Origin of the sequence: Paraprevotella clara YIT 11840 (assembly GCF_000233955.1) — a bacterium.
Classification (GTDB): Bacteria; Bacteroidota; Bacteroidia; order Bacteroidales; family Bacteroidaceae; genus Paraprevotella; species Paraprevotella clara.
In genome coordinates, this window is the sequence record NZ_JH376609.1 from 1 (window position 1) to 57,671 (window position 57,671).

Sequence of the window (57,671 nt, forward strand, 5' to 3'; positions counted from 1 at the left end):
CGAATGGAAAGAGATGGCGGGAATTGAAGCCTTTTCATTACGGTTTCTGCCCGAAAAGTCACAGACTATAGAAGGACAGGTGAATCATACCTATTCATTATATAAAGACAATGATTTCGGAGAAAAAGCATGGATAACCTCATTAATGAGAAAAGATGCACATGACAACCAAAAAGAAGAAGTTAAACCCATTGATTTCTATACCACAGAAATATGCGCCTCTAAATTCAAAGGTAAAACACTACAGGACTTGTACGCTCCATCCATCTCAAAAATGAAGAAGGAAGTACATGTCATAGCTTCTTTCCTCCAAGGAGAAAGCACGCTTGAACTAATGCAGAAAACCCAACAAAGTACATTCTACATGGTTACCCCAAAATTTTATGAAGATTGCGTATTAAACCTCATGGCTTCTGATGCCAAAGACCCAGTAAGGGATGCCATAAAAAAACAGAGAAAGGGATTCATGGATGAAACAGAATATCCCGATTTTTACGTAAAGCTCAACCATTTCTATCCCAATTTCCCTAAACCGTACACATTTTACCAAGACAAAGAATATGAAACGAACTATCCTGACAGTCTATACACCGTTTCTGGCGTATTCAACGGGCGTAAACTTCCCACTGTAACCATTCGCAACAAACGAAATGGATTACGACGATTCAACAACAGCAAACCCACCATCATCATAGATGCTTATAAAGCTTTCAACCTCATAACCGACCATGGATTGAACGGAGGAAAACATGATTGGAGAACTTTCTCACAACAAATCGCTTTTAGTTTTGCGAATGACATGGGACAAGACAGACGGTACTCTATCAAAGAATGGTTTGACGGAATCCCATTAAAAATGAATCCAAATGAAAATACCAGGAATGACCAAGACTTCAACAGCCAAGAAGACTACGCCATTGTCAGTTCCAATAAATCGGGAATTCTCCTTTCTGATAAATATGAAGAACCGGAGCATGACGAAAAAAGTCCAACCCCAATAGGATCCAATTTCAGTATTTCCAAACAAAAGCTCAAGAAATACCGCCTGCTCCGTTACCTTGACAAAATCTATATCTACACCGATTATGCCCCTCGCGAACAAGGCAGTTGGAAGTATGCACAAGACAACCAGCCCGAAGTCATCATAGACTACCGCCTCTTCCCCAACGACGGATACCAAAGGACTTATCGGGACCGGCATTACGTCCTGCGAGGCTATGCCGTCTGCGAGGATTTCTACAGCCCCGATTACAGCCGGAAACCTCTGCCCGAAACCAAGGACTACCGACGTACACTACTCTGGATTCCGGAAGTCAAGTTCGATGAGAAAGGAGAAGCTACCGTACGGCTCTTCAACAACAGCAAACAGACCGTCATTTCCGTAGAAGCGGAAGGCATCACTGGGAAAGGAAGACCTATCGTATGGAAGTCTGACGTTTGTACAATGAGCAAAAGGAACAAAGATTACCTTTATAAAACTATAACGATTAAATAAAGACCATATGAAAAAAGATTTCAACCGTATTATATACTACTTTATGGGGATAATCATCCTTACCGCATATTCTTTAGAGGGAACCAACCTACACTCGGATTTCACTACCACATTAGTATCCTATATCATACTTATCTCTGCGTTATCCCAATTTTATGAATGGGGGTACGGCAAGAAGAATTACAAAAAGGAAGAAACTCCTAATAGCATAAAGTATATTGAACGTTCCGAACGCGTTACAGGTGTACTATTTTTGATATTATTCATATATAATGTGTTTTTCACTCAATGATACGAATAGAATATCTAAATAACAAATGGAATACTCCTTTAATCTTTTAAACACATGAATACTCAAATCAAACTTATCCTACGCGCCCTATTGCCATTACTGTTCATTGGAGCGAACAGAATAGGCCAGCACATAGCCCGCCCTCATTTCATCCCGGACGATGCCGCAGTAAGGGTAGAAGTATTGTTCCCCGCATTTTTGCTCTTCTTCTTCCCTATCATCCTGCTCATACACGGATGTATTTGTTATATAAACCAACGTCATAAGTTTAACCTGAAACGTCTGGCTTACGCTTTGGCCATCCTGTTCATTCTAATGTCCATTCCAACCCTTTTCCTTTCGGACAACCCATTATCTGCTAAAATATGGGAAGCATCGGAAAACCTTTTTGGCGCGGTAATACTTTGGCTGTACCTTTATGGGATGAACGCCACGAGACAGGTTAACGTCCCGGAATGGAATAGCAAATCCGGCGTGGCATGGTTCTGCATCAGCTTATGCCTCATCGTAGGAATTCTCATTTCGTCTTGCCTGTTTCATTATGGAGTCATAGGAAGCATGCCATTCAGATTGTACAGCCCGCTCATCCTGTCATACGGATGGTTCGGACTTATATGGCTTTTGCAAAACAAATGGATAAAAGCCGGGCTTTTAATTCTGGCCGTTTTCTCTTTCGTCTACATGTTCAACATGTCCACTATTCCATAACATTAAAATCAACTGCAATGAAAAACCTTCTTCTTTGCTGCCTTGCTGCAACCTTAGCCGTCTCCTCCTGCCAGAAAACGAGCATCAGGCAGACGCTGGAAAAAGCCGGTGAAAACCGCCGGGAACTGGAAACCGTATTGGAACATTACAAAAATGAGCCGCTCAAAGAGAAAGCCGCACGCTTCCTTCTGGAAAACATGGACGGGCATTTCGCCCACACCGGTGAAGCCGTCGACGTGTACGACAATTACATGGACAGTGTGTTCCGCCATTGCAACGGAGACCGTGTGTTCTGGATCATGAAATACGATACTATCTTGCAACGAACAGGCCTGGATTTGGAATTAAGCCAAGACGAACGCCTGTACGATGCCCAATCCGTCACGGCAGACTTCCTGACCGAACATATCGACAGTGCATTCACCGTATGGCAACAGAACTGGAACAAACAATACAGTTTCGAAATGTTCTGCCGCTATGTGCTGCCTTACCGTATCGGGAATGAAAAGACAAGTCTTTGGAGGAAGACATTCACCGTGCCTTCATGGGTGCGCGAAGCATACGCCCCCAACCAAGACAACTCCACCTATGCCTATGGCATGGCCAACGACATTCTGGGAGGCATGCGTTCCGTCATTTACTATCCTCCGCAATTCCTTCCCGACCTTCCCCTCACGGCACTCGAACATGTCAAGTCGGCTTCCTGCAAGGAATATGCACACCTGTGCGTGGCCGTACTGAGGGCGCATGGCCTGCCTGCCACCATCGACTTCACACCACAGTGGGGCAACCGCGGATTGGGGCATGAATGGTGCGTGTTCTTTCCCGACAACCATTCTTTCATCCCTTTCAATCCGGGGGAACGGCTCGGCGACCACTTCATGAAACGGAAGGAAGACCGGCTGACCAAAGTGTTCCGCCAAACCTACGAGAAACAGCCGGAATCGCTCTATATGCAGAATAAGGGGGAAGAGGAGATTCCCGACCTTTTCGACACACCTTATATCATGGATGTGACAAGGGAATACACGGCCACTTCCGATGTGGAAGTGGAGTTGTACGACGACGTTGAAAGCGGCAGGTTCGTCTACCTGTCCGTCTTCGACAACCAAGACTGGAGCATCGTGCATTGGGGTACGCGCCACGGACGGAAAGCCACCTTCCGGGACATGGCACGAAACGTAGTGTACATGCCCGTACATTATTCCGAAGAAAACGGCACGGTTCCGGCCGGAGACGCTTTCCTTTTAGACCCGCGAGGAAATATCCATAAAATGACAGCCGACACCACACAACGCACGACGGTGGAAGTGAAACGCAAATTCCGCGACGTACGTTCCAACCAATTCCTTCAGGGCGTAATCGGCGGGAAGTTCCAAGTGGCCAACCAGGAAGACTTCAGCGATTCGCTGACCATACATGTCATCCCGCACCTGAAGGACAACAAATTCCATGTCGTCCATCCCCGTTACATCGGCGAATACAGATATTTCCGTTACCTGTCGCCGGACTGGTCGAGGGGCAACATGGCCGAACTTTATACGTTCAATGCCGCCGGCGACACGCTGAAGCATAAACGGCTGATGGGCAACTTCCACGTACGTCCCTGGTGTGGGCCGGAAAACCTGTTCGACGGTAATGTCCTTTCCTTCTACGACTCCCACGACGTGTACGGCGTATGGTACGGATGGGAACTGGAACAGCCGGAAAACGTGGCACGTATCGTATTCCTGCCGCGTAACGATGACAACTTCATCCGCGAAGGCGAAGAATACGAATTGTTCTATTGGAACCACGGGACATGGATGTCATTAGGGCGCAAGACGGGGAATTTCGAGGCGGTATTGAAATACGACAACGTCCCGGCCCAGGCCTTGTTCCGCCTGCACAACCGTACCAAAGGCTCGGAAGAAAGAATCTTCACTTACGAAGACGGAAAGCAAATCTGGTGGTAACCCTTTGGGTATCTACACAGGGATTTTACAAAAAGATCCTTCATCTTTCAGGCTTCATGGTAATCCGTTCATAATATTGACGTTACAGACTGAAGGATGTTTCAGGCATCCTTCAGCCAAGCCTCATTTCGTTCGGCACAGAACGGAAAATCGTTCGCCTGAGATTGAAAAATCATTCGGCTGAGATTCGTTTTTCGTTCTCAGCCGAATGATTTTTCATTTGCCTCATGATGAAAATCCGCTTTCTGCAATGAAAGGAAACTGAAAGATGGCCTCCCTATTCTTCATCCCATAACAAACTATACGACAAAGCGTTGACATGTCGCCTGAAAGATGAAGGCTCTTTTCTGAAAAACCTTGGGAGGGAAAGCATGCGGGACGTGGAAGCTATAAACACATAAAAAAAGCATCCATAATCCTTGGATTACCGATGCCTTTATATTTTGTCGGGATGACTGGATTCGAACCAGCGACCACTCGCCCCCCAGACGAGTACTCTAACCGGACTGAGCTACATCCCGTTTGCGGGTGCAAAAGTAGAAATTGTTTTTGAATTCTCCAAATAAATTTCTACTTTTGTGCTGGTATAACCCACATTTTAGGCAAAACATGCAAATCAGACTTACCGCGCCGCTACACCTGCGGCATAAAACCATACTGCCGGCCAGCAAAAGCATCAGCAACCGGGCCCTCATCATCCATGCACTGGCCGGAGGAAAAGACTTGCCGAGAAATGTGTCGGACTGCGACGACACATTCGTTATGGTAAGGGCACTGACGCAAACCGACGACCCCATCGACATCATGGCGGCCGGTACGGCCATGCGTTTCCTTTCGGCTTACTGGTCTGTGAACGAGGGAACACATACCCTGACCGGTACAGCCCGGATGAAACAACGCCCCATCGGCATCTTGGTAAATGCCTTGCGGACACTGGGCGCACAAATAGAATATGTGGAAACGGAAGGTTATCCCCCCCTGCGTATTTCCGGCGGACTGCATGAGGGAGGCCGGCTCAGCCTGCCGGGAGACATGAGTTCCCAATACATTTCCGCTTTGCTGATGATCGGTCCGGTCCTAAGAAAGGGGTTGGAACTGGAACTGACCGGACAGGTCATTTCACGCCCCTACATCGACCTGACCCTGAAACTGATGAAAGACTTCGGTGCACAAGCGGAATGGACAGACGAACGACACATCAAGGTGGAACCGCAACCTTACCGTCCGACACCCTATTATATAGAAAACGACTGGAGCGCGGCATCCTACTGGTATGAAATGATGGCTCTGACGCCCGACAAAGACGCGGAAATCGTCCTGACCGGCCTGTTCGCAGACAGTGCCCAAGGAGATTCTGCCGTACACGACCTGTTCGAACCGATAGGCGTGCACACGGAATTCTTCTGCGACGACGACGGAATACCATGTGTCAGACTGACCAAACAACCCATCGCCACGGAACGCCTGGAGTATGATTTCGTCAACCAACCGGACTTGGCACAGACATTTGTAGTCACGTGTGCCATGTTGGGGCTCCCGTTCCGTTTCACGGGTCTGCAAAGCCTGAAAATCAAGGAAACCGACCGCATCTCCGCACTTATCCGCGAACTGGACAAACTGGGGTATCCCTTGCATGAAGCCTGCGGATCAGAACTATCTTGGGACGGGCAACGCACTGAAGTCCGGCCACATCCGGCCATCGACACCTACGAAGACCATCGCATGGCCATGGCGTTTGCACCTTGCTGTTTCGTCGTTCCCGAAATATATATCAATCATCCGCAAGTGGTCAGCAAATCTTATCCCCATTATTGGGACCACTTGAAAGAAGCGGGATTTGAAATTACGGCCTTATGATTATCATTTACATTCTTATAGCCCTTGCCGCCGCGGCCGTCATTGCTTTCGTGGCCGGCAGTTTGCGCAACCGCTCACTGAAAAAGAAACTGGCACAAGGCGAAATCAGCGAAATGCCGACCGTGGTACAACCGCCACAGGAATGTTGCGGACAGCACGAAGTATGCGAAAAAGAAAGCCTGCTGGCTGCCGTAAGCAAACAAATAGAGTATTACAACGATGAAGAACTCGACCGTTTCCGGGGAAAGGACGCTTCCGCGTATAGCGAGACGGAAACGGACGAGTTCAGAGATGTCCTCTACACGATGCGCGACGACGAAGTGGCCGGATGGGTACGCAGCCTGCAACTGCGCGGCGTTCCCCTACCCGACGCATTGAAAGACGAAGTATTCCTTATTATCGGAGAAAGGAGATTCGACCACGCATGAGCATCCTGTCTTACACTTTCTTCCAGAATGCCCTGTTGGGCAGTCTGTTGGCCAGTATCCTTTGCGGGCTGATAGGCACTTATATCGTTGCACGGAGGTTGGTCTTCATCAGCGGCGGCATCACCCATGCCTCGTTCGGCGGTATAGGTATCGGAGTTTACCTCGGATTTTCTCCCATACTCTCTGCAGCCGTGTTTTCCGTATTGTCCGCCTGCGGCATACAATGGTTCAGCCACCGCCGCGACATGCGCGAAGATTCGGCCATCGCCATTTTCTGGACTTTAGGCATGAGCATCGGCATCATTTGCAGTTTCTTGGCACCGGGCTTCACCCCGGAGCTGTCCTCCTATCTGTTCGGCAACATATTGACCGTGACACCCTTGGACCTTTATTTGTTAGGCACATTGGCACTCATCGCCATTGTGGCTTTCACATGTTTCCTTCGTCCGCTCGTTTCCATTGCTTTCGATGCCGAATTCGCCCGTTCGCAACACCTTCCAGTCATCACGGTGGAATATCTGATGATGGCCTTCATCGCACTGACTATTGTTGCCTGCCTGCGTATGGTGGGCATCGTGTTGGTCATCTCCCTACTGACCATCCCTCAAGTGACGGCCAATATTTTCACGCATAGTTTCAAACGTATGGCACTGCTCTCCATCGTGACAGGTTACAGCGGCTGTCTGGGCGGCCTTTACCTGTCGTACCATTACAATATACCGTCGGGCGCCTCCATCATTTTCGTCTCCATACTCATCTATTTGGTGTGCAAAGGAATTTCATGGTCGATTATTCGATGGAGAAGGCAATAAAATACATGTTTTTCAGTTATCTAACTGTGTAAAGAACGCATTGGGAAAAAGGATTCTACATATCATCACCTCCGGACTCGTCCTCCTGTCCGTCCTGACGGCGTGTTCCACGAAAAAGAACACGTCGGGCACTCGTTTTTACCATGCCATGACGGCACGGTTCAATACGTACTTTAACGGGTCGGAGGCCTTCAAAGAAGGAGTCCTCGAACAACAAAAAGGACATAAGGACAATTACACGACCTTATTGCCCATGTATGCCGTGCGAAATAAATCTACGGCAGCCATGGGAAAGTCCAACTTCGAGACCGCCATCGAAAAATGCGAGAAAGCCATCAAGCTGCACTCCATAAAGGCGCGACCGAAATCGAACGTCAACAAGCGGAAAACGGCCAAGGAAAAAGCGTATATGGCCCGTAAGGAGTTCAACCCATTCTTGCGGCACGCCTGGCTGCTCATGGGGAAAGCCCAATTCCAGCAGGGCAATTTCATCGAAGCGGCCTCCACGTTCAATTATATCAGCGGGCTGTATGCCGGACAACCTGAAATCGTGTCCGTGGCCCGGGCCTATCTGGCCCGTTGCTACGTAGAACTGGAATGGCCTTACGATGCCGAGGATGTCTTTCATAAAATACAACGTGACAGTATCGGAAGTGAAGGAAAACGGGAATTCAACGCTTCATACGCCGATTACCTCATCTTCGTGAAACAATATAAAGAGGCTATTCCTTATTTGCAAAAAGCCGTCAAGAAGGAAAAAAGCAAACTGCAACGTGCACGCCTGAACTTCCTGCTGGGACAGTTGTACCACGAAACGGGAAACAAAGCAGAAGCCTACAAGGCCTTGCGGCGTGTCATACGTGCCAATCCTCCATACGAATTGTCTTTCAACGCCCGTATCCTGCAAACCGAGGCCATGGCCAGCGGAAACCACAATAAAATGGTGAAGAAATTGCGACGCATGGCCAAGAACAAGAAAAACAAGGACTATCAGGACCAGATTTATTATGCCATCGGCAATATCTATCTGGCCAACCGGGATACCGCCCGGTGTATCGGGGCATACGAAACCGGTGCCAAAGAAAGTACACAGAACGGCATTGCCAAAGCCATGGTATTGTTGCGCCTGGGTGAGATTTATTGGGACAAGGAGGATTATATCAACGCACAACGCTGTTACGCCGAACTGGTCGGCATATTGGACAAAGAAAACGAAGCTTACAAAGAGGCGGAACGCCGCTCAGGCATCCTGACCGAACTGGAACCTCATTTGTCGGCCATCAAACTGCAAGACAGCCTGCAATGGTTGGCCAAGTTGCCCGAAAACGAACGTAACGAGGCCATCGACAAAGTCATCGAGGCCTTGAAGAAGCAAGAGAAAGAAGAAGCACGCAAGGCCATGCAGGCCGAAATGGCTGCCAATATGCCCAAAACTCCGACAGTCACACCCACCCTGCCTACGGGAAACCGCGGGGCGCAGGCGGGAGCTTCCGGACAAACCGGCACGTGGTATTTCTATAACCCGTCGGTCGTAGCCCAAGGCAAACGTCAGTTCCAACGTACGTGGGGCAAACGCCCGTTGGAAGACAACTGGCGGAGAAGCCATAAGAACGAGGACCGCACGGAAGATTTCGGAGAATATGACTACAGCGAAGAGAGCGACAGCCTGATGGCGGCACAAGCCGACAGCATCGCCTTGGCCGACAGCATTGCCGAAGCCCAGGAGCGTATGGCCGACTCATTGGCCAGCGACCCGCACAACCGGGAATATTACCTGCAACAAATCCCGTTCACGGAAGAGCAGTTGCAAGCCTCCAACGACATCCTGCGTGATGCGCTTTATCAAGCCGGCATCCTGGAAATGGAGAGACTGGAAAATTTCGGTTTGGCACGGCGTACCCTGTTGCGTCTTATCGAAACGTTCCCGGACGTAGCCGACAAAGACAACGTGTACTACCATCTATTCCTTATCAACGGCCGACTGAATGACATGGCCGAAGCCGAACAGTATAAACAGCGGCTCATCGAGGAGTTCCCAGACAGCCGGTATGCCATCATGCTGGCCAACCCCAAATACGAGCTTTACGCAAGGCAGGGCAAGCACATAGAGGATTCTCTGTATGCCGCCACATACGAAGCTTACGGCAAGAACGAATATGAGGAAGTGTTCCGCAATTATTCCATTTCGACTTCGGATTTCCCGGAGGGGGCACACCGCGCTAAATTCATGTTCATACAAGCCATGAGCCAACTGTACGGCGGAGAACGGGACAGCTTCTTGGTCACGTTGAAACAAGTCATCGAGAAATATCCGAAAGACGAAGTAACGGAAATTGCACAAAGCATCGTGAAAGGCATTCAGGAAGGCCGGTCGCTGACCGACGGGAAATACGCGGCAAGCGACATCTGGAGCCGGCGTTCGCTGACGGCTCTGCAAGACTCCACAGCCGAAGCGCAGCAATTAAGCGACGAACGCCTCAGCAACTTCGTATTCCTGTTGGCCTATCCGGAAAACAGTCTGGACGAGGACCAACTGTTATATGAGATGGCCCTGTATAATTTCACCAGTTTTATGGTACGCAATTTCGACATCGACATCGTGAAGGCCGACGGACTGGCACAAATGCGCGTCAGCGGTTTCCTCAACTATGACGAGGCACACGCTTACGCCCAAAAGCTGTATGCCGATCCGCACATGAGTGTCGTGCTTAAAAACATACGTTCTGTCATCATCTCCGAAAGCAACCTGAAGCTGCTGGGCACGGTCTTCAGTTTCGACGATTACAAGAAGTTCTACGATGAGAAGTTCGCACCGCTGCAAGTGCCGGAGGACCTGAGACTGGACGAACCTACTTCCATCGAAATCCGTACGCCGGACGACGAACCGCCTGCCGGAGACGAAGAATACGAAGAAGAGGAGGAAGACACGGACAGCGGTATTATTTTCTAACATACGAAACCATTACAATGATGAACAACGGTTTATTACTTTGGGTAGACGATGAAATAGAATTGCTGAAAGCGCATATTCTTTTTCTCGAAAAGAAAGGATACGAGGTAGAAACCGTATCCAACGGGCAGGATGCACTGGACAAGTGCAGCGAAACGACCTACGACCTGATTCTGCTGGACGAGAACATGCCCGGCCTGAGCGGGCTGGAAACCTTGTCGCGCATCAAGGAAATCACACCGGTCACGCCGGTGGTCATGGTGACGAAGAGCGAAGAGGAGAATATCATGGACCAGGCCATCGGTTCCAAAATTGCCGACTATCTCATCAAGCCCGTCAACCCCACGCAAATCCTCCTGACCCTGAAAAAGAACATCCATAAGAAAGAAATCGTCACGGAGGTGGCTCAAAACGCCTATCAACAAAACTTCGGCAAGATTGGCATGCAAATCAATGACTCATTGACGTTCGAGGACTGGAAAGAGGTGTACAAACGATTGGTATACTGGGAACTGGAGCTGTCCGAGACCGACAGCAACATGGACGAAATGCTGGGCATGCAGAAAACGGAAGCCAACCTGGCTTTTGCCAAATTCATACGCAAACACTACGAAGAGTGGATCACCCACCCCGAAGACCGCCCGCTGATGAGTCCGGATATCTTCAAAACCAAAATATTCCCCCTGCTGAACCAAGGGGAAAAGGTGTTTCTCATCGTTCTGGACAACTTCCGTTACGACCAATGGCGGACACTCAGTACGGAACTGGCGGATGCGTTCCTCATCGACGAAGATATTTATTGCAGCATCTTGCCCACGGCCACACAATATGCGCGCAACGCCATCTTTTCCGGTCTGATGCCGGACAAAATCGCCCAAATGTACCCGGACCTCTGGGTGGACGAAGACGAAGAAGAGGGCAAGAACCTGAACGAAGGGCCTCTCATCCAGACCCAATTGGACCGTTACCGCCGTAAGAATACATTCAGTTACCATAAAATCAATGATTCGACTACGGCCGATAAACTTATCGGCCAGTTCAAACAGTTGGAAAAATATGACTTGAACGTCATTGTGCTCAACTTTATCGACATGCTTTCCCATGCTCGTACGGAATCGAAAATGGTGCGTGAACTGGCTTCCAACGAGGCAGCCTATCGTAGCATCACCCAAAGCTGGTTCCGGCATTCTGCCGTGAAAGACCTATTCAAAGCCCTGGCCGCAAGCGACTACAAAATCATCGTCACGACCGACCACGGCAGTATCCGCGTGAAGTCACCGGTCAAAGTCATCGGGGACAAGAACACGAACACGAACTTGCGCTACAAACTGGGGAAGAATCTGAAATACAACCCCAAAGAAGTCTTTGAAATCAAAGACCCACGTAAAGTCCTGCTCCCGGCTCCCAACCTGAGTACGGCCTACATCTTTGCTTCGGGCGACAATTTCTTTGCCTATCCCAATAATTACAATTATTATGTGTCTTACTATCGCGACACATTCCAACACGGCGGCATCTCTATGGAGGAAATGCTCATACCGCTGATAACCCTGCAAAGCAAGAAACGAAATTAAAAACAAAAAGCTATATGGAGATTAGAATAGACTCTTTAGACCACATCCACGAGGCTGCCCGGGAATTCATCGCAGCCATGGGCGACAACACCGTCTTTGCCATGTACGGCAAGATGGGAGCCGGTAAGACCACCTTCACCAAAGCCGTATGCGAATGCCTCGGCGTGGAGGACGTCATCAACTCGCCCACCTTCGCCATCGTCAATGAATACCGTTCGGACAGCGGCGAACTGATTTACCATTTCGACTTCTACCGTATCAAAAAACTGGAAGAAGTATACGACATGGGCTACGAAGACTATTTTTACAGCGGTGCGCTTTGCTTCATCGAATGGCCGGAACTGGTGGAAGAACTTCTTCCGGGTAATACGGTGAAAGTAACCATCGAAGAAAACGAAGACGGTTCACGCACAGTGAGCTTCTAAAAGTTTGAAAAGTTCATAATAAAGGAAAAAATAATAGATATTTTCCTTTGAGTTATCAAAAAGAATGCCTATATTTGCAACATAGCAGAAAAGAACAAGAAACAGTAGTTCAATATTCTGTGAATGTTCTTTCATAAACCTTAATTATGCAAAAATATACTTTCTCATATCAATATGGGAAATGCCCCTGATGTAATAGGGCGTGGAAGTGATTCCGCGCCCTATTTTTATGCCTTCTTCAACCAAAGACATGACGCGCACTTGGAAAACAGGTATACCCATAACAAAACATCTCACCTTACCAAACCAAGAAGCAATCCTCTAATTTACAACTGAATACGAAACAAGAAAAAATCTCCGCAGAACGGAAAATCGTTCGGCTGAGATTGATTTTTCAATCGGCTGAGAAACGTTTTCAGTTCTGCGGAGGTTGATTTTCCAAATGGAGCAACGGTAGTTTTGTCTTACATTTTTTACAGAATCGAACCGCTGCCGTCATAAACTTATAAATCAGGATTAATCCTCCTCGCCGAAAGATTCCCCGTATTCCAACTCGCCCTGGACCACCCACAGGATATCTTCAGCCGCAAAGTCGCCCATCTTGTCTTTACGGGCCTGACTGATGACGTAATCCACTATTTTGTCCTGGTCGATTTCTATATAGCCGTCCTTGTCGGGCGCCGCATCCAGAATACCGCTATTGGCATAGTACTCCACGATGACATCCAAAAAGTAATAAAGCTCTTCGTCCGTAAACTTGTCTTTTACTTCTTGCGGCAAGTAATGTTTGATGAACTCCACCGTGCGTGCATCGTCCTCAGCATCTTGCAGGAGTTCCTGTTCCAAACTGTCCATAACTTATATCTTTAAAGGATGGCCTTCAGCTTTTCCTCGAAAGTACTCTTCGGAGCTGCACCGACTTGTTTGTCCACCACTTCACCGTTTTTAATGAAGATCACAGTAGGCACGTTGCGCACACCGAAACGCATGGCCAAGCCGTCGTTTTCCTCCACATCGCACTTGCCGATGACTGCTTGTTCCTTATATTCTTCTGCCAATGCCTCGATATCCGGTCCGATTTTCTTGCACGGGCCACACCATGTCGCCCAGAAATCTACCACCACAGGCTTACCTGAAGCCAACAACTCTTCAAAATTTGAATCTGTAATTGCTAATGCCATTGTATTATTCCTTTTAATCGTTTGTTATTACTGACAAATATACTAATTTATTTTATATGACAGGACGGGTTTGCTTTGAATATAAGAAATTAAATCCTTTTTAACTGACACTTTCGCCAACTTGGATTGCATCGTCAGGTTCATCTGTCCCAACGGGTCGAGAATGTGGAAATAAAGGTCGGTATTGCCGGGACACTCCTTCACGATGTCGGAAAGCGAAAGCACGATGTCCTCATCCAACGCATCCAGAGCCACGGATATCGTAATCCTTTCCACCAGAGTGTCTTTCACATCTGCCAGAAAATCAATGCGCCCGATACGGAAATCCAGTTTGGAAGGATCCCATTGCCGGGGCTGGCATTTAGCCGTAATATAGAGCGTATTCCCCACATCCATATATGAGCCCCATGTAGGCCAATCCTGTCCGAACAAAGCCAGCTCGTATGCTCCCGTGAAATCCTCCATCGTCACGATGCCATACGGCTTACCTGTCTTGGAGATACCCTTCCGTACGGCCGTGACCATGCCGCCCAGCGTGAGGTCCATATTGACAAACTGTTCCAAATCTTTCAAATCCGCCATGTGCACGTTGCACACATTTTGAAGTATGACGGCATAATCGTCCAACGGATGGGCGGACAGATAAATGCCGACCAAGTCGCGCTCCTTGTTCAAACGCTCCAACGAACTCCACGGTTCGGCCTGCGGCACTTCCGGCGTGGCGATTTCCACCATGTCCATATCCCCGAAAAGTGAATTCTGCACGGCATCCTTGTCGGTCTGGTAGCGCGAGCCGTAACGTGCCAACTGGTCGATAAAGCTTTCCCCTTTGGCATTCACGCCGAAATACTGTTCGCGGGTGATGCCGTCGAAACAATCGAAAGCCCCCGAAAGCACCAGGCTTTCCAGGTTATTCCGTTTCACGGCTCCGCTCGGCACACGTTGAATGAAGTCGAAAATGTTCTTATAAGGCCCGTGGGCTTCCCTTTCTTTCACGATGGCGTCCACAGCCGAATCGCCCAAGCCTTTGACGGCACCCAAGCCGAAACGGATGTTTCCGTCTACGTCCACACTGAACTTCCGGCGGCTGATGTTGACGTCCGGTCCCAAGGTATTGATACCGATACTTTTGCACTCGCTCATCAGCTTTGTGATGTCGGTAATGTTCGCCAAACTTCGACTCATTACGGCCGCCATATACTGGGCGGGGAAATTGGCTTTCAGGTAGGCCGTCTGATAGGCAACCCAAGAGTAGCACGTGGCATGGCTCTTATTGAACGCATACGAGGCAAACTTCTTCCAGTCCGCCCAAATCTTTTCCAGCACTTTCGGGTCGTGGCCATTCTTCTTTCCGCCCTCGATGAACTTGGGATACATGTGATTCAGCTTTTCTATCAGCTTCTTACCCATAGCCTTACGCAATGTATCGCTCTCGCCTCGCGTAAAATCGGCCAACTGACGGGACAGCAACATCACCTGCTCCTGATACACCGTGATACCGTATGTGTCTTTCAGATACTTCTCCATACACGGTATGTCGTATTCCACCGGTTTACGTCCTTGTTTACGGTCGATAAAGTCGGGTATATAGTCCATCGGTCCCGGACGGTAAAGCGCATTCATGGCAATAAGGTCCTCGAATGTGGAAGGCTGCAATTCGCGCAAATACTTCTGCATGCCGGGGGATTCGAACTGGAACGTCCCGATGGTGCGTCCGTCGCAATACAGACGATAGGTGGCCGGGTCCGTAATGTCCAATGCGTCCACGTCTATTTCCATCCCGAGACTGTCGTAGATGTTGGCCTGGCATTCCTTGATGATGGAAAGGGTCTTCAGCCCCAAAAAGTCCATCTTGATCAATCCCGTGTCTTCAATCACGGAACCTTCGTACTGCGTACAGCGGAGCTTCTCTCCCGTTTCCTTGTCCTCGGCTGTGCTGACCGGCACCCAATCGGACACGTCGTCACGACAGATGATTACACCGCAGGCATGCACGCCCGTGTTCCGCACATTACCCTCCAGCATCCGGGCATAACGGATGGTGTCGCGCAACAAAGGATTCGGCGATGCCTCGGCCTGTTGCAACTCCGGAATACACGAGATGGCATTCGGGAGATTCATTTTACGCGACTTGCCGTTTTCGTCGTCCGGCAACTTGTCCGGTATGAGCTTACACAATCCGTTGGAAATGTCCAACGGCAGCTTTTCCACCCGAGCCACATCCTTTATGGCCAGTTTCGTAGCCATCGTACCATAAGTAATAATATGCGCCACTTTCTCTTCACCGTATTTCTGCGTCACCCAACTCAAGACCTTTCCGCGTCCGTCATCGTCGAAATCCACGTCGATATCGGGCAATGAAATACGGTCGGGGTTCAGGAAACGTTCAAACAGCAAATCGTATTCAATGGGATCTATCTTCGTGATACCCAAACAATAAGCCACCGCAGAACCGGCAGCCGACCCACGTCCCGGCCCCACGGACACGTTCAACTCGTGACGTGCAGCATTGATATAATCTTGCACGATGAGGAAGTAACCGGGGAAACCCATCGTCTTCATCACGTGCAACTCGAAGTTGATACGTTCCCGTACATGTTCCGGCAGCGGGTCGCCATAAAGCTTGGCCGCCCCGATATAGGTCAGTTCAGCCAGATAATCGGCTTCCAACTTCAAACGGTAAAGCTTGTCACAGCCACCCAGTTTCTTCACTTTCTGTTCGGCGTCCTCGCGGCTGAGCACCACGTTGCCGTTTTCGTCGCGGGTAAACTCTTCAAACAAGTCCTCATCGGTATATTTCTTCCGATAGCCTTCTTCGGTTCCAAATTCTTCCGGAATGGCAAAGTTCGGCATAATCGGCGCATGGTCGATGCTGTAAAACTCCACTTGGTCGCAAATGTCGCAAGTGTTGGCCAATGCCTCCGGCACGTCTGCAAACACTTCGTTCATTTCCGCCCGCGTCTTGAACCATTCCTGTTTGGAATAAAGCATACGTTTCGGGTCGTCCAAATCACGGTTGGTGCTCAAGCAGATCAAACGGTCGTGTGCTTCGGCATCCTCCTGTTCCACAAAATGGCAGTCGTTCGTACAGACCAACTTCACGTCATATTTACGGGCCAGTTCTATTAATTGCGCATTGGCTCGTTGCTGCAACGGGAAAGTCTCACGGTTGGCCCGTTGGTTCGGATCTTTCACCTCATGGCGCTGAAGTTCCAGATAATAGTTGTCTCCAAACACGCGTTTGTACCACTGCACCGCTTCTTCAGCCCCTTCAAGGTCGCCCGACAGTATTTTCCGGGGAACTTCACCGGCTATACAAGCCGAACAGACAATCAAACCTTCACTGTGTGCCTCCAATTCAAAGCGGTCCGTACGCGGACGCACATAAAAACCGTCTGTCCACGACTTGGAGACCAATTTGACCAAGTTATGATACCCCATTTCGTTTTTAGCCAACACGATTAAATGATACCGCCGGCCGTCCTTCTCTTTTTCCATCTGATCCAGACGACGAGGCGCCACATACATTTCACAACCGAATATCGGTTTGAACAAACGTTTCCGAGCCGCCACCAACTCCACGCGAGCCGTGGCCAACTGGTCGGCAATCGGAGGAAACTCCGGTTGCGCCTCCGGCACGAAATTCGCCTCAGCCGGTATCGGCTCGTCATTCGCTTCTGCCCGCCTTCTCAGTTCATCGGCTTCTTTCTGCTTCTTTTTCTGCCCGTCCACCCATTCTTTCAGGGCCGCATCCTCACCGTTCTCCAACAAAGCGATACGCTTCTTCCACATTTTGATGTCCGCATTCGTACCGCTGTTCTTTTTGGTCGTATAATTAAAAAACTCCTTGATGGCCATCATGTTACCATGATCGGTGATGGCCATTCCGCGCATACCGTCTTTCATCGCCTTGTCAACCAAGCGCGACACGCTGGCCTGACCGTCGAGGATGGAATATTGAGTATGCACATGAAGATGTACGAAATCCTGCATAATAGTTACAATTTGGTAAAACAGAAATTACGGGCTAAAGTTACGCCACATTGAGGAAACCAACAAAATAAACCTTCGTTTTTTAACATAAAAGACTTTTTAGGGGTCGGCCTTTGAAAAAGAAAGTAGGGAATTTTGCATTTTAACGGAATATAGCTACCTTTGTCCGCTAATACAAGGGGAAAACTCCATGGGACGCAAATTGAATAAATTAAAAAAAATCAGAATACATCGGGAAGGAACGCACACGCTCATCGCGGGTGCAGGGGTGTTGTTGCTGTTCAACGCCTGCCTTTACTATGCTTTTGAATGCAAGCTCCCGTTCTATATTTCTGCAACCGTATGCACGGTCATCTACCTTATCGTAGTCAATTTCTTCCGATGCCCGGTCAGACGTTTCGAAGGGGACACGGAAAACGTTGTCGTAGCTCCGGCCGACGGTAAAATCGTCGTGATAGAAGAGGTGGACGAAAATGAATATTTCCATGACCGCCGACTGATGGTTTCCATATTCATGAGCTTGACCAACGTACATGCCAACTGGATTCCGGTGGACGGAACCGTAAGGCTGGTGGAACACCATGACGGAAACTTTCATAAGGCTTGGCTGCCGAAGGCCAGCATTGAGAATGAACGTTCCACTATCGTCATCGAAACACCGGACGGGGTCTTCATCATGGCCCGGCAGATTGCCGGTGCCATGGCTCGACGCATCGTGACATACGCCCGCGAAGACGAAGACTGTTATATCGACGAACACATGGGATTCATCAAGTTCGGTTCCAGAGTAGACCTTTTCCTTCCGGTCGGGACCAAAGTCAACGTCAAATTGGGGCAAAAGACGGTGGGTAACGAAACTATCATCGCCAAATTATAATAAAATGTTATATGGCAAATATCATCATACGACAGATTCCCAACAGCATTACTTGCTGCAACCTGATTTCCGGCTGTATGGCTACGGGTGCAGCTTTCTACGGTAATTACAGTTGGGCGTTTCTGCTCATTGTCATAGGAGCCGTATTCGATTTCTTCGACGGGATGTCGGCTCGCGTGCTGAAAGTATCCTCCCCCATAGGAAAGGAATTGGATTCGTTGGCAGATGTAGTGACCTTTGGAGTAGCCCCTTCGGCCATGATATTCCATCTGTTCCATCGGGTGGTCTACCCCGACTTCATGGAACCGCTACGCGACGTGATGCCCTATACGGCTTTCCTTATGGCGGCTTTTTCGGCTTTGCGATTAGCCAAATTCAATATAGACACGCGGCAAACATCGTCTTTCATCGGCGTACCTACCCCGGCCAACACCTTGTTTTGGGCTTCGCTGATTGTGGGCAATTACGGTTTTTTGGTTTCAGAAAAGTTCAATGCTTTCTTCCTTTTCATGTTCATGTTGCTATCCTGTTTCCTTTTGGTAGCGGAGATTCCCATGTTCGCCCTCAAATTCAAGAACCTTTCCTGGCAAGACAATAAAATTAAGTTTATTTTTATCTTGACTTGTATTCCCATGATTATCTTTCTGGGGTTCAGTTGTTTTGCAGCCATCATCGCATGGTATGTCATTCTTTCCGTCCTGACTTCGCGACAGAAAACACACTGATTTTGGCATGGTTCTTGTTTATAAGTCCGGCAACAAAGCATAAAAAATTATATTTATGACAGGTCCTTTCGGATGTTTATTCGGTTTACTTTTTGCCTTTTTGGCCTTCCTACTCATTATGGTTCTTAATATAGCCAGAAGAGTACGGAACATCATGTCTTCATTTTCTCCCAAGAACCATAAACAACAGTCTTCATCCGGTAATCCCCACGGACAAACCACGTCGCAAAATCATTCTCAATCCTCGTCCCACGGTTCGCACAAAATATTCGACGACAACGAAGGGGAATATGTGGACTACGAGGAAATCAAATAAAAGGAACCTAACGTTTCCCCTTAAAGAAATCTTTCAGCAAAGCCATGGACTCGTCCGCCATCACACCACTCACCACTTCCGTTCGCGGATGTATGGCTTGCGGTGCAAACATCCTGTATCCTCTTTTTTCATCCGTTGCCCCGTAGACCAGGCGTTTCACTTGTGCCCATCCGATGGCCCCCGCACACATCACACACGGTTCCAGGGTTACGTAAAGCGTACATTCGTTCAAATACTTTCCGCCTAAAGCATTGGCAGCCGCCGTAATCACCTGCATCTCGGCATGGGCCGTCACATCCGTCAACGTTTCCGTCAGATTATGTGCACGTGCCAGAATACGGTCGCCGCAAACGACTACGGCTCCTACCGGTATTTCATCCTCTTCATAAGCACGCCGCGCCTCTTCCAGCGCTTTTTTCATGTAAAAAGCATCAGTTGCCATATCTTCACAATTTAGTACATGCAAAAGTAAGATTTCTGCAAGGATTCACCAATATTTTTAATAAATTTGCAACACGGGAATCCAACAAATCGATATGGCCGCGCACAATGAACTGGGAAAAGAGGGAGAACTACTGGCTGCAAATCATCTGCAATCAGAAGGTTATGTCATCCGACACCGGAACTGGAGGTGCGGACACAAGGAATTGGACATCGTGGCCGAAAAAGACGGCACGCTGGTCTTCGTGGAAGTAAAAACCAGAAAAGACGTTTTATTCGGACTCCCCGAAGACGCCGTCACAAACGGGAAAATACGACGCATTGTCAGTTCGGCCGATGCCTACTTGCGCAAATACGCCATCGACCTTCCGGTACGCTTCGACCTTATCACCATCGTAACGGGAGAAAACGGGCTTCCCCGGCTAAGGCATATAGAGGACGCCTTTTACCCGCCGCTATACTGACCTGCAACACGATTAGAATATTTTGAATATGACGCATTCACTTTACATATTGGACGATTCGCCATGGTTTGAATGGATACGACTCCACTCGACAGACTCCACCATCGATTTCCTGAAACACTATCGTCCTGTGTCTCCGAAAGACATGATTCTGGTCACGGCAGACTTCCAGACTGCCGGACGCGGACAAGCCGGCAACTCTTGGGAGTCGGAAGCCGGTAAGAATCTTTTGTTCGGCCTGCTCTTCCATCCCCGCGAAGTGGAAGCCAACCGACAGTTCATCCTGTCCCAGGCCGTGGCACTGTCTATCTGCGAAACGTTGTCCGACTACGCCGAAGACATCCGCATCAAATGGCCGAACGACATCTACTGGAAGGACCGGAAAATCTGCGGCATGCTCATCGAAAACACCTTGGTAGGACGATGTATCGAGAATTGCATCATAGGAGCCGGCATCAATATAAACCAACAAACGTTCTGTAGCGATGCCCCCAATCCGGTCTCGCTCCGGCAAATCACGGGAAAAGAACAAGAACCGGTATTCATCTTAGCCGACACCATCAAACGCTTCAAGGACTATTATCGGAAAATCCAACAAGGCCAAACGGAGGACATCGTCCGTAACTACCGGGAACGGCTTTACCGGCACAACGGTTTTCATCTTTACCAAGACGCGGACGGCGTTTTCGAAGCTGAAATCCACGACGTGGAACCCACCGGGCATCTGGTCCTGGCAGACAGGGACGGCGTTACACGAAGATATGCCTTCAAGGAAGTAAGCCACCTGATACCGTCGGACACAGCCCTGTCCGCCCCATTCGTACTTTAACCCACCAAAATACTTTATTATGGCTAAATTCAAAAGAATACTCCTCAAACTGAGCGGCGAGAGCCTCATGGGAGAACAACGTTACGGCATCGACGAAAAGCGTCTGGCCGAATATGCGGAACAAATCAAAGAAGTGCACGACATGGGCGTGCAAATCGGCATCGTCATCGGCGGCGGCAACATATTCCGCGGCCTGAGTGGTGCAGGAAAGGGATTCGACCGTGTCAAAGGCGACCAAATGGGCATGTGCGCCACGGTCATCAATTCGCTCGGACTGAGCAGCGCTCTGGGAGCCATCGGTGTAAAAAGCCGCGTGCTGACCGCCATCCGCATGGAGCCTATCGGCGAGTTTTACAGCAAATGGAAAGCCATCGAGTGCATGGAAGCCGGAGAAGTGGTTATCATGAGCGCCGGTACGGGCAACCCTTATTTCACGACCGACACGGGTTCCTCGTTGCGCGGCATTGAAATCGAAGCCGACGTGATGCTTAAAGGGACGCGTGTGGACGGCGTGTACACGGCCGACCCGGAAAAAGACCCCACGGCCACGAAGTTCAGTGAAATCACATACGATGAAATCTACCACAAAGGCCTGAAAGTAATGGACCTCACCGCAACTACGATGTGCAAGGAAAACCATCTGCCCATCTACGTTTTCAACATGGACGTGTACGGCAACCTGAAAAAAGTAATGGAAGGAGAAAACATCGGGACTTTGGTACACAACTGATTCCATATCCGCCTCGGAACGACCGACAAATAAAACGCAATGCCCGTCATGTCGCACACATGACGGGCATTTTATATTCCAATAACGGCAATCAGTGGGATACAGAATCCGAGAACACGTTAATCACCACCACGCCGGCAATAATCAAAGCCAGCCCCAACACGGCCGGCCAGTCAAGATGCTGTTTGAACACCGTGAAACCGATGACGGCTATCAGCACGATTCCCACGCCCGACCAAATGGCGTATGCAATGCCCACCGGAATGTGTTTCAGCACCAAACTAAGACAATAAAAAGCCGCCGCATACCCGGCTACCGTCACCACCGAAGGCCAAAACTTCGTGAACTGCTCGCTTTGTTTCAGAAAAGAAGTCGCCACTGTTTCAAAAACAATAGCCATCAACAATACCAAATAACTCTTCAGCATATCCCTCTCTTTTTAGAATGAAACTACAAAGATAGGTTTTTAAAAGAAAAAGAGCAAATAAGATGAAAACGAGTACCGTGCCAGAAGACTTTCCGATAATTCCTCCTCCGTTTTATTGCAGATGAATAAAAAATCCGCTACTTTTGTTTTTTAAAGTATCATAGTATCAATATATCATCTTAACAAAAGAACAGATTATGGCAGATTCAAAGACTATCCTTGACGAAGCGCAGGAGAAAATGGACATGGCGGTAATGTATCTGGACGAAGCCTTGGCGCACATCCGTGCGGGAAAGGCTGACATCCGTTTGCTCGACGGCATCCGTGTGGATTCCTACGGTTCCATGGTACCTATCAATAATGTGGCAGCCGTCAACACGCCCGATGCCCGCAGCATCGCCATCAAGCCGTGGGACAAAAACATGTTCCGCGTCATTGAAAAAGCGATTATAGATTCCGAATTGGGCATCATGCCGGAAAACAACGGTGAAATTATCCGTATCGGTATCCCGCCCTTGACCGAGGAACGCCGCAAACAACTGGCCAAACAATGTAAGGCCGAATGCGAAACGGCAAAGGTCAGCGTACGCAATGCACGCCGCGACGCCATCGACGCCCTGAAAAAAGCCGTGAAAGACGGTATGGCCGAAGACGAACAAAAGAACTCGGAAGCCAAACTGCAAAAGGTGCACGACAAGTATATCAAACAAATCGATGACTTGTACGCGGCCAAAGACAAAGAAATCATGACCGTCTGATGCGAGGGCTCGTCATCCGTAATACAGGAAGCTGGTACGTCGTCCGCACGGACGACGGCCAGTTTGTCGATTCTAAAATCAAAGGTAACTTCCGCCTGAAAGGCATACGCAGCACCAACCCGGTGGCCGTAGGCGATTTTGTGCAGATTACCGTTAATGCGGAGGGGACGGCTTTCATCACAGAGATAGAAGACCGTAAGAACTACATCATTCGGAAAGCTTCCAACCTGTCCAAACAAAGCCACATCATCGCAGCCAACGTAGACCAGGCTTTTTTAATCGTGACCGTCAGCCATCCGGAGACTTCCACCACCTTCATCGACCGTTTCCTGGCTTCGGCCGAAGCGTACCGCGTCCCGGTATCGCTCGTTTTCAACAAGACCGACTGTTACGATGCCGACGACCTCCGCTACATGGAAGGCATGATGCACCTGTACACCACCATCGGTTATCCCTGCCATGCCTGTTCTGCATTGCAGTCCCTCGGTATCGACGCGCTGCGCGACAGCCTGAAAGGCCGGACCACTTTGCTCTCGGGCCATTCCGGCGTAGGAAAGTCCACTTTGCTGAACACGTTGATACCCGACTTGAACGTACGGACGGCAGAAATATCCGCCGCACACGACACGGGCATGCACACCACGACATTCAGCGAAATGTTCAGTCTGCCCGGCGGCGGTTATGTCATCGACACCCCGGGCATCAAAGGATTCGGCACGTTCGACTTCGAAAAAGAAGAAATGGCACACTACTTCCGCGAAATTTTCCGGATTTCGGCAGACTGCAAATACAACAACTGCACGCACACCCATGAACCGGGTTGCGCCGTGCGCCGCGCCGTAGAGGAACATCTCATCAGCGAAAGCCGCTATGCCTCTTACCTGAACATGCTGGAAGACCGGCATGAAAGCAAATACCGGCAAGGTTATTAACATTTCAACTACTCTCCATGGAAATCATTACCATCATCATCCTGTTTCTGTTCTGCACCCTTCTGTTGGCCGCAGAACTGTTCATCCTGCCGGGCACAGGCGTGGCCGGCATCGCCGCAATCTGTTGTCTGGTGGGTGCCAATTACTTCACCTTCGTCTGGTTCGGGCTTACCACAGGACTTTGGTTATCCGCCGCGTCGCTCGTGGCCTGCATCCTCGTAGGCTATTGGATGCTACGCTCCAAGACACTGGAAAAATATTCGTTGCACAAATCCATCGACTCTACCGCCGCCACACAGGACCAACTTTCCATACAACCCGGCGACGAAGGAGTAGCCGTCACCCGCCTGGCCCTCATCGGCAATGCAGACATCGGAGGCCGGTTAGTGGAAGTCAAATCTGCCGACGGTTTTCTGGACGAAGGTACTCCCGTAATAGTAGTTCGCGTAGAGGAAGCCCAAATCACAGTCAAAAAGAAATAAACATATTATTCACCCTTTAATTTTCTGATATCATGTTATTAGATCCAGTTGTTTTTCCGGTATTCATTGCCATTGTCGCCATCGTTATCCTGGCGATATTTTTCCATTTCGTACCGTTCTTCCTTTGGCTTTCCGCCAAAGTCTCCGGCGTACACATTTCGCTCATCCAGCTATTCCTGATGCGCATCCGTAACGTGCCGCCCGGCGTCATCGTGCCAAGCCTCATCGAAGCCCATAAGGCCGGCCTGAAGAACATCACCCGCGACAATCTGGAAGCCCACTACATGACGGGCGGACATGTGCAACGCGTGGTACATGCCTTGGTTTCGGCATCGAAAGCCAACATCGACCTACCTTTTGAAAAGGCCACGGCCATAGACCTGGCCGGCCGCGACGTGTTCGAGGCCGTGCAGACTTCCGTCAATCCGAAGGTAATCGACACGCCACCCGTAGCCGCCGTAGCCAAAAACGGTATCCAGTTGATAGCGAAGGCCCGTGTCACCGTACGCGCCAACATCCACCAGCTTGTGGGAGGTGCAGGCGAGGACACCATCCTGGCCCGTGTAGGCGAAGGTATCGTTTCTTCCATCGGATCAGCCGAAAACCACGAGCAAGTTCTGGAAAATCCGGACTCTATCTCCAAATTGGTACTCAAAAAGGGTCTGGATGCCGGTACGGCTTTTGAAATCCTGTCCATCGACATTGCCGACATCGACGTAGGTAAAAACATCGGTGCCACCCTGCAAATCGACCAAGCCAACGCCGACAAAAACATCGCACAGGCCAAGGCCGAGGAACGCCGTGCCATGGCTATCGCCGCCGAACAGGAAATGAAAGCCAAGGCGCAGGAAGCACGTGCCGAAGTCATTCAGGCCGAAGCCGAAGTGCCCAAAGCTTTGGCACAAGCCTTGCGCGACGGTCACATGGGTTTCATGGACTACTACAAACTGGAAAATCTGAAAGGCGACACAGCCATGCGTGAGAACATCGGCAATCTGACGAAAGACGGAATGAAAGATATTCTGAAGTAAACCGGGCATCATTTTCCCGATCACCCCATAAACCTCTTTCTTCTCCCCTAAAAAGGAGGAAAGAGGTTTATTCTTTACCCACGTTCAAACGGCAGGCTCGCCCGGGCAGGCCAAAAGTAAGGAAATCACATAACAACACTCCGAAATACACCGCTCACATTTTCAAGACGTTATGATGGCTAAAAAAATCTCCTGAGATTGGAAAATCAATCTCAGGAGAACTTTTTTTCGTTTGGCTGAGAATGAATTTTCAATCTCCGCCAAACGATTTGGCGGATTGCGGTGTATATTCTTTTCATGGCATTCCTTTTAATACAATCTCACTTCAGTATTAACCTTAATGCAGCATAACCTTCCGCACATAAACCTTTCCTTGTATTTCAACACGAACCAAGTATAATCCGACTGGCAGTTTATTACAATAGTGGATACCATCCCGTACGCAGCCACTTTCAACAACCCGGCCATCCATACCTATCACTCTAAATCTTGCCTCTTCAGGAGCATAAATACAAATGCAATGTTCCGCAGGATGGGCCGACACTGACAGGTTCGGGGATAAAACCGTTCCGGTAATTCCATCTTCCTCATCATCTTCCCATTCGGCCGATGCTTCTTTGTCTTCTTCCTCCATCACCGTATTTACATTAGACCAGATTTCTATTTCGGATATATTGCAAGCAGCCGACCAATTATATACAGCCAGGTACCTGTACTTTCCCACAGGCCCTACGGTATAGCAACCTTCCGCACCGTCCTCGGTCAGCCAGGTATTCTCTAAAACGGGAATCCCGTCATAAATGTTTCCATTAGTACGCAAGACATCCTTCGCCTCCGATTGGTTCCATTCTCCTTTGAATCCCCCTTCAGCGGTATTACCTAAAACCTTCATTTGTTCTCTCGTATCTTGCGTCACACCGTCATTATAACAAGAAAGCCGGTTTATCTCCAAACCGCCCTCCCCGAAATCGTACACCAAAAAATACTGGTGCCTCAGTCCTATTGGTGTATCCTTAATACCATCGGAGGCCGCTATCAAAGCCGCCTCCGATTCATTGGTCTTGTCATTCCCATTCGCATCATATACATTCACTGCCACAGCCTTCTCATTTATATCCACCAGTTTCAGTTCTGACTTCTCCAAAGGCACAATACGAAGTTCTTTTAAATCTAATGTATGCCCCTTTCCTTGCATATACACTCTTAATACGGCAGCCCCACACCTGACGGTCACGGTTCCCAACAACTTTTCCGTCCAACCATTGGAAGGCTGTAGTTCCTTTCCCTTTTTTTCTCCTCCGTCAACGGCTACAAACAGTTTTGTTCCGGCTGACGAACTCCGGTAAGTGGCGTACACATTATACCGTTTTTCCACATTTGCGTCCATATTGTCATCCGGTGCCGGGAATACCATGGTATAACTCATCCATTCTCCGTGTTCCATGTCCGTCACATAAACCTCGTCCCCCTCTTTTCCTATTTCTACCGTGCCATCCGTCCGGTAAACCGACGACCGCTCCTTTCCGACATTATGATACGTGTGCATCTCTCCATCTCCTGTATAAAAATCATAGTCGACAGCTTTTATCACACACGGAATCGTAGGCATCCCCGACACCCGAACTCCGTCCTTCCATGTCCCGGCGTCGCCGACCATCCAATCCGTACGTTTCTTCGTCAACGTCCCCCAACCGGCCCATTCATAATACCAATTAGGTGCTACGCCCCAGTTTTCATGCCCATAATCCGCCATCATCTTGTCATAAGCCCGCTGTAGCCAAACATAATCGCTTTCAGGCACTCCTGCCCTAACCCGGTAATGTTCCAACGCTTGCGTCTTCCATCCACCCGGTCCAAACACTTTACCCCGATCGGCAGATGCCATGCTTTTGGCTTCCCAACGCTTGGAACGGCTTACTGCTTGGTAGAATTTACCGTTCTCAAAAGTGCACTCCTCCTCATTGGCCGTGTAAGCCGTAGGTTTCCATGGTTGCATTTGGTCGGGAAAAGACATTATCCCCGAAAGGTTGTATCGGATGTTGAATTCAATTCCTTTTAGAATCCTGTTATCCAACCAACCATATAAAGAGTCACCTTGATTCCAGGCCATTTCCGCGATTGCAGTATAATTCCCGATACCTCCCATCGTATGCCCTTGGTCACGACAAGACTCCTGACACTGTCCGTTACGATAAATATAATAACGCAGTGCCTCATCGGAATGGTATTCTTCTCCGGAGGCGGGCCATGTCACATTATAATCCCGTTTAAACTCATCCTCGCTAATCAGACTACCCTGTACCGGAGATCCGGCCTGATAAGGCAAATCGTCCTTACGTCCGGGCAAGCAAGCCAGATAACGATAACCTCTGTCATACATCGTATCATTATCCAAATAAATCCCCATAGCCATCAAGCCACGGGCTGCGAACAATCCTTGATTGCCGAAACGTCCCGGGTCGAACTTATAAATATTCCAATAAAAAGACACTCCATTCTTATTGTCATCCGATGACTTATAGGAATCTGCCGAGACTTTAGTACTGTAAAACGGATAAACCAGCATTTTCTTGAAGGCTTCTTGATCTTCCGGACGCCATCCTTCATAAGCACGCAACAACTCGGCCGCCTCTATCAACATGTATATCTTGCCGTTGTCGAGAGGTGCCGTCCCACGGCTACTGGCATTCACCAAACGATTATACCGGTTCAACCTTTTCACGGCATCATCTGCATAAGCCTTGTTACCCGTAATATGGTAAAGCAATGCCATATCATGTGCCCGGCGTCCGTCGGCTCCAATGGTTCCATTGAATTTGCCCTCTTTAATTTGTGTGATATCTGCATAATTACCATCACCGATTTGTGAGTAGCCGTCTTTCAACATGTGCTGAAACGTGGTATAAAACGGCTCCTGCCGGGCCTCTACCATCGCTTTCATCCTATCCAGGTCTGCCTGTGTGTAAGTGATACCCGGATGGACAAAAGTCCTTTTCTGTGCCTGGCCTTGCAAAAAGACGAGCATCCCTAAAGCAAATGCCACTTTCCTCCATACTTTCCCCTTCTTCATTATTCCCAACTTGTTTATCATGGCTTCCATATATTACATTACCATTTACCCTTATATGATTGTATACGAACGAAGCGGCATATACGCGTAAGCCCGTCTGCGTTTTAACACTATTTATGACGATACACCCGTTATAACGCTTCTCCCTTATACTTTTTGTATTGCCGCGTCTCCTCCCGATTAATTTCCCGCAAATGTATGGCCGCACCTCCACGGGGTCTCAAACGGAATTTCAATACCTGCGAAGCATTGACCCGTTTGTATACGCATTTTACATGGGTCCGGGTTTTTACCTCTTCTCCGCCATCCGTATATATTTGAGCCAGATATGTCTTCCCCTCTTCCAAGAAAGAAAGGGGAACATCTTCCTCCGCCCCGTCATTATTGGTCAAAAGCCCTACAAACCATTCCTTCTCCTTACGCCGGGCCATGACTATCCCCTTACCCGGATGTCCGGAAAGTACCTTGGAATCATCAAATATCGTAGGCAGGTTCTCAAACCATTCTATTTCCGGTTCTCCTTGATAAGCCGAAGGTTTATCGTACCAGAAAAGGGTCTGCAACGGACTGTAAAATACCAGCGAAGCTGCCAACTGATGGGCATGTGTATTCTTCAAACGCTCGTCATAATAACAGATGGTGTAGTCTGCCGCCCCGTTTATCATACGCGTAAAAGGCAGAATGGTGTTGTGCGTTGCATCCGGAAACTCCTCGTTTCCTAAAATACCCTCCTGTGTCAGTAAATTAGGATAGGTACGACTGAAACCAGAAGGCCGGAACTCATCGTGGATGTTCATCAAAAGATGGTTCTCCGCAGCCAAACGTACCAAATCATGCAACCATGTAGCCCATCGGTGACTTGCATACTGTACAAAACCCGACTTTACCCCTACTATCCCCCATTCATGCAAGATAGGAAATAATTCACGCGCTTGTTTCATCAATGCATGCTGGTTGACATACAACCAGACTCCTACTCCTTTTCCTTTCGCATACTCAACGATACGCGGCATATCCAATGTCTTCACGACCTTTGTGGCATCTCCGTCATGCGATCCACAAGGCATATACCATTTCCAATCGAAAAGCATATAGGGTATGTGATGATTGGCGCAAAAATCCACTGTTTCTATGGCTCCTTCCGTAGTCATTGTCACTTCACGCATGATCTTTCCCGGCTTCACCCATTGCGCCGCATCGACAATCTGACATGCAGGATTCAAATTCTGTATGATATCATTATGTTCCAACAAATCTCCCGGACGGTCAGCCGCCATGATGACTTTCCACGGTGTGGCACAATAGGTCACCACATCCACAGGACTATACATGACAGAAACCAACGTATTAGCCTTCTTTTCCGAAGCCACAAATTTAGTCAGACACCAATCATCCACATCCGCATCAACCAAAGCTACCCACTTTCCTCCCGGCAATTCCACGGTCAAAGCCCGTTCCACCGAATGTTTGATGCTGCTTATGGGCAGATATTCAAACTTAGCTTGCGCCCATTGCTCAGTCCAGGCCATAGAGAATGAAGGAAAAGTATATTCCGTTAAATCTGCCGTTACCTTATGAAAAATAGCTTTGGGATGTTCCGGAAGAAAGTAACGGAAAGCAATACCTTCATCGTATGCCCGTACCTCCATATTCAGTCGGTAATCCGAACCATCCTTTTTGGAAAGGTACATCGTGGCCGATCTATAATGGTCACGTACCACGCTACGCTCTCCGTACAGTGGATTCCAGATTTCATCGTGAAGAGGATGATATGTCACAGAATCAACGTCCATATTATCCATCCAACATCCAGGCTGTTCTAAATCACGCACTCCAAGTGACATTTCCCAGACACGATTGTCCATATCAAGTCCTGCACGAGACGTTTCTATCACAGGAGCTCCCCGATAATCCACACGATAACACAATTCATTCGTCCCCGAAGCCGTTCGACGTACCTCAAAAGAAACATAATGAGACCCATCGGGAGAAAACAGCTCCATTTTCGGTTCACTCTCAGCCCATAATGCCGATACGCCCCCAAACATGAGCACCAACACTTTTACTTTTTTCATTAGTTTCATTTTAATCTTATTAATATCTTCCATGTAAATTATCCAATTATCCACTTCTCCACCCTTGACTATACGCCACCTCTGGCAAGAAGACAATATTACTCTTATAATTAAATACGTTTCAGTGATGTTTATTACGCATTCAAACATCCATAATATAGCACAAAATATATTAAATCACAGTATTGACAACATAGCAGGCATTATTGGGCATTTTCTCAAATCTCATCCGATAATACCGTGAAAAAACAGAGCGTAACAAATATACGTTCAAGCTATCTGCTACACTCTCCAATATAAGAATAAGGAAAAAACCTCCTCCCGCTACTTAGCTTCTTGTCCCCGCCGCTTCATCTCGCGATCCGACCATTTCTGCAGGCGTTTGTATTCCTTTTTGGTCAACCGCATGAAAGAACCATGCTGCGGTGCCTCCACCCCTTCTATGGTGACAGGGGAATGGAAATTCTGCATACGTTCGTCGGCCTGACAGATACGATACTGCCGGGGTTTCGTGGAATATTGGATATAGGCCACCCGCCAAGTGCTGTCTCCTATCAGTTGGAAAGCCGAGCATCCTTCGCATTTCCGATTGCCCTCGAAACGCACATAGTCCGTTTCGCTCTTAATCCGGTAAGGTCCCGTCAGTTTGTCGGCCACGGCAGCAAAGATTCCCGGCGTTCCGCCTTCCTTTTTAATCAGCATGTGATACTTGCCGTCGGCCGGGATATAGTTGATGTCCGCGTCAATCGTAGCATAGCCCCAGTCGAACATCAAGCGGGGCTTGGTCAGTGTCGTAAACGAATGGTCGGCATAAGAATAATACATGCGGTCATACTTTTCTTCCTCTGGGTTCCACAAAGAATAGTAAATCATATATCCGCCTTTCGTCCCGTCCGGCCATACGTAGGCAGGATCCCAAAAAATCTGCGGAGCCCAAACCCGTTTTATCCCGGTATAGTCACGATACACATCCGGAGAATCCGGATCGGAAAAGACGGAGGGGCCCTTACGAAAATCGAAAGCCACGGATTCCCAGTGTATCAAGTCATCACTGCGAAGCAGGTCTATGCCATGGTTGAACCAGGAACGGCTTTTACGGTTGCTCATATCCGTCGTCACCATCACGTACCCTTTGCCGTCGTACGTCCTGCAAATATAAGCATCGCGCGCCCCTCCCTCTATGGGGGAAAGCTTCTCTACATCGTACACGGGATCACCTCCTAACAGGTCTTCGTAATGCAAGCCGTCCCGACTCAAGGCGTATGCCGTCCATTCTCCACGGCCGCTCATGTGACAGTATAAATAACCGTAATCTCCCTTTTGAAGATTTTGCGCTGCAAGCGGGGCGCATGCCATCCAGACCGCACAACCCCATGCCCACCATTTGTTTCTCATGTTTCTTTCTGTTTTTGAAGATTAAAAAAACCGCTGCACAGAATCACTTCTCCGCAGCGGCAAAAAACGGTGACACTATAAACCTATATACCATAAAAACGCCACCGTTATTCTTTTATCTGTATGAAAGATTATTTCTTACAGACGTTCCAAGGTTTGATTTGCTTGAAGAAATCGTTGCCTTTGTTGTCCACCAGGATAAATGCAGGGAAGTCTTCCACTTCAATTTTCCAGATGGCTTCCATCCCCAACTCAGGGTATTCCACGCACTCGATGCTCTTGATGTTGTTCTGCGCAAGGATGGCCGCCGGACCACCAATAGAACCGAGGTAGAAGCCGCCGTGCTTCTTGCAGGCATCGGTCACTACCTGACTGCGGTTTCCCTTAGCCAACATGATCATGGAACCGCCGTGGCTCTGGAACAAGTCTACATACGGGTCCATACGGTTGGCCGTAGTCGGCCCCATGGAACCGCAAGCCATACCCGACGGGGTCTTGGCCGGACCGGCATAATAAATAGGATGGTCCTTGATGTATTGCGGCAAGTCTTCGCCACGGTCGAGACGCTCTTTCAGCTTGGCATGGGCGATGTCGCGGCCTACGATAATCGTACCGTTCAAAGACAAGCGGGTAGCCACCGGATACTGATCCAACTGTGCCAGAATCTCTTTCATCGGACGGTTCAAATCCACACGTACCACATCGCCCTCGCCGGCCTGACGCAACTCTTCCGGAATCAGTTCGCCCGGATTGCTGTCGAGTTTTTCAATCCAGATACCGTCCTTGTCAATTTTACATTTGATATTACGGTCGGCCGAGCAAGACACACCTAAACCCACCGGACAAGACGCACCGTGGCGTGGCAAACGGATGATACGCACATCGTGTGCGAGGTACTTGCCGCCGAACTGTGCACCGAGACCGACCTTATGCGCCTCTTCCAAAACTTGCTTTTCGAGTTCCACGTCGCGGAATGCGCGCCCCGTGGCATCACCCGTAGTCGGCAGGTTGTCATAATAATGAGTAGAAGCCAGCTTCACGGTGAGCAGGTTCTTTTCGGCCGATGTGCCGCCGATAACGAATGCGATATGATAAGGAGGACAAGCAGCCGTACCGAGGCTCTTCATCTTCTCAATCATGAACGGTACCAAAGTAGCCGGATTGAGGATGGCTTTCGTCTCCTGATACAAATAAGTCTTATTGGCAGACCCACCGCCTTTGGTCACGCACAAGAAACGGTACTCCATTCCTTCGGTGGCTTCGATGTCGATTTGTGCCGGGAGGTTGCACTTGGTATTCACCTCTTCGTACATGCTCAACGGGGCATTCTGGCTATAACGCAGGTTTTCTTCGGTATAAGTCTTATAAACACCTTTCGACAAAGCCTCTTCGTCGCAATAACCGGTCCACACCTGTTGGCCTTTTTCGCCATGGATGATGGCCGTACCCGTATCCTGACAGAACGGAAGAACGCCCTTGCATGCCACTTCCGCATTGCGCAGGAACGTCAACGCCACATACTTGTCATTGTCGCTGGCCTCAGGGTCGTGCAAAATCTTCGCCACTTGTTCATTATGAGAACGACGCAACATGAACGACACATCGCGGAACGCCGCGTTTGCCATCGCCGTCAATCCCTCGGGAGCCACCTTCAACACGGGGTGCCCTTCAAACTCGCCGACCGACACATAGTCTTTGGTCAGCAAATAATATTCAGTATCGTCCTTACCCATCTGGAACATCGGAGCGTACTTGAACTCAGGTGCATTTGCCATAATCGTTTTTGTTTTAAATTGAGATATTTCTTGTTTCGTACTTGCAAAGATAGTGAAAGGCGAGCGCAGAGACAAGCGAAAATGGAGTTTTCATGCTTGGCTATACCCTGTTTTTCCCGACCCTACGCCCCTTCTTCGTCGTATTTCTCAAAAAGGAAATCATTGTAGGGGTATTTCTGCACGTGAAGTTCGCGTACTTTGTCGTACAACACTTTCTTCAATTCCTCCAAATTGGTCTTCTCACGGGCTGAAATGAAAATACAGTTGTCGTTGCGACGAGCCATCCATGTCTTCATCAGGTCGTCCAGCGACACGTTTTCTTTCGTGGCCGGCGTCAGGTCGTCTTCCTCTTTTTCCACCCAGTCGTAAGCGTCTATCTTGTTGAACACAATCATGCACGGCTTGTCGCTGCATCCCAAGTCGCCCAACGTCTTCTCCACCACCTGAATCTGGTCTTCGAAGTCTGGGTGGGCGATGTCTACCACATGCAACAGCAAGTCGGCCTCGCGCACCTCGTCCAACGTGCTTTTGAAAGAATCCACCAAGTCGGTCGGCAATTTACGGATAAAACCGACCGTATCGGACAGCAGGAAGGGCAGATTGTCGATGATAACCTTACGCACCGTCGTGTCCAACGTAGCGAACAGCTTGTTCTCGGCAAACACGTCACTCTTCGAGAGCAGGTTCATCAGCGTGCTTTTCCCCACGTTGGTGTAGCCCACCAACGCCACCCGGATCATACGTCCGCGATTGCTCCGCTGCGTCGTCTTCTGGCGGTCGATTTCGGCCAGACGTTGCTTCAGAAGCGACATCCGGTTCAGGATGATACGGCGGTCCATCTCCAACTGTGTCTCACCCGGACCGCGCAACCCCACGGAACCCTTCCCGCCGCCAGAGCCGGAACCGCCTCCCTGACGCTCCAAATGCGTCCACAAGCGTTGCAGACGGGGCAGCATGTAACGGTACTGGGCCAACTCCACTTGCGTCTTGGCATTCGCCGTCTGGGCACGCATGGCGAAGATGTCGAGTATCAACGACGTACGGTCGAGTATCTTGACTTTCAATTCCTTTTCTATATTACGTAATTGCTTGGCAGAAAGTTCGTCATCGAAAATCACCATACCGATTTCTCGTTCCGCTTCTTCTTCCGCCTCTATGTATGCACGGATTTCTTCCAACTTCCCCTTGCCCACATACGTCACGGAGTTCGGGCCGTTCACTTTCTGCGTGAACCGCTTCACCGTCACGGCACCGGCCGTATGGGCCAAGAACTCCAGTTCGTCCAAATATTCGTTCGTCTTGCGTTCGTTCTGCGTTTGCGTAATCAAACCGACCAGGACCGCCGTTTCGGCCTGTGCGTCGGAAATCACAAATTCTTTCATTCAAAAAACTTTCTTTATTCGGTGACAAAAATACATAAAACCCCGTTGGAAAACAAATAGAAAGGGGAGGAATTTAAAAAAGCAAAAGAGGCTGCGCAAACGCAGCCTCTTTTCTATTCATTTAAACCTAAAATACCTGCGCGGACATTCCTCCCCCGCAGAAAAAACGGCCTTATTTCACTTGGATAACCAGATACTTACTTACGCTCCAGAATGTTTCGGGCGCGGTAATATGTAACACATATTGTCCCTTGTTGTCTTTCTCCAACTTATAAGAACCAGCCGGATGGTTGGTCAGCAGTTTGGCGCTCTTGGAATACAACTTGATTTCCTTGTCGTAACGGATATCCACTTTCGTAAAATAATCCTTATTGAAATCATTGCCTTTCAGCACATCACCTTTCTGCAAGATTTTCTGTTCTTTCAATTCCGATTTCGTACCAAATACATACCATGCCGTATGGAGCTGCTTGTCCTGCTCGGTCACGGTCTGGTTTTTTGCCTTGTTTTCTTCCGTCAACGTATTCACGTTCTCATTCAAAGACGTAATGGCCTCACCTTGTTGGGCTATCACAATATCCTTTTCAGCCAATTGTGCTTCTAACTCCTGCACCCTTTGCTTCTGGGCTTCAAGCTGGGCGGACAAGTCGTCCACCATCTTTTTCAGTTTATCCCCCCCGATGGTACTCGTACGAAGCTTCTCTTTCAACTGACTGATTTTGTCCCGGTTTTGCGCCATGGCATCCTGAATGTACTGCATGTTCTCCCGAATGGCTTGTTTGGAAGTTTCCGATTCCATATTCCCGTCGTTCACGGTGATACGTCCCTCCGCCTCATTAATGCGCCGGAAGCCCTCCTGAATCTCGTTCACCGTTCCCATGATTTCATTCAATTCGGTATCTTTGTCGTTGATGACTTGCATCAGCGAATCCCGTTCCTCGGCAAAAGCCTGGTCTTTCTTATTCGCCCCGTTGTTACATGCGGTCAAAGCCGCTGCACACATCACACATAAAAAAATCTTTTTCATACGTTTCTATTTTTATTCGTTCATATTCTTTTTCTTACTCTCTTTCTCTTCGCATCCGGCCAGCACGATGACGAACTCTCCGCGCGGTTCCGTTTCTGTGAAATGAACCAACACCTCTTCCAACGTTCCCCGCACGCTTTCCTCATGCACCTTGGAAATCTCACGGCACACGGCAACTTGGCGCTCCGGCCCGAAAGTTTCAACGAACTGCGTCAACGTCTTGACCAAACGGTGAGGCGATTCATAAAAAACAAGGGTCCTGGATTCTGAAGACAAGGCCGCCAAACGGGTGGCCCGGCCTTTCTTAACCGGAAGAAAACCTTCAAAGCAAAAACGGTCGCAAGGAAGCCCCGAAGCGACCAAAGCCGGTACAAAAGCCGTGGCGCCCGGCAGACAAATCACTTCCACACCGGCCTTTACGGCTTCACGCGCCACCAAAAAACCGGGATCGGAAATACCCGGAGTGCCGGCATCGGATACGACTGCCACCGTCTCTCCGGCATTTAAACGACTGACCACACTGGAAACCGTCTGATGCTCATTAAACTTATGATAAGACAACATTGCATTCTTTATCTCAAAATGCTTCAGCAGAATACCCGTCGTACGCGTGTCCTCCGCCAGTATCAAATCGGCTTCCTTCAATATGCGCAAAGCACGATATGTAATATCTTCCAAGTTCCCCACCGGAGTAGGTACCAAATATAAGATTCCCATCAGTCTATTGTCAATATGGACAAAAGTAAGAATAAAACATTATCCGCTACACTACACACGTCAATATTTAACAGATGTTTGCGAATTTGCCTTTTTTTTTATCCTATTATCCACCCTTAATTCTTATTTTTGCAGAGAATTATAATCAAAAACATCCGCACATGAGTCCGATAACCGAACGAAACGGGGAAATGATGCGCAGAGGACGGATTGAAGTCATCTGCGGTTCCATGTTCTCCGGCAAGACCGAAGAACTGATCCGAAGATTGAAACGAGCCGAATTCGCCCGCCAAAGCGTAGAAATATTCAAACCGTCCATCGACACGCGCTATGCCGAACAAGACGTGGTGTCGCACGAAGGAAACTCCATTCCCTCCACCCCCGTAGATTCTTCTGCCAGTATCCTGCTGCTTGGTTCGGACACGGACGTAGTGGGCATAGACGAAGCGCAATTCTTCGACGAGAATCTGATTGACGTATGCAACGAATTGGCCAATCGCGGCACACGCGTAATCGTGGCCGGACTGGACTTGGACTTCAAAGGCGTGCCTTTCGGCCCCATGCCGGGATTATGCGCCGTGGCGGACGAAGTGACCAAGGTGCATGCCATTTGTGTGCGTTGCGGTGCGCTGGCCTACGTGTCCCACCGTACGGTCGACGACGAGAAACGAGTGCTTTTAGGGGAACAAACAGCATACGAGCCGCTCTGCCGTGCCTGTTACCAAAAAGCGATAGAAAAAGATAATCTAAAACATCAAGTCTAACTCCTGCTTCATTATGTTTGAAAAAGAAATAACGTTCGACCGGTTTATCCGAGGATTGATGGTTGTAGCCGGGTTGGGACTGGCCATATACATCATCAATCTGCTCAGCGCAGTACTCCTGCCTTTTTTCATCGCCTGGTTCCTGGCCTATATGATATATCCCACAGTGAAGTTTTTCCAGTACAAACTTCATCTCCATAACCGAATCTTGTGTATCGCCATTACCTTATTATTAATATTGGCAGCCATAGCCGGTTTCTTTTGGCTCATCATCCCTCCGGCCATCGCCGAATTTGTGAGATTCCGTGATTTAATAGCCGACTTCATCAAAGAGACAGGAAATTCCACCATAGCCCGCAATATCGAAATTTTCTTCCAACAGAATATCGACCAAAATGCTTTCATACGGTTGCTGCACGAGAACAACGTGATGGAAGCGTTGAAAGTGGCCGTCAACCAACTATGGAGCCTGGTTTCGCAAACATTCGACATCATCATTGCACTACTCGGTTTTTGCATGGTGCTCCTCTATCTTTTTTTCATCTTGTTGGATTACGAAAAATTATCTGAAGGTTGGATCAAGTTAGTCCCTAAGCGTAGCAGGCGTTTTGCAGCGGCATTGGTGGATGATGTACAACACGGGATGAATTCATACTTCCGCGGTCAAGCCCTTGTCGCCTTTTTAGTAGGAGTCTTGTTCAGCATCGGGTTTCTCATCATTGACTTTCCTTTAGCCATAGGTTTGGGAATGTTTATCGGTTTTCTGAATCTCGTACCTTACATGCAAGGATTCGGCTTCATCCCCACAGTTTTGCTCGCCCTATTAAAAGCCAACGACACAGGGGAAAATTTCTGGCTCATTTTACTTTCAGCTTGTATCGTCTTTATCGTCGTACAAAGCATACAAGATGCCTTTCTCGTCCCTAAAATCATGGGCAAGCTCATGGGATTGAATCCGGCTGTCATCCTGTTGTCGCTATCCGTGTGGGGTTCTTTATTAGGTTTAATCGGCCTCATCATCGCACTTCCCTTGACAACCCTCCTGCTTTCCTATTACCGTCGCTTCATAGAGCGGGACGAACGCAAAGTCATACTGGCAGAAGAAAGGCGACGTAAACGTCCTTTATCTTCTCAATCCTTTTCAAGCGAATCCTCCGATGCTTTCCCTCCCATCCCCACAACATCTAACCGCAACGGTGAGTCCACACCAAAGGAAGAACACATGCATGCTTCTGAAAGTGGAAAAAGCTCTTCCGTAGAGGGTGAAAAGGATTAAAAGACATCATCTCTACGAAAAAAAGCCCCCATTATGAAAAAAAACGGGCAAATCGTTTGCTATTCTCAGAAAAAGCCGTACCTTTGCACTCGCAATCAGGAATGATGCATAATAGAGGTCGATTCGTTAGCTCAGCAGGTAGAGCACAACACTTTTAATGTTGGGGTCTTGGGTTCGAGCCCCAAACGAATCACTGAAAGAAAGACAGTTTTCATTTTTCAGAAAACTGTCTTTTTGTTTATAGATACTACATTTAGCCTTTTTATGTAGACGCCAATTATAAATCTATTAAAATCGGATTCACCTGCTATTTCTTGCGGGCTGCCACTGCCAAAATGACACCTAAAGCCACTCCCAACAAAGCCGCGAAAAGCACGCGCACCTCTCCCGGCAAGAGGAAAGTTACCGTATGTGCAGGAAACCAGAACAAGGGTATCGTCTTCTTGAACACGAACTCCCATTGTACACGCCAATTCAATCCCTGCATAATCTCGCCCATAGGGATGGGACTGAACAGGCCACGCAGGGTACCACCGGTCATCAGGATATGCGTGTCGGTGATTTTGTGGAACGTCATGAACACGGGCGCAAAAATACTGTTCATGGTAACGGAGATGGCAAAAGCCAGTAACACTTTGCCCCAGCTAAATGCACCTTCCATAATGGCAGCGGGATTATCCACACCCAAATAGGCGGCAAAAGCAGGCACTCCGGTAGAAAACACCACAAAAGCCATATTGATACCCATTCCTAAAAAGCCCCATACCACAGCACGGGGCAAGACGCCGAACCCCTTACGGAAATAATGCCCCGAACTGATACGTAGACCCAACAGCTCACCCATAGTGGACAGTATGGAGAATTTGACAAAGCTCATCACCATACCATGCGCAGCATTAAACGACTGATACCCTTCATAAAGCGTGCGGGACAAGAAAAAAGGTACAAAGAATGCGGCCACCACCAAAGCAAAATATAAATCAGCGCGTTTCATGATATTCTAATTTTGTATTAATAAATTCTCCGGAATCGTATCTTTCTACGATTCCGGCATTCCTCTTAAAACTATTTCAACTCCACCAACTCATATTGCTGACTGCCCAACCCGATTTGCTCGGCATAGTCCAACGTATGCATGCCGTGCCGGGAGTCTATGCGTTCAATCAGGTGTATCTTTCCATGGTCTTCCGAAGCACGTACCTGGTCCACACAAGCCCGGTCGAGTGCCACGGGGTCGAGCGAAGCCAGGATTCCGATGTCCCCCATCTTCGGATCTTCGGGCGTGGCCACGCAATCGCAATCCACCGAAAGTTTATTGGCCACGCTGATATACAAGATACGGTCGCCGCAATGGTCGGCCACAGCTTTGGCCGCTTCGGCCATCGACTCTAAGAAATCGTCCTGCGGAGGCAATTTGCCCCACACTTCTTTCACGCTCTTCGTTTTTCCGGCGGAATGAATGTAAGCCTTCCCCGAAGAAGAAGCGATACCGATGGAGATATTCTTGATAGCCCCACCGAAACCGCCCATCGGGTGACCTTTGAAATGGGACAACACTACGGTAAAGTCATATTCCGGATACGCCTTTCCCACAAAATCTTCTTTCAAATGCTTTCCCCCTTTCACGGGCAACGAAACTTCTCCGTCCGCATCCATGATGACTACCGGGGCTATGGCCGTAAAGCCGTGGTCTTTGGCCGCTTTCAGATGCTTTTCCGTATCGGAACGTCCGCCGCCGTAGGCCGTATTGCACTCCACGATAGTGCCGTCCACCTTCTGCACCAACCCTTTTATCAATGCCGGATCGAGGTAATTGTTATTTCCGGGTTCGCCGGTGGAAAGCTTCACCGCCACTTTTCCGGTAGCCTTCCGCCCGAGCGCTTCATACACTTTCATCAGGCTCTCCGGACTGATTTCTTTTATCATATACACTTTGGCCGGTACTTTTTCCGACCGTGTCTCACAAGCAGTCCCCTGTCCCTTCACACTGGAAGCCCACAGGGAAAGACCTGCCCACGCGCAAACCGCGAATAAAAACAAACGTTTCATGACCCTATATTTTAAAAAACTCATTTTACACTCCATTCCACCACTTCTCCAATCATCGGACACAAGACTTCCAGCGAGCTGTCCTCAGCCAGCTTACGGACGTTCTCCAACGGTTCGTCCCAACGGTGGCGTGCCAACGCGTATTTGGAATGGTGCACCGTGAGCACCCGTCGGGCACCCAAAGCTTCAGCTTCCGCATGCTGGTATTTGGGCAACGTGTGGATATAACGCCAGTCTACGTTGTACTGCCCGTTCTCCAACACGGCCAGATCTATCCCCGGAAAACGTTTCCCGATGTCGGCATAGTGCGCTCCGTAGCCGCCGTCCCCACCGATGTACACCTTACGCCCCGCCGCTTCTACCAGAAAAGACGCCCACAGGGTACGGTTCGACCGCAAACCACGGCCGGAGAAATGACGGGCAGGCAAGCAATGTACCGTCACACCGCCGCCCAACGTAGCCGTCTCGTTCCAATCCAACTCCACCAACCGTTCCGGTTCGTAGCCCCAGTACTCGAAATGTTCGCCCACACCCAAAGGACACACCACCTTACGGACACGCCCCTTCAGGCGCGTCACCGTCCCGTAATCCAAATGGTCCCAATGGTCATGCGTAATCACCAGGCAATCTATATCCGGCATATCTTCCGGACGATAGATATCCGTCCCCGGAAAAGGCTTATTCAGGAAAGATACCGGAGCGGCACCGCAAAACACGGGGTCTACCAAAATACGCTTGCCGCCCAGTTGAAACAAATAGGAAGAATGCCCGAACCATACCAAAAGCTCCCTATCCGGGTCGAGTGCACGCAAATCCGTCTTCACCGACGGAACCGGATGTTCCGGACGCAATCCTTCCGGCGACTTTTTGAAAACGAAATCCAGCATGGCCCCCCATTTCCCCTTTTCCGAAGTCATCAGGACGGTAGGTTCCATGTTACGGAACTCCCCGTCCCTGAAATTCGGCGACCGCTTGATACGTTCCAACCGTTCGCCACGCGGCAAACGCCCGAACGACGGCGTCTGAAGGAAAAGGACCACAGCCACAATTGCCACAGCTATGACACACAATATGACGAGCAATATCTTTATCATTTTCTTCCGATACATGTCTTTTTTAAACTTTATCTCCTAATGTCCCGGCAAAGATAAGCGTTCGCCCGGAAATATCCTATACCTTTTTTACTTGATTTACAACCGGAATTACTTCCCGGCCTTCCGAATGCGGATTCCGGTCCTCATCCTTTCATCATCCTGACATACAGCCACCCCGGTATATGACGATACACCCAAGCAGCCAGTCTCCAGCGTCGGGTGACATATACGACCTTACGCCGCCGGTCGATACCTCGTGCGATTTGCCGACAAGCCTTGTCCACCGGAGCGACCCAAAACAGCCCCTCCCCCTTGGCCATGGCCGTATCTACAAAACCGGGACGGATGTCTGTCACCTCTATCGGCAGCCGCCGCACGGCCACACGCTGACGCAACCCTTCCAAATAATTCATCTGGAAAGATTTTGTGGCATTATAGGCCGGTGCCGCCCCACTGCCGCGCAGGCCGCCCACCGAGGTGACAGTTGCCAGATGCCCCTGTCCCCGGTTTTCAAAATACCGTATGGCCCAGTCCGCCACGCAAGTCCACCCCGTCACGTTCGTATCCAACGTGCAACGCTCTACGGCATAATCCAGCTCCGGATTCAAGTCTCCCGTCCCGGAAGCAAGCACCAGAATATCCACTCCTCCCAAGCGGGACGCCAAACGCTCCAATGCCACCGGAAGCGCCTCCGTGTCCGTCACATCACACACCTCTGCTTCAAACACATCCGGACGCGACGCACACAAGTCTTTCAAACGGCCCGACCGACGCCCCATCACTCCGATTTTCACCTCTCCGCGTTCCGCATACAAACGAGCCAATCCCTCACCGATACCGGACGTGGCTCCCACAATCAAAATTCTCTTCATGGTCGTTTACATTTTATTTCCACTTTCGATTTTCGGGCAAAGTTAAAAGGGAGCCGCCGGATTTTCCTTGAAGTATTTCAAGAAATTCCGGACTTCAACAATTTTTTCCGGATGGCACTCACCGTTTCGGGCGTCACCCCGATAAACGAAGCGATTTCTTTCAGCGGACGCTGTTCTTTCAGTTCGGGATAACGCCTCATCAAGTCCATATAACGCTCTTCGGGCGTACAACAATAACTGTCCATCAAACGGCGGTAGGTCATGACGAACAGTTGCTCAGCCACGATGCGCCCCAAACGCTGATGTTCAGGAGACATTTCCCAGTAACGCCTCAGCTTTTCGTAAGGCAAGACGTAAAGCGTGCTTCTCACGATAGCCTGCACGTCCGCCAACGCCGGACGGCTACAAAGGCACGAGGTGTATTCGGCCACGAAACTGTCGCGGAAGCTATACCCGACGATATGCTCCCCACCTTTCGTGTCCGTCCGCACGAAACGGAACATGCCGTCTTCCACATAGGCCACACGCCCCGACCGTCCGCCTTGCCGCACAAAATAATCCTGCTTTTCCAATATCCGCCGCTCCCCTTGTTCCAAAAAGAACCGTTTCATGGCCGAGAGGTCCAGCTCTTCCATATAATAATCATTTATCGCATCCATGCCGCAAAATTAATATTTTCCGCGTATACCCGCACATTTATTTCCCCAACCTATCAATTTATCAGATTGTCAATATCCCCCCACACAAGACGACACTTCCGGCAAATTCAAATTGGTTTTGAAAGAAGGGGACAAGTGAAGGATGCCGGAGTGCCCTTCGTTGTCCTTTTCTGTCTCTTGTTTTTGCCGCACACTGGAAAATCATTGTGCTGTGATTGATTTTCCGGTTTGCGGTAATTGTTTTTGGTTTCTTTGCTTGTCTTTCTATGCCTCTCCCCTCCATACAGGGAGATATGTGGAAAAATCCATTCGCATCCTTCATACTTATTGGCTTACAGGTTGTTAAGGTGAACTTTCTTCATCTATAGGGTTCACCGGGTATTCACCAGAGAGGGGTATGAAGATGTCGGTTGTGGATGATTGTCGCTGAAAGAAGGCTGAAGGATGGATGAGTACATCCTTCACCATAACCTGTTGTATTCCAGAAGCTTGAAAAGCTTCCTGAAGGATGAAACATGTTTTTGAAAACTTGCTGTGTATGTCCATTTGGAGGGATGTTTCAGGTCTGTGCCAACCCGTATTACCATGCCGCAGGCGTAAATTTCCCGTTAACGGGGTTAGTAAATATTAGTAAAAAAAGCACAGCGGTTGACATTGTCCTTTGGAAATTTTGTAATTACTTTGCCTCCGAATCCCATGCAGGTAGTCGGTATAAAATAGCGTAAAGCCGCGAAATCTGCAAAGGGTATAATTTTAAAAATCAAGTGTTATGAAGAAGAAGTTCCTCGCGCCCTTGACGGGCGCAGTGGCGTTGGTTGCAAACAAGGACGTTACAATATATTTGAAGAATGACAATGAATGTTTTATTGCAATCTTGAAAAAAGCTTTTAACTTTAGAAATTATTAGAGTTAAGTTGTGTTTGTTTTTATATTTTACATATCAAGTAGATTCTTATGAGAAAAAACAATCTGATGAAATTGGGATTTTTTGTCAATATCCTTTTTTTCTTGTTATCCTGCGGGGGAAAGCAACAGGGCGGTATTCCTGTTCATTCGGTAGACGTACTGCAAAGAGACAGTGTAAACCATTTCTTTTCCGGTTATGAATATGTCATGTTGGAAACCAATGAAAATTGTTTGTTGGGTGAGGTAAAAGGTATGAAAGTCTATGACTCGGTGATAGGCATAAGGGAGCGTGAAAGAATACTTCTGTTCGGACATGACGGAAAGTTTATTTCTAAAATAGATAAAAAGGGACGTGGAGCAGGAGAGTACCTGTCTGTGGAGGACTTTTGCGTCAGGGATTCTTTGGTATATGTGCTCTCAGGTGCTTATAAATCTATCTTAGTATACGGCATGAGCGGTACTTTTGTACGTAAAATAGAACTAGGTGATTGGTATGGGCATTTTGAGGTTCTGGATGACGAATTGATGTTCCTTTCCTCTGAATATAACAATGAAAAACGATATAACTTTGTGGTGTTCAATTATGTCAAACAGGAGGATGCGGCTGTCTTTTCCCCTTTCGAGACAAATGAAGGCGTTGCATTCGGGGACTTTCTTCCATTTTGTGGAACCTATGACAATGGCCGGTATGCGATCCTTCCTTTTGATTGTACCTATACGGTATATCAGTTGGACAAGTCCGGCTTTACGTCTCATTGCCGATTTGAGTTCAATACAGAAGATCGGCTTGAAGAAGGTATGCCATTATTCGATTTATACCAGAGGACTAGTGGCAGGGATGTAGTGCGTTATTTGGGGCTTTATGAAGAATGTAACGGTTCCATATATGTGACATTTGAACTTTTTACGACCAAGGGAGGTATAGGTACTTTTGTATATAAGGTCGGATCGGACAAAAAGTCCTACCTCATGCGGTTGCAAGAAAAGCACATCCCTACATATCCCTACGTATCAAGTCCTTATGGGGTATATAAAGGCTCATTCTATTCCATTGTAGAACCTTCCACTATAATGTATATAGAAAATCAGTATGGTCTGTCCTTATTTCGTGACAAAGGGCTGACGGAAGAAAGCAACCCCGTGGTATTCTTTCATAAATTGAAATGAAATATGAGGCATACCGATGTTTTATGTTGCCGATGTTCCTTGCTTCGTATCGTGGCGGGGAAGCATGTTCTTCTTGCGGGTTGAAGGCAATGTACTTGCGGGACGGGCGGATTCATGATTGGGAGCCGTATGGCAAGAGTGTGTCTCCTTGTTTTATCTTCATGCCATTGCAAAAATAGCGTGAAGCCGCGAAACTTGCAAAGGGTATAATTTTAAAAATCAAGTGTTATGAAGAAGAAATTCTTCGCGCCCTTGACGAGTGCAGTGGTGTTGGGCTCGCCGGTCTACGCCGGGTATTGCACTTATGATACGTACCATGGAGTGAGTGAGAGTGGTTTGTTATTGGAAATCCAAGGTAAGAACAGGATATACTTATTATGATTGCGGTTCCTGTGACAGGGTATATGATGAGCAAGGAAAAGGAAGTACATCCAAATGCCTTCCTAAGTAAAAGTGTTTAATAAATTAATTCATGGAGGAGAAGGTTTGATAAGGACTTGCTTCTTCTGTTTCCTAATTAAAAATAAGAATAAATGTTGAGCGATAAGTTTAAAAGTAACAAAGGAGTGGTATTTTCTCTTGTTATTTTATTATTAGTTTGTTGTAAGGGGCGGGAGAACGTGAAGCTTGTGGAAGGATTCCCGTCGGAATATGATTTAAAAGCGACAGGAATAGATTCCCTTAATCGTTATCCCGGTACTTATGCCATTTCTATGGTGAGAGATAAATTTATCGGGATGAGAAAGGCAGACCATTTCTTTTTCGCGTTGAACAATGATTTCTCTTTGATATCCGAAATCGCAGCCAAGGGACATGGCAATGGAGAGTTCATGGCCCCTCTTTATTGTGGCCAGCATGTGGAGGAAAGTGGGAAAGAATATGTGTACATATTGGAACGTCCAAAGCGTAAATTATATAAGGTCGCATTGGATGAGTCAGAACAGAATGAATGTATATTTGAGATCCCTATGTCATGGAACATAGAACCGTCTTTTCTTTTTCTCCACGGGAAAGATAGTTGTCTGGGAGTGAACAATTTGTATAGTTGCAATTTCTTTGTGGCAGATTTGTCCCAAGATGAAGCGGAGGAACAGGACGCTGTATATGAATTTTCGGGAACGGAGGAGGATATTTTCAACGTGGCACAAAGCACGGCTTCTTATTCAGCCGAGAATTCCCGCGTAGCTATGGCGTATTTCAATCTTCCGGAGATAGATATCCGTGCTTCGGATGGACGTTTGATACAATCTGTTTTTTATGAAGATGTGATGAAACCGTCAGAAATAAACCCGTATGAACCACGTATGTTTTTTGCTTATGTCACTTCCACCTCTCGTCATATTTATGCTTTATATATTGGAGATGAAGAAGAACAGGATGCAGGTAAAAGCCTGATTTTGGTTTTTGATTGGGACGGCAATCCTGTTTGCCGTTTGAGGATTGATGCAAGCGTATGTTTTGCGATTGATACGAAAAACCATCGGATAGTTTCCATTAATGAAGCCGACACCCATTTTGTAGCTTCGGAGTATAGGTTGCCTGACATATTGCAGTAGTATGAAGTTGGTTGTATATACGGATACAGCGACTTGTTCTTCGTGTGCCTTGCGAAAGATGCACTTGTGGAATGGGTATTGACTGATTTAGCACTTTATAAAGGGGCCATTCAATGCTGTTTCATATTTCGTCCCTTGCCTAAAGACATGAATGGCGGAAGAGGACGCAGGGCAGCCTACTGGAAAGCCCTTATTCTAAAAAGGATTTTTTAACGCGAGCGGATTGCATATATTTCCTCAATACCTTAACTTTGAATATCGACTTTAAAACCTTTTCGCCATGAAAAAGATGATATTGGGATGTTTTTTGTATGGGACGGCCATAGGATTATATGCACAAGCCCCACAAGGAGACTTCAAAGGCTCAATACAAATAGGGCAAACGACAATGCCTATCGTGTTCCACTTCGGACAGCAGAACGGCCAACCGACAACCACCATGGACAGTCCTGCACAAGGAGTTTTCGGTTTCCCAGTACAATCGTCTGAATGTATTTCCGACGGAGAATTAACCCTGAAAATCCCACAAATACAGTTCCGCTATGTAGGCAAAGTACGCAGCGACTCCCTGATAGAGGGGACGGTGACGCAAGCCGGGCAGTCCCTTCCGCTGAATTTGGTACGCACGGCCCGGAAAGCCGGTGTGTCGTCTGAACCGGAAAGGCCCGGCACCCCAAAACCGCCCTTCCCCTACCGGGAAGAAGAGGTAAGCGTCACAACAAAAGACGGCATAAAATTATCGGGTTCACTGACTTTGCCCGAAGGGGAAGGGCCATTCCCTGCCGTGCTCCTTATTTCCGGCAGCGGGCCGCAAGATCGGAATGAAGAGGCATGGAAGTACAAACCGTTTCTCATGATAGCCGACTGCCTGACCCGGCAAGGCATCGCCGTACTCCGCATGGATGACCGCGGGACCGGCAAGTCCGGAGGCCGCTATGCCGACGCCACCTTGCAACTCGCTGCCACGGATGCGGAATGTGCCTTGGATTATCTTCTCCGACGGAAAGACATCCGACGCGGTAAGACCGGACTGGCCGGACACAGCATGGGCGGCACCATCGCTTTCCGTATAACCGCGCAACGTCCGCAAGACGTGGCTTTCGTACTTTCATTGGCCGGAGCCGCCATTCCGGGAAAAGACCTGATGATGCACCAATGTGAGAAGATCATCCTTTCGCAACTCCCTGCCACCACAAGCGACAGCCTGCGCACCCTGTACGAGGAACTGTACGGCACCATGGCGCTCCCCCTTCCGCTCGACTCCATACGCCACAGGAGCACTCCTCTCATGGTCTCCATTTGGCAGCATCTCGGCATAAACGAAGACACCTACCGGGAAAACCTCACGGACAGCATCCGCCGACGCAAGGCCCGCCAACTCACCGGACAAGCCATAAGTCCGGAAATAGCCAGTATCATACAATATGACCCGAGCCATGACTTAAGCCGGGTGCAATGCCCCGTATGGGCCGTCAATGGAGCAAAAGACCTGCAAGTATTGCCCGAAGAGAACCTGAAAGCCATCAAAACGCTCGCAAAAGGAAGCCCGCAAGTCGTCACGCACATTTATCCCGGCCTGAACCACCTGTTCATGGAAGCCCCCACCGGGCATCCCTCGGAATACGGACTTCTAAAAGGGAATTTCAGTCAGGAAGTGCTGCAAGACATGGCGGAATGGATCAGGAAAACCGTAGGGGCACCGGCTGATTAAACATCTACCTCCCGTCCAAGGGACGGAGTATGTACGTCTTGCCGGATTCTGTCCTGAAAGTTATTTCCGCCCCCTCTTTCACATTCCCTCGCACAAGGCCTTCCACTTGCACGCGGCATCCCGGCCACGGATTCCGTACGCGGCATATCCCGCCACGTTCGCTGTACACTTCCACCGGCTGCACCTCACCGTCACGCAACGAGGCACTGACCAAGAATGCTCCCCTCGCACGCAACGTACGGAACGAAGCGTCGGAGGCTTTGTCCCAGTTAGGAAACAGGCGAATCTGCCCGTCGTAACTTTGCATCAGGCATTCATTAATGACAGCCGGTAAGGCAAAGTTCTCAAACCAGACTCCCATCCCTCCCATGTACATATAATCTGTCAGGTCGTTATAACGCCCGCCGATCTGCAATACGGCATCCGTCACCGTTCCGCCAGGCAGGGTGGCATAACGGACTTGCCGCTTGAAAGCTTCCAGGTCGAGGATACCGAGACGGGACTTTTGCAGGTTCAAGAATACAATGTCATTGCCTCCTTCGTTCTGATGCGCCCGGCATGTATTCAGCAACCACTGCCGGATGCTATCGGGAGCACTGAGTCCGTATTCCTCTCCGGGAAACACATGAGTAAGGTTAGCAGGCACGTTATACACGATTTCGTCCCGTTCGCCGGGCACAGACACATATATCCGCCCGTATTTCTCCGATTCGTACATAGGATAATCCGGCATACGTCCCAACACGTGCCGCACATCGCGTACCAGATTCCGTTCTTCCTTACGCAAATCCAATATCTCCACTGCCTCCAGATAAGCCTTAAAGACGAATTTGGCCAGCGCAAGGTCTATCTGCGTGTCGTAGTTGAACTTAAAGCCGGGTTGCAAGCCGTACAGTTCCGGCGGCACGGAAGGAAATATATGGTAACGGTCGTCGCCCCACTCTTCCCCATGCGCCTCCTTGCGGGTCATGTAATCCGTAAGGAACAGTACGGCATCCCTTATCGGAACAAAGGCACGCCTGCGCAAAAAATCGGTGTCGCCGGAATACAGGTAATGCCACCACAGCCCCTGCACCATCCACGGCGTCTCGAAAACCTCCCATCCCCAGTCCGGCACCGGATAGGGATGCAGGTTCATTTCCACGGGATAAGCCGAATGAGGGAAAAACGCCCCACGCATCCCGTAATACTCTTTTGCCCATTTGCGGCTGACAGGCAAGAGATGGTCTACCAAATCCGCATAGACCAGATTCTTGTCCAAATGGTTGGAAGAGAATGTCACCCAAAAGGGCTGTTGCGTATTATAGTTCAAATGATAGTCTCCATGCCAGGCCGTCCCGATATTCCCGTAACTCCAATTGGCGAAAATACCGGGACAAGTCGCTCCCGGACGAAGCGCGCAATTAAAGAAATAAAGGTTACGATACCAGATTTCTTCTAAATCCTTATCGGCCAACGAAACGGAAGAACATCCCCAATAACGCTTCCACACGTCCCGGTTCCGCTCTTCACTTTTCCGGGCCTCTTCCACCGAAGGCTCCAAATCCCGCACCATCCGGCCTTGTACTTCTGTAGCCATCCCCTCGCGCAAGGCCACCCTGACGCAAAACGGCTCCCAGGAGGAAGACACATAACGCTCCATATCCGCCAGATTTTCTTTGATGCCCAAAGTCGTCGTACGCTGTCCCCTCTCCAACCTTTGGCTGGCATAAACCTGCAAAGCGAAAGCCTTGTCTTTCTCCGGACGGGGCTGTACGGTGGAATAAGGCAGCTCCTGATAGAAACCCAAACGGTTCTCACCGGATTCCCACACACGGTAACGGGGAATGTCGCCGGGGGTGGACGGGTCGGGAATCACACGAAGCCGGTTGAAACAAGAAGCCGCCGGACGGCCTTGCCCGTCGGTCAGGACAAGCCAAGCCTCATCCTTCTCCATATCAGTATATACCAAAAGCTCATGCCTCTCTCCTCCAACCGACAAAGAAATATGACATACACCATCGGATATATCCAAGGAATAACCCAAAAGTTCTACCTCGCGGCGGTCGAATCCCAACAGAAGCGTACCGCAAGGGAAAGGACGGGGATAAGGACTACGGTAATTGTCGGCCGTCAACGAAAGATAGTCCGAAAATTCTTTATCATGGTGGATAGACGGAAGCGAATCCGGCAGAAGGGAAGCTTTCCGGAACACTTCAGCAAACGTCCCGATCTTGTCTTGATGGTTTTCCGTGACGCGGATATCCCATACATTGTTATGCCCGAAGTGCAGACAAACGGCATCAGGCCGGGTGGTCACCACCACTCCCATGCCTCCGTTTCCCAACAATGCCCCTTCGAAGAAGCCGGGCGCAGGCTTGTCCATCACAATAGGGTAACGGGCAGCCGTCTGCATCCCCACACTATCTTCCGCCTGCAACGGCATCCCTTGAAGCATGCACAAGCAGCCCCATATCCATGCAATACCTCTACGCATAAGTAAGTTTTGTTTCTTTTGATTCAACAGATGTACTTTTTATCTATTCTGTTGCAAAAGTAAAAAGAACCCGAGGCGGATTCAAGTAGGTTTTCGTTAAGAATTAAAAGGTTTGCTGCAAACGTCACTTCACGGTTTGCGTCCGCAAATACCTCTTGAACTGTTCCTCCGAACCATTGAATACGTCGATGTCCACATCACCCTGGATACCACGGACCCGGCCGTCGGGCGAGAGCTGCCAATAGAGCAAATGCACGTATGGCTTGTATTCCCCGTAACGGGCCACCCATACGGGATAGGCTTTCAACTCTTCCGGCGCGAACGGCATATAACGATTGACAAAATCCTGGCTCACATATATAATAGGTGTGGTGCCGCTCCGGCGACCTACCTCTTTCAACCATACCAGCATTTCACGGAACAGCACGTCACGGCCTCCCATCGCCGCAATCCGCCTGTCGGACAGCTCCACGTCGAGCATCGGCGGAAGATCGCCTTTCTGCAAGCGGGACTTCTTCAGGAAATAGTCTGCCTGGCGCATCGCCGGACGGGTGGAAAAGAAGTGATAGGCTCCGACCGGAAATCCATACCGGCGCGCGGCACGTACATCCCGCGTATAATAAGGATTGAACACCGTCAGCCCCTCCGTGGATTTGATGTACACGAAAGAGACCGGATAATCCACCGCTCCCAACGCATTCCGGTCTGCCGTATGCCCCAAACGTGTAATGCGTAGGTTCCTCCAGTCTATACCGTACACCCGCCGCTTGTGCACATGCTGATATTTGGAAATGTCGATGCCGTATATCCGTTCCGAATGGTACAGCATTTGTTCGCCCCGGAACCGTCCCTTCGCCCACACTCCGCACTTGACCACCTCGTGAGGAGCTACTGAAAAGCCGAAGCCGTCACGCCGCCCGTCCTTCCATTTCCCTACATAGTACCCTCCGTCGTTCGCCGTGAACTCTCCCTCGCCATGCTCTTCCATCCGTCGGTTGAAGAGACCTTCATACGTCCCCTCTTTTGCCCGAAGTCGTCCGCGCCGCAAAGAATCCCCGCGCCAATATCCGCTGTACGTGCGCCCCAAGGAGTCGGTATACTCCCCGTATCCTTTCCGGATGCCCGCATGCCAACTGCCACGGTACACCCCGCCATCGGGATAACGCATCACGCCCTCACCTTCCGGAAGCCCACCGGCCAACTGTCCGTAGAACAGCGTATCCCGACGCGTATAAGTACCGTAGACCGGTCCTGTTTCCGACACGTCTTTTTCTCCGGTAAAGTTAAAACGGAACCCTGTGCGCCAACCGGAAACCCAGGCTTTCAAATCTTCCCATACACACTCCGGCCAAGACGCATGGGACAAACTCAAAGCATACAACCCGGCAGCCGGATAAAAACGGCCACCGACCCACATGCCGTTCAGATTCCTCCAAGGCCCGAACACAGGAGCACCCTCTGCCCCCTGAATTAAAGGAATTTCCGGACAACTGTCTTCCATCCGGATGCTCACCGGCGAAGCTTCAGCTTCTTGCCTACGGGACGCCGCACCCGGCCATCCCCAATGCCCCCACCATGTATAATACGGCGAAAAGATATGGAACCAACCATAGGGAAACGGATTCAACCGAAAACGGCGGCAACCGTCGGGTAACTTACCGCCTGCCACCTGCCACACGGACGGACCTCCCGGCCTTTGCGCCAACCGTCGGCAAACGACCGTCCAGCCACCCGCTGCACGGCCTGTTTCCGCATGGATGCGCAACGTCCGCTCCTCACGCAAATACGCATCTTCTCCCCCTGCGGCCAGCAACCTGTCCAAAGCTTGCTTGCAACGTGCCAGTTCTCCACACTGCGCCTTCACCCATTCGTTATGAGCCATGACTTCATGAAATCCTTCGTCCACCACCGAATGCGTCCGGCCATAATACTCCATTTCCTCCAACATCCTCCGAAAACCGGCCAAACGCACAGACAACAGTCGCGACTCTTTCTGCAAGGCAGGAAGCAAGGTCTCACGATTCAGCCGTTCCGGTCTCGTCACGGAATCGGCAGCCGTCAGCAAACGGCCGGAATAAGAAATGAAAAAGGCATTGGCCCGAAATTCACGCTGTGCAGTTTCGCGCTCTGTAGAAAGCCCTCCCAAGGTGGAATCGGTACGTAAGACATTAAAATACAAGGTGTCGCCTCCTGGTACTTCCAATTCATACCAAGACACCGTGACAGCCTCTGCCACGCCCTCACGGCATGCCCTCTCCGAAGTCGGCCCAAAAAGCAGGCATCCACACAAAATGATTCCTACCGTCGCCGCCCACGCTGTTTTGCAAAATTTGCTCACGCCCGGCAGAGACAAGCAAGCTTGCCTCTGCTCTCGCTTAATCGCAAATTTCTTTTTATCCCACTTCCACCTCATACATTTCCCGCACGAAAAAGCCTCATTGCTTTTCTGTCTAATTAAAAACAAAAATACAAAAAGCATTTAAAAGATGTTGCGGTTTTAAAAGAATATAAGTATTTTCGCAGCGATAAATCATTTATTAATTTAACTAACGCTCTATTGTATCATGAAAATCAACTCTCTGCTTGCAGGTGTAGCGCTCATGGCAACTTCGTACACGGTTTGCGCACAAGACAATACCGTGACCGTACAGACTAAGAAAATCGGAGCCGACATCCAGCCGACCATGTACGGTGTGTTCTTCGAAGACATCAACTTCGGAGCCGACGGCGGTTTGTATGCCGAACTCGTCAAAAACCGTTCTTTTGAATTTGCCCCCGACCATTACATGGGTTGGAAGATGTTTGGCAACGTTACGTTGCAGAACGACGGTCCCTTCGATAAGAATCCGCATTACGTCCGTTTAGGTTACGCCGGACATGGCGATATGTGGACGGGCATACAGAACGAAGGCTTCTTCGGCATCGGTCTGAAGAAAGATGCGGAATACCGTTTCTCCGTATGGGCACGCGTGCCGGACGGCAAGCCGGTGACGCTGATGGTCCAGTTCATCGACCAGAACACGATGGATGACGCACAGCAGTTTGTCAGTCAGGACTTGGTTATCGACTCGAAAGAATGGAAAAAATACACGATGGTCATGAAATCCAACCGTACCATCGCCAAGGCCAACCTGCGCATCTTCCTTTCCAATCCGCAACATCGCTCAGGTACGGGTACCGTAGACTTGGAACATGTATCTCTCTTCCCGGTCGACACTTGGATGGGACATGAGAACGGCATGCGCAAGGATTTGGCACAAGCTTTATACGACATGCGTCCGGGCGTGTTCCGTTTCCCCGGCGGCTGTATCGTAGAAGGTTCCAATCTGGAAACGCGCTACCAGTGGAAGCATACCGTGGGGCCGGTGGAAAATCGACCGCTCAACAAGAACCGTTGGGAGTCGACCTTTACCAACCGTTACTATCCGGACTATTTCCAAAGCTATGGTCTGGGATTCTATGAATACTTCCTGCTGAGCGAGGAAATCGGCGCGGCTCCGCTTCCCGTATTGAATGTAGGTATGGCTTGCCAGTACCAGAATTGGGACAATGAGAAAGCCCACGCGGCCTGCAATGCCGAGGATTTGAAGCCTTACATCGACGATGCCCTCGACCTGATCGAGTTCGCCAACGGTTCGACCGACACAAAATGGGGAAAGTTGCGCGCCGATATGGGCCATCCGGAACCGTTTAACATGAAATACTTAGGCATCGGAAACGAGCAGTGGGATAAGTTCTATTTCGACCGCCTGAAATTCTTTGTGGAGACTGTCCGCAAAGCCCATCCGGAAATCCTCATCATCGGTTCGTCCGGTCCCGACTCGGAAGGCAAAATGTTCGACCTCGGTTGGGAAGACATGAAGAAACAGAAAGTAGACCTTGTGGACGAACATTTCTACCGTCCGGTAGACTGGTTCAAAAACAGCATGAACCGCTATGACGACTACGACCGTAACGGCCCGAAAGTGTTCGCTGGCGAATATGCCTGCCACGACCACGGCAACCGCATGAAATGGAACCACGCAGGCGCTTCTATCTACGAAGCCGCTTTCATGACCACATTGGAACGCAACGCCGACATCGTGCACATGGCTACATACGCTCCGCTTTTCGCCCACGTGGAAGGCTGGCAATGGCGTCCCGACCTGATTTGGTTCGACAACCTCCGCAGCGTGAAGTCCGTAAGCTACTACGTACAGCAGATGTATGCCAAGAACATGGGTACGAATGTCGTACCGGCTACGCTCGCCACTCCCACTCCCAAAGGTGAGGACGGCCTGTTCACCAGTGCCGTGTTCGACAAGAACACCGGTGAATATATCGTGAAGGTCATCAACACGACGGACAAGGCGCAAACCGTGGACATCAAGTTCGACGGCTTGAAGAAGATAGAAGGCAATGCCACAACCGTTACCTTGGATTGCAGTGACTACACCTTAGACAACACATTGGATCATCCGAACGCCATCATTCCGCAGGACGGATGGGCAGCAGTAGAAGGCAACGTCATCAAAACTACCGTTCAAGGTAAAAACTTCGTGATTTTCAAGGTGAAGAAATAAAACCTCGGGCACGAATCTCTATAAACGTATTTTGCGGGTACTCCCTTTACCATGAAGGAAGTACCCGCAAACTTTTTGTCAAAGAACAAGGACGGTACGGAAAACTCGATGCCGAGAAAGGTGCGACCGTGAACACCTTGTACGGAGAAGTGCAAACCGCCCGTTAACTTTCAAGCCGATATGGGGCAGCGCGAAAATTGGAGAATGCGCCGGATCCATATCGGCTTTTGAAAAAAACATATCATTCCTTTCCTCTTTTTACCTGCATATTAAGATTCTTTGCGTATCTTTGTACAAACGAAGAAAGGATGAACGTCATTGATTTGATTCAGAACCATAAAGGAACGGCTTTTTCTTTCGAAGTACTGCCTCCGTTGAAAGGAGCAGGCATAGACCGGTTGTTCCATACCATAGATACGCTCAGGGAGTTCAACCCAGCGTATATCAACATTACCAACCACCGCAGCGAGTATGTGTACAAGGACTTAGGGGGGGGCATCATGCAACGCCTCCGCATCCGCCGCCGTCCCGGCACCATAGCCGTAGCGGCAGCCATCCAAAGGCATTACGACATACATGTCGTGCCCCACATCCTATGTAGCGGATATACCCGTGAGGATACGGAGTACATGTTGCTCGACCTGCAATTCCTGGGCATCAGCGACTTGTTGGTGCTGCGCGGTGACAAAGCCAAGGAAGACCCGGCCTTCCGTCCCACGGGCGACGGTTATTCGCATGCCACGGAACTCATCGAGCACATCAACCGTTTCAATGAAGGTTTCTTTGTCGACGGTTCACCTATCAAGTCTCCCGGCACGTCATTTTCATACGGCGTAGCCTGCTACCCGGAAAAACATGAGGAAGCACCCAATCCGGAAGCCGACTTGGCCGTGCTCAAGCAGAAAGCCGACATGGGTGCCGCATACGCCGTCACCCAGTTGTTCTACGACAATGCGAAGTATTTCGACTTCGTGGACCGTGCACGCCGGGCCGGCATCACCATCCCCATCATCCCGGGTATCAAGCCGTTTGCCAAACTGTCGCAACTCAACGTAGTACCTAAAACGTTCCATTGCGACCTGCCCCAAGCTCTGGCTTTGGAAATAGGAAAATGCAAAACGGACGAAGAAGCCAAACAAGTAGGGATAGAGTGGACGGTGGAACAATGCCGCGAGCTGATCGGTCACGGTGTGCCGAGCATCCATTTCTATACCGTTTCGGCCGTGGACAGTATCCGCGAAATCGCACGTCAAATCTACTAAAGCCATGTTCAGCCAGGTTGTAGGACAAACAGACATCAAAGAACGCCTCCTTCAGGAAGCGCAAGCCGGACGTGTGCCGCATGCCTTGCTCCTGAGCGGACCTTCGGGATGCGGAAAACTGGCTTTAGCCGTGTCGTATGCCCAATACCTGCTATGCCACCGTCCGGGGACGCACGATGCCTGCGGAGAATGCC

General features: G+C 49.3%; 46 protein-coding genes, 2 tRNA genes and 1 pseudogene (1 of these 49 running past the window's edge). 29 read left to right on the forward strand and 20 right to left on the reverse strand.

Annotated features, from left to right (window positions below; genetic code table 11):
• From HMPREF9441_RS11235 to HMPREF9441_RS11250, 3 genes and pseudogenes are all read left to right on the forward strand, one after another.
• Positions 1-1,495 (forward strand): annotated as a pseudogene (locus tag HMPREF9441_RS11235) (hypothetical protein); the annotation flags it as partial.
• A gap of 346 nt (positions 1,496-1,841) precedes the next feature.
• Positions 1,842-2,495 (forward strand): hypothetical protein, encoded by a 654-nt coding sequence (locus tag HMPREF9441_RS11245; protein ID WP_008621222.1) that lies wholly within the window; start codon positions 1,842-1,844, stop codon positions 2,493-2,495.
• A 17-nt stretch (positions 2,496-2,512) separates the two neighbouring features.
• Positions 2,513-4,450: a transglutaminase domain-containing protein gene (locus HMPREF9441_RS11250; RefSeq protein WP_008621223.1), complete on the forward strand. Its 1,938-nt coding sequence runs from the start codon at positions 2,513-2,515 to the stop codon at positions 4,448-4,450.
• 446 nt (positions 4,451-4,896) lie between these two features.
• Here HMPREF9441_RS11250 and HMPREF9441_RS11255 read toward each other — a convergent pair.
• Positions 4,897-4,971 (reverse strand) — tRNA-Pro (locus tag HMPREF9441_RS11255).
• An 88-nt stretch (positions 4,972-5,059) separates the two neighbouring features.
• On the opposite strand from HMPREF9441_RS11255, the gene HMPREF9441_RS11260 reads away from it, so the two are divergent.
• From HMPREF9441_RS11260 to tsaE, 6 genes are read left to right on the forward strand one after another with little or no spacing between them, the layout of a single operon-like run.
• Positions 5,060-6,307, forward strand: coding sequence for a 3-phosphoshikimate 1-carboxyvinyltransferase (locus HMPREF9441_RS11260; RefSeq protein WP_008621225.1), 1,248 nt, complete (start codon positions 5,060-5,062; stop codon positions 6,305-6,307).
• A complete protein-coding gene (locus tag HMPREF9441_RS11265) occupies positions 6,304-6,735 on the forward strand; it encodes a hypothetical protein (RefSeq protein ID WP_008621226.1) in 432 nt (143 codons plus the stop codon). The genes HMPREF9441_RS11260 and HMPREF9441_RS11265 overlap by 4 nt, the downstream gene beginning before the upstream one ends.
• A complete protein-coding gene (locus HMPREF9441_RS11270; protein ID WP_008621228.1) occupies positions 6,732-7,547 on the forward strand; it encodes a metal ABC transporter permease in 816 nt (271 codons plus the stop codon). The genes HMPREF9441_RS11265 and HMPREF9441_RS11270 overlap by 4 nt, the downstream gene beginning before the upstream one ends.
• A gap of 40 nt (positions 7,548-7,587) precedes the next feature.
• The gene (gene porW, locus HMPREF9441_RS11275; RefSeq protein WP_244949740.1) at positions 7,588-10,497 is read left to right on the forward strand and encodes a type IX secretion system periplasmic lipoprotein PorW/SprE; all 2,910 of its coding nucleotides are present in this window, start codon (positions 7,588-7,590) and stop codon (positions 10,495-10,497) included.
• 20 nt (positions 10,498-10,517) lie between these two features.
• Positions 10,518-12,071, forward strand: coding sequence for a T9SS response regulator signal transducer PorX (gene porX, locus HMPREF9441_RS11280; RefSeq protein ID WP_039865255.1), 1,554 nt, complete (start codon positions 10,518-10,520; stop codon positions 12,069-12,071).
• Between the two features lie 14 nt (positions 12,072-12,085).
• Positions 12,086-12,496 (forward strand): tRNA (adenosine(37)-N6)-threonylcarbamoyltransferase complex ATPase subunit type 1 TsaE, encoded by a 411-nt coding sequence (gene tsaE / locus HMPREF9441_RS11285; RefSeq protein WP_008621235.1) that lies wholly within the window; start codon positions 12,086-12,088, stop codon positions 12,494-12,496.
• 516 nt (positions 12,497-13,012) lie between these two features.
• Here tsaE and HMPREF9441_RS11290 read toward each other — a convergent pair.
• From HMPREF9441_RS11290 to dnaE, 3 genes are read right to left on the reverse strand one after another with little or no spacing between them, the layout of a single operon-like run.
• Positions 13,013-13,351 carry a hypothetical protein gene (locus HMPREF9441_RS11290; protein WP_008621239.1) on the reverse strand — a complete coding sequence of 113 codons (339 nt, stop codon included), beginning with the start codon at positions 13,349-13,351 and terminating at the stop codon, positions 13,013-13,015.
• 11 nt (positions 13,352-13,362) lie between these two features.
• Positions 13,363-13,677 (reverse strand): thioredoxin, encoded by a 315-nt coding sequence (gene trxA, locus HMPREF9441_RS11295; protein ID WP_008621241.1) that lies wholly within the window; start codon positions 13,675-13,677, stop codon positions 13,363-13,365.
• 42 nt (positions 13,678-13,719) lie between these two features.
• Positions 13,720-17,670: a DNA polymerase III subunit alpha gene (gene dnaE / locus HMPREF9441_RS11300; RefSeq protein WP_008621243.1), complete on the reverse strand. Its 3,951-nt coding sequence runs from the start codon at positions 17,668-17,670 to the stop codon at positions 13,720-13,722.
• A gap of 190 nt (positions 17,671-17,860) precedes the next feature.
• On the opposite strand from dnaE, the gene HMPREF9441_RS11305 reads away from it, so the two are divergent.
• From HMPREF9441_RS11305 to HMPREF9441_RS11315, 3 genes are read left to right on the forward strand one after another with little or no spacing between them, the layout of a single operon-like run.
• The gene (locus tag HMPREF9441_RS11305; RefSeq protein ID WP_008621244.1) at positions 17,861-18,547 is read left to right on the forward strand and encodes a phosphatidylserine decarboxylase family protein; all 687 of its coding nucleotides are present in this window, start codon (positions 17,861-17,863) and stop codon (positions 18,545-18,547) included.
• An 11-nt stretch (positions 18,548-18,558) separates the two neighbouring features.
• A complete protein-coding gene (pssA, locus tag HMPREF9441_RS11310) occupies positions 18,559-19,272 on the forward strand; it encodes a CDP-diacylglycerol--serine O-phosphatidyltransferase (RefSeq protein WP_021981058.1) in 714 nt (237 codons plus the stop codon).
• Positions 19,273-19,327: 55 nt separating this feature from the next.
• Entirely contained in the window at positions 19,328-19,588 is a 261-nt protein-coding gene (locus tag HMPREF9441_RS11315) for a DUF4834 family protein (protein ID WP_021981059.1), read from the forward strand.
• 7 nt (positions 19,589-19,595) lie between these two features.
• On the opposite strand, the gene HMPREF9441_RS11320 is transcribed toward HMPREF9441_RS11315, so the two are convergent.
• Positions 19,596-20,030 (reverse strand): nucleoside deaminase, encoded by a 435-nt coding sequence (locus HMPREF9441_RS11320; protein ID WP_008621248.1) that lies wholly within the window; start codon positions 20,028-20,030, stop codon positions 19,596-19,598.
• Positions 20,031-20,124: 94 nt separating this feature from the next.
• Between HMPREF9441_RS11320 and HMPREF9441_RS11325 the strand changes: the two genes are divergently transcribed.
• From HMPREF9441_RS11325 to pyrH, 3 genes are read left to right on the forward strand one after another with little or no spacing between them, the layout of a single operon-like run.
• The gene (locus HMPREF9441_RS11325; RefSeq protein ID WP_008621249.1) at positions 20,125-20,493 is read left to right on the forward strand and encodes a YraN family protein; all 369 of its coding nucleotides are present in this window, start codon (positions 20,125-20,127) and stop codon (positions 20,491-20,493) included.
• A gap of 28 nt (positions 20,494-20,521) precedes the next feature.
• A complete protein-coding gene (locus HMPREF9441_RS11330; protein ID WP_008621250.1) occupies positions 20,522-21,322 on the forward strand; it encodes a biotin--[acetyl-CoA-carboxylase] ligase in 801 nt (266 codons plus the stop codon).
• Between the two features lie 19 nt (positions 21,323-21,341).
• The gene (gene pyrH, locus HMPREF9441_RS11335; protein WP_008621251.1) at positions 21,342-22,052 is read left to right on the forward strand and encodes a UMP kinase; all 711 of its coding nucleotides are present in this window, start codon (positions 21,342-21,344) and stop codon (positions 22,050-22,052) included.
• Between the two features lie 91 nt (positions 22,053-22,143).
• Here pyrH and HMPREF9441_RS11340 read toward each other — a convergent pair whose 3' ends face one another.
• The gene (locus HMPREF9441_RS11340) at positions 22,144-22,476 is read right to left on the reverse strand and encodes a DMT family transporter (RefSeq protein WP_172634948.1); all 333 of its coding nucleotides are present in this window, start codon (positions 22,474-22,476) and stop codon (positions 22,144-22,146) included.
• Between the two features lie 200 nt (positions 22,477-22,676).
• Here HMPREF9441_RS11340 and frr point away from each other — a divergent pair, with 200 nt between their 5' ends.
• The 4 genes from frr to floA are packed head-to-tail and all read left to right on the forward strand — an operon-like array spanning position 22,677 to position 25,682.
• A complete protein-coding gene (gene frr, locus HMPREF9441_RS11345; RefSeq protein ID WP_008621254.1) occupies positions 22,677-23,237 on the forward strand; it encodes a ribosome recycling factor in 561 nt (186 codons plus the stop codon).
• A complete protein-coding gene (gene rsgA / locus HMPREF9441_RS11350) occupies positions 23,237-24,169 on the forward strand; it encodes a ribosome small subunit-dependent GTPase A (protein ID WP_008621256.1) in 933 nt (310 codons plus the stop codon). The genes frr and rsgA overlap by 1 nt, the downstream gene beginning before the upstream one ends.
• Before the next feature lie 17 nt (positions 24,170-24,186).
• Positions 24,187-24,651 (forward strand): NfeD family protein, encoded by a 465-nt coding sequence (locus HMPREF9441_RS11355; protein WP_008621258.1) that lies wholly within the window; start codon positions 24,187-24,189, stop codon positions 24,649-24,651.
• Between the two features lie 32 nt (positions 24,652-24,683).
• Complete coding sequence (floA, locus tag HMPREF9441_RS11360) at positions 24,684-25,682, forward strand: flotillin-like protein FloA (protein WP_008621260.1); 999 nt, start codon at positions 24,684-24,686, stop codon at positions 25,680-25,682.
• Between the two features lie 337 nt (positions 25,683-26,019).
• Here the strand turns inward: floA and HMPREF9441_RS11365 are convergent, their stop codons facing one another.
• The 7 genes from HMPREF9441_RS11365 to rsmI form a co-directional block, all read right to left on the reverse strand.
• Positions 26,020-28,782 carry an alginate lyase family protein gene (locus HMPREF9441_RS11365; protein WP_008621262.1) on the reverse strand — a complete coding sequence of 921 codons (2,763 nt, stop codon included), beginning with the start codon at positions 28,780-28,782 and terminating at the stop codon, positions 26,020-26,022.
• Between the two features lie 101 nt (positions 28,783-28,883).
• Positions 28,884-30,827 (reverse strand): glycoside hydrolase family 97 protein, encoded by a 1,944-nt coding sequence (locus tag HMPREF9441_RS11370; protein WP_039865247.1) that lies wholly within the window; start codon positions 30,825-30,827, stop codon positions 28,884-28,886.
• A 324-nt stretch (positions 30,828-31,151) separates the two neighbouring features.
• Positions 31,152-32,222 (reverse strand): glycoside hydrolase family 43 protein, encoded by a 1,071-nt coding sequence (locus HMPREF9441_RS11375; RefSeq protein ID WP_008621265.1) that lies wholly within the window; start codon positions 32,220-32,222, stop codon positions 31,152-31,154.
• A 131-nt stretch (positions 32,223-32,353) separates the two neighbouring features.
• Complete coding sequence (locus HMPREF9441_RS11380; protein WP_008621267.1) at positions 32,354-33,997, reverse strand: fumarate hydratase; 1,644 nt, start codon at positions 33,995-33,997, stop codon at positions 32,354-32,356.
• Between the two features lie 122 nt (positions 33,998-34,119).
• A complete protein-coding gene (hflX, locus tag HMPREF9441_RS11385) occupies positions 34,120-35,379 on the reverse strand; it encodes a GTPase HflX (RefSeq protein ID WP_008621269.1) in 1,260 nt (419 codons plus the stop codon).
• A gap of 172 nt (positions 35,380-35,551) precedes the next feature.
• Positions 35,552-36,406, reverse strand: coding sequence for a Cbp1 family collagen-binding glycoprotein adhesin (locus HMPREF9441_RS11390; protein ID WP_008621275.1), 855 nt, complete (start codon positions 36,404-36,406; stop codon positions 35,552-35,554).
• A gap of 12 nt (positions 36,407-36,418) precedes the next feature.
• The gene (rsmI, locus tag HMPREF9441_RS11395) at positions 36,419-37,123 is read right to left on the reverse strand and encodes a 16S rRNA (cytidine(1402)-2'-O)-methyltransferase (protein WP_008621276.1); all 705 of its coding nucleotides are present in this window, start codon (positions 37,121-37,123) and stop codon (positions 36,419-36,421) included.
• A gap of 161 nt (positions 37,124-37,284) precedes the next feature.
• On the opposite strand from rsmI, the gene HMPREF9441_RS11400 reads away from it, so the two are divergent.
• From HMPREF9441_RS11400 to HMPREF9441_RS11410, 3 genes are all read left to right on the forward strand, one after another.
• Complete coding sequence (locus HMPREF9441_RS11400) at positions 37,285-37,887, forward strand: thymidine kinase (protein ID WP_021981153.1); 603 nt, start codon at positions 37,285-37,287, stop codon at positions 37,885-37,887.
• Positions 37,888-37,900: 13 nt separating this feature from the next.
• Positions 37,901-39,163 carry an AI-2E family transporter gene (locus HMPREF9441_RS11405; protein WP_008621278.1) on the forward strand — a complete coding sequence of 421 codons (1,263 nt, stop codon included), beginning with the start codon at positions 37,901-37,903 and terminating at the stop codon, positions 39,161-39,163.
• 120 nt (positions 39,164-39,283) lie between these two features.
• Positions 39,284-39,356, forward strand: a tRNA-Lys gene (locus HMPREF9441_RS11410).
• A gap of 114 nt (positions 39,357-39,470) precedes the next feature.
• Here HMPREF9441_RS11410 and HMPREF9441_RS11415 read toward each other — a convergent pair.
• From HMPREF9441_RS11415 to HMPREF9441_RS11435, 5 genes are all read right to left on the reverse strand, one after another.
• On the reverse strand, positions 39,471-40,157 hold the full coding sequence (locus HMPREF9441_RS11415) for a hypothetical protein (RefSeq protein WP_008621280.1): 687 nt from the start codon (positions 40,155-40,157) through the stop codon (positions 39,471-39,473).
• A 71-nt stretch (positions 40,158-40,228) separates the two neighbouring features.
• Positions 40,229-41,248, reverse strand: a complete 1,020-nt coding sequence (locus HMPREF9441_RS11420) for a DUF362 domain-containing protein (protein ID WP_008621281.1) — start codon at positions 41,246-41,248, stop codon at positions 40,229-40,231.
• Positions 41,233-42,321, reverse strand: coding sequence for an MBL fold metallo-hydrolase (locus tag HMPREF9441_RS11425; protein ID WP_008621282.1), 1,089 nt, complete (start codon positions 42,319-42,321; stop codon positions 41,233-41,235). Before HMPREF9441_RS11425 ends, HMPREF9441_RS11420 begins: the two co-directional genes overlap by 16 nt.
• 128 nt (positions 42,322-42,449) lie before the next feature.
• Positions 42,450-43,178 carry an SDR family NAD(P)-dependent oxidoreductase gene (locus HMPREF9441_RS11430; protein ID WP_008621283.1) on the reverse strand — a complete coding sequence of 243 codons (729 nt, stop codon included), beginning with the start codon at positions 43,176-43,178 and terminating at the stop codon, positions 42,450-42,452.
• Between the two features lie 77 nt (positions 43,179-43,255).
• A complete protein-coding gene (locus HMPREF9441_RS11435; RefSeq protein ID WP_008621284.1) occupies positions 43,256-43,837 on the reverse strand; it encodes a Crp/Fnr family transcriptional regulator in 582 nt (193 codons plus the stop codon).
• A gap of 972 nt (positions 43,838-44,809) precedes the next feature.
• On the opposite strand from HMPREF9441_RS11435, the gene HMPREF9441_RS11440 reads away from it, so the two are divergent.
• From HMPREF9441_RS11440 to HMPREF9441_RS11455, 4 genes are all read left to right on the forward strand, one after another.
• Positions 44,810-45,910 (forward strand): 6-bladed beta-propeller, encoded by a 1,101-nt coding sequence (locus HMPREF9441_RS11440; protein ID WP_244949741.1) that lies wholly within the window; start codon positions 44,810-44,812, stop codon positions 45,908-45,910.
• 228 nt (positions 45,911-46,138) lie between these two features.
• Complete coding sequence (locus tag HMPREF9441_RS18640; protein WP_008621291.1) at positions 46,139-46,291, forward strand: hypothetical protein; 153 nt, start codon at positions 46,139-46,141, stop codon at positions 46,289-46,291.
• A 152-nt stretch (positions 46,292-46,443) separates the two neighbouring features.
• A complete protein-coding gene (locus HMPREF9441_RS11450; RefSeq protein WP_008621292.1) occupies positions 46,444-47,466 on the forward strand; it encodes a BF3164 family lipoprotein in 1,023 nt (340 codons plus the stop codon).
• Positions 47,467-47,746: 280 nt separating this feature from the next.
• Positions 47,747-49,177, forward strand: a complete 1,431-nt coding sequence (locus tag HMPREF9441_RS11455) for an alpha/beta hydrolase family protein (protein WP_008621294.1) — start codon at positions 47,747-47,749, stop codon at positions 49,175-49,177.
• 4 nt (positions 49,178-49,181) lie between these two features.
• On the opposite strand, the gene HMPREF9441_RS11460 is transcribed toward HMPREF9441_RS11455, so the two are convergent.
• Positions 49,182-51,653 (reverse strand): glycoside hydrolase family 95 protein, encoded by a 2,472-nt coding sequence (locus HMPREF9441_RS11460; RefSeq protein WP_244949742.1) that lies wholly within the window; start codon positions 51,651-51,653, stop codon positions 49,182-49,184.
• A gap of 124 nt (positions 51,654-51,777) precedes the next feature.
• Positions 51,778-54,066 carry a GH25 family lysozyme gene (locus HMPREF9441_RS11465; protein WP_244949743.1) on the reverse strand — a complete coding sequence of 763 codons (2,289 nt, stop codon included), beginning with the start codon at positions 54,064-54,066 and terminating at the stop codon, positions 51,778-51,780.
• A 151-nt stretch (positions 54,067-54,217) separates the two neighbouring features.
• On the opposite strand from HMPREF9441_RS11465, the gene HMPREF9441_RS11470 reads away from it, so the two are divergent.
• From HMPREF9441_RS11470 to HMPREF9441_RS11480, 3 genes are all read left to right on the forward strand, one after another.
• The gene (locus HMPREF9441_RS11470) at positions 54,218-56,215 is read left to right on the forward strand and encodes an alpha-L-arabinofuranosidase C-terminal domain-containing protein (protein ID WP_008621297.1); all 1,998 of its coding nucleotides are present in this window, start codon (positions 54,218-54,220) and stop codon (positions 56,213-56,215) included.
• A 308-nt stretch (positions 56,216-56,523) separates the two neighbouring features.
• Positions 56,524-57,477 carry a methylenetetrahydrofolate reductase [NAD(P)H] gene (metF, locus tag HMPREF9441_RS11475; protein ID WP_008621298.1) on the forward strand — a complete coding sequence of 318 codons (954 nt, stop codon included), beginning with the start codon at positions 56,524-56,526 and terminating at the stop codon, positions 57,475-57,477.
• A 4-nt stretch (positions 57,478-57,481) separates the two neighbouring features.
• A protein-coding gene (locus HMPREF9441_RS11480; RefSeq protein ID WP_008621299.1) for a DNA polymerase III subunit crosses the window boundary here: on the forward strand, positions 57,482-57,671 show its 5' end (the start). 926 nt of this gene lie beyond the right edge of the window; the window shows 190 of its 1,116 coding nt (coding positions 1-190); its start codon is at positions 57,482-57,484; the stop codon falls past the right edge of the window.

What these genes read in the sequence shown, in the direction of transcription:
- HMPREF9441_RS11405 (WP_008621278.1), top strand. Translation starts at nt 37,901, where the DNA reads ATGTTTGAAAAAGAAATAACGTTCGACCGGTTTATCCGAGGATTGATG.
- frr (WP_008621254.1), top strand. Translation starts at nt 22,677, where the DNA reads ATGGCAGATTCAAAGACTATCCTTGACGAAGCGCAGGAGAAAATGGAC.
- HMPREF9441_RS11265 (WP_008621226.1), top strand. Translation starts at nt 6,304, where the DNA reads ATGATTATCATTTACATTCTTATAGCCCTTGCCGCCGCGGCCGTCATT.
- HMPREF9441_RS11325 (WP_008621249.1), top strand. Translation starts at nt 20,125, where the DNA reads ATGGCCGCGCACAATGAACTGGGAAAAGAGGGAGAACTACTGGCTGCA.
- HMPREF9441_RS11470 (WP_008621297.1), top strand. Translation starts at nt 54,218, where the DNA reads ATGAAAATCAACTCTCTGCTTGCAGGTGTAGCGCTCATGGCAACTTCG.
- HMPREF9441_RS11400 (WP_021981153.1), top strand. Translation starts at nt 37,285, where the DNA reads ATGAGTCCGATAACCGAACGAAACGGGGAAATGATGCGCAGAGGACGG.
- HMPREF9441_RS11290 (WP_008621239.1), bottom strand. Translation starts at nt 13,351, where the DNA reads ATGGACAGTTTGGAACAGGAACTCCTGCAAGATGCTGAGGACGATGCA.
- HMPREF9441_RS11245 (WP_008621222.1), top strand. Translation starts at nt 1,842, where the DNA reads ATGAATACTCAAATCAAACTTATCCTACGCGCCCTATTGCCATTACTG.
- porX (WP_039865255.1), top strand. Translation starts at nt 10,518, where the DNA reads ATGAACAACGGTTTATTACTTTGGGTAGACGATGAAATAGAATTGCTG.
- hflX (WP_008621269.1), bottom strand. Translation starts at nt 35,379, where the DNA reads ATGAAAGAATTTGTGATTTCCGACGCACAGGCCGAAACGGCGGTCCTG.
- HMPREF9441_RS11315 (WP_021981059.1), top strand. Translation starts at nt 19,328, where the DNA reads ATGACAGGTCCTTTCGGATGTTTATTCGGTTTACTTTTTGCCTTTTTG.
- HMPREF9441_RS11380 (WP_008621267.1), bottom strand. Translation starts at nt 33,997, where the DNA reads ATGGCAAATGCACCTGAGTTCAAGTACGCTCCGATGTTCCAGATGGGT.
- HMPREF9441_RS11270 (WP_008621228.1), top strand. Translation starts at nt 6,732, where the DNA reads ATGAGCATCCTGTCTTACACTTTCTTCCAGAATGCCCTGTTGGGCAGT.
- HMPREF9441_RS11440 (WP_244949741.1), top strand. Translation starts at nt 44,810, where the DNA reads ATGAAATTGGGATTTTTTGTCAATATCCTTTTTTTCTTGTTATCCTGC.
- HMPREF9441_RS11430 (WP_008621283.1), bottom strand. Translation starts at nt 43,178, where the DNA reads ATGAAGAGAATTTTGATTGTGGGAGCCACGTCCGGTATCGGTGAGGGA.
- trxA (WP_008621241.1), bottom strand. Translation starts at nt 13,677, where the DNA reads ATGGCATTAGCAATTACAGATTCAAATTTTGAAGAGTTGTTGGCTTCA.
- HMPREF9441_RS11460 (WP_244949742.1), bottom strand. Translation starts at nt 51,653, where the DNA reads ATGCGTAGAGGTATTGCATGGATATGGGGCTGCTTGTGCATGCTTCAA.
- HMPREF9441_RS18640 (WP_008621291.1), top strand. Translation starts at nt 46,139, where the DNA reads ATGAAGAAGAAATTCTTCGCGCCCTTGACGAGTGCAGTGGTGTTGGGC.
- metF (WP_008621298.1), top strand. Translation starts at nt 56,524, where the DNA reads ATGAACGTCATTGATTTGATTCAGAACCATAAAGGAACGGCTTTTTCT.
- rsgA (WP_008621256.1), top strand. Translation starts at nt 23,237, where the DNA reads ATGCGAGGGCTCGTCATCCGTAATACAGGAAGCTGGTACGTCGTCCGC.
- HMPREF9441_RS11260 (WP_008621225.1), top strand. Translation starts at nt 5,060, where the DNA reads ATGCAAATCAGACTTACCGCGCCGCTACACCTGCGGCATAAAACCATA.
- HMPREF9441_RS11375 (WP_008621265.1), bottom strand. Translation starts at nt 32,222, where the DNA reads ATGAGAAACAAATGGTGGGCATGGGGTTGTGCGGTCTGGATGGCATGC.
- dnaE (WP_008621243.1), bottom strand. Translation starts at nt 17,670, where the DNA reads ATGCAGGATTTCGTACATCTTCATGTGCATACTCAATATTCCATCCTC.
- HMPREF9441_RS11355 (WP_008621258.1), top strand. Translation starts at nt 24,187, where the DNA reads ATGGAAATCATTACCATCATCATCCTGTTTCTGTTCTGCACCCTTCTG.
- tsaE (WP_008621235.1), top strand. Translation starts at nt 12,086, where the DNA reads ATGGAGATTAGAATAGACTCTTTAGACCACATCCACGAGGCTGCCCGG.
- HMPREF9441_RS11415 (WP_008621280.1), bottom strand. Translation starts at nt 40,157, where the DNA reads ATGAAACGCGCTGATTTATATTTTGCTTTGGTGGTGGCCGCATTCTTT.
- HMPREF9441_RS11450 (WP_008621292.1), top strand. Translation starts at nt 46,444, where the DNA reads ATGTTGAGCGATAAGTTTAAAAGTAACAAAGGAGTGGTATTTTCTCTT.
- HMPREF9441_RS11390 (WP_008621275.1), bottom strand. Translation starts at nt 36,406, where the DNA reads ATGAAAAAGATTTTTTTATGTGTGATGTGTGCAGCGGCTTTGACCGCA.
- pyrH (WP_008621251.1), top strand. Translation starts at nt 21,342, where the DNA reads ATGGCTAAATTCAAAAGAATACTCCTCAAACTGAGCGGCGAGAGCCTC.
- HMPREF9441_RS11420 (WP_008621281.1), bottom strand. Translation starts at nt 41,248, where the DNA reads ATGGAGTGTAAAATGAGTTTTTTAAAATATAGGGTCATGAAACGTTTG.
- HMPREF9441_RS11425 (WP_008621282.1), bottom strand. Translation starts at nt 42,321, where the DNA reads ATGTATCGGAAGAAAATGATAAAGATATTGCTCGTCATATTGTGTGTC.
- HMPREF9441_RS11365 (WP_008621262.1), bottom strand. Translation starts at nt 28,782, where the DNA reads ATGGAAGCCATGATAAACAAGTTGGGAATAATGAAGAAGGGGAAAGTA.
- pssA (WP_021981058.1), top strand. Translation starts at nt 18,559, where the DNA reads ATGGCAAATATCATCATACGACAGATTCCCAACAGCATTACTTGCTGC.
- HMPREF9441_RS11370 (WP_039865247.1), bottom strand. Translation starts at nt 30,827, where the DNA reads ATGAAAAAAGTAAAAGTGTTGGTGCTCATGTTTGGGGGCGTATCGGCA.
- HMPREF9441_RS11455 (WP_008621294.1), top strand. Translation starts at nt 47,747, where the DNA reads ATGAAAAAGATGATATTGGGATGTTTTTTGTATGGGACGGCCATAGGA.
- HMPREF9441_RS11465 (WP_244949743.1), bottom strand. Translation starts at nt 54,066, where the DNA reads ATGAGGTGGAAGTGGGATAAAAAGAAATTTGCGATTAAGCGAGAGCAG.
- rsmI (WP_008621276.1), bottom strand. Translation starts at nt 37,123, where the DNA reads ATGGGAATCTTATATTTGGTACCTACTCCGGTGGGGAACTTGGAAGAT.
- HMPREF9441_RS11250 (WP_008621223.1), top strand. Translation starts at nt 2,513, where the DNA reads ATGAAAAACCTTCTTCTTTGCTGCCTTGCTGCAACCTTAGCCGTCTCC.
- HMPREF9441_RS11320 (WP_008621248.1), bottom strand. Translation starts at nt 20,030, where the DNA reads ATGGCAACTGATGCTTTTTACATGAAAAAAGCGCTGGAAGAGGCGCGG.
- HMPREF9441_RS11305 (WP_008621244.1), top strand. Translation starts at nt 17,861, where the DNA reads ATGGGACGCAAATTGAATAAATTAAAAAAAATCAGAATACATCGGGAA.
- HMPREF9441_RS11435 (WP_008621284.1), bottom strand. Translation starts at nt 43,837, where the DNA reads ATGGATGCGATAAATGATTATTATATGGAAGAGCTGGACCTCTCGGCC.
- floA (WP_008621260.1), top strand. Translation starts at nt 24,684, where the DNA reads ATGTTATTAGATCCAGTTGTTTTTCCGGTATTCATTGCCATTGTCGCC.
- HMPREF9441_RS11330 (WP_008621250.1), top strand. Translation starts at nt 20,522, where the DNA reads ATGACGCATTCACTTTACATATTGGACGATTCGCCATGGTTTGAATGG.